Source organism: Cellulomonas sp. ICMP 17802 (assembly GCF_041295535.1).
Classification (GTDB): Bacteria; Actinomycetota; Actinomycetes; order Actinomycetales; family Cellulomonadaceae; genus Cellulomonas.
This window is the reverse complement of sequence record NZ_JBGFQZ010000016.1, coordinates 1-57671: the sequence shown is the minus strand read 5'-3', so window position 1 is coordinate 57671 and position 57671 is coordinate 1. Positions and strand designations below refer to the sequence as shown.

Annotated in this window: 48 protein-coding genes and 1 pseudogene (1 of these 49 running past the window's edge); 26 read left to right on the top strand and 23 right to left on the bottom strand. The window is 73.4% G+C overall.

What is annotated here, in order from left to right:
- Together AB5970_RS12910 and AB5970_RS12905 are read right to left on the bottom strand one after the other, a co-directional pair.
- A protein-coding gene (locus tag AB5970_RS12910) for an Ig-like domain-containing protein (protein WP_370504350.1) crosses the window boundary here: on the bottom strand, window positions 1-2887 show its 5' portion. The gene continues 239 nt to the left of window position 1, outside the view; 2887 of the gene's 3126 nt are visible here — the first part of the coding sequence; its start codon is at window positions 2885-2887; the stop codon falls past the left edge of the window.
- Window positions 2888-3095: 208 nt separating this feature from the next.
- Window positions 3096-4397 (bottom strand): multidrug effflux MFS transporter, encoded by a 1302-nt coding sequence (locus AB5970_RS12905; protein WP_370504349.1) that lies wholly within the window; start codon window positions 4395-4397, stop codon window positions 3096-3098.
- 72 nt (window positions 4398-4469) lie between these two features.
- Here AB5970_RS12905 and AB5970_RS12900 point away from each other — a divergent pair, with 72 nt between their 5' ends.
- Entirely contained in the window at window positions 4470-5207 is a 738-nt protein-coding gene (locus tag AB5970_RS12900; RefSeq protein ID WP_370504348.1) for an SOS response-associated peptidase, read from the top strand.
- On the opposite strand, the gene AB5970_RS12895 is transcribed toward AB5970_RS12900, so the two are convergent.
- Together AB5970_RS12895 and AB5970_RS12890 are read right to left on the bottom strand one after the other, a co-directional pair.
- Window positions 5204-6283, bottom strand: coding sequence for an adenylate/guanylate cyclase domain-containing protein (locus tag AB5970_RS12895; RefSeq protein ID WP_370504347.1), 1080 nt, complete (start codon window positions 6281-6283; stop codon window positions 5204-5206). The genes AB5970_RS12900 and AB5970_RS12895 overlap by 4 nt on opposite strands.
- A 14-nt stretch (window positions 6284-6297) precedes the next feature.
- Complete coding sequence (locus tag AB5970_RS12890) at window positions 6298-7149, bottom strand: biotin--[acetyl-CoA-carboxylase] ligase (protein WP_370504365.1); 852 nt, start codon at window positions 7147-7149, stop codon at window positions 6298-6300.
- A gap of 114 nt (window positions 7150-7263) precedes the next feature.
- Between AB5970_RS12890 and AB5970_RS12885 the strand changes: the two genes are divergently transcribed.
- From AB5970_RS12885 to AB5970_RS12870, 4 genes are read left to right on the top strand one after another with little or no spacing between them, the layout of a single operon-like run.
- Window positions 7264-8865 carry an acyl-CoA carboxylase subunit beta gene (locus AB5970_RS12885; RefSeq protein ID WP_370504346.1) on the top strand — a complete coding sequence of 534 codons (1602 nt, stop codon included), beginning with the start codon at window positions 7264-7266 and terminating at the stop codon, window positions 8863-8865.
- Window positions 8862-9440, top strand: a complete 579-nt coding sequence (locus AB5970_RS12880; protein ID WP_370504345.1) for a hypothetical protein — start codon at window positions 8862-8864, stop codon at window positions 9438-9440. Before AB5970_RS12885 ends, AB5970_RS12880 begins: the two co-directional genes overlap by 4 nt.
- Window positions 9433-9657: an acyl-CoA carboxylase subunit epsilon gene (locus tag AB5970_RS12875; RefSeq protein WP_370504344.1), complete on the top strand. Its 225-nt coding sequence runs from the start codon at window positions 9433-9435 to the stop codon at window positions 9655-9657. Before AB5970_RS12880 ends, AB5970_RS12875 begins: the two co-directional genes overlap by 8 nt.
- 39 nt (window positions 9658-9696) lie before the next feature.
- Entirely contained in the window at window positions 9697-11418 is a 1722-nt protein-coding gene (locus AB5970_RS12870) for a DUF885 domain-containing protein (RefSeq protein ID WP_370504343.1), read from the top strand.
- Between the two features lie 60 nt (window positions 11419-11478).
- Here AB5970_RS12870 and AB5970_RS12865 read toward each other — a convergent pair whose 3' ends face one another.
- Window positions 11479-12189 (bottom strand): vitamin K epoxide reductase family protein, encoded by a 711-nt coding sequence (locus AB5970_RS12865; RefSeq protein ID WP_370504342.1) that lies wholly within the window; start codon window positions 12187-12189, stop codon window positions 11479-11481.
- A gap of 131 nt (window positions 12190-12320) precedes the next feature.
- Between AB5970_RS12865 and AB5970_RS12860 the strand changes: the two genes are divergently transcribed.
- The 9 genes from AB5970_RS12860 (at window position 12321) to AB5970_RS12820 (ending at window position 24217) form a co-directional block, all read left to right on the top strand.
- Entirely contained in the window at window positions 12321-12962 is a 642-nt protein-coding gene (locus AB5970_RS12860) for a nucleoside triphosphate pyrophosphatase (protein ID WP_370504341.1), read from the top strand.
- Between the two features lie 114 nt (window positions 12963-13076).
- A complete protein-coding gene (locus AB5970_RS12855; RefSeq protein WP_370504340.1) occupies window positions 13077-13643 on the top strand; it encodes an aromatic ring-opening dioxygenase LigA in 567 nt (188 codons plus the stop codon).
- A gap of 213 nt (window positions 13644-13856) precedes the next feature.
- Entirely contained in the window at window positions 13857-15659 is a 1803-nt protein-coding gene (locus AB5970_RS12850; RefSeq protein ID WP_370504339.1) for an acetyl/propionyl/methylcrotonyl-CoA carboxylase subunit alpha, read from the top strand.
- Between the two features lie 7 nt (window positions 15660-15666).
- On the top strand, window positions 15667-16170 hold the full coding sequence (locus AB5970_RS12845) for an NUDIX domain-containing protein (protein ID WP_370504338.1): 504 nt from the start codon (window positions 15667-15669) through the stop codon (window positions 16168-16170).
- Window positions 16171-16307: 137 nt separating this feature from the next.
- On the top strand, window positions 16308-17189 hold the full coding sequence (efeU, locus tag AB5970_RS12840) for an iron uptake transporter permease EfeU (RefSeq protein ID WP_370504337.1): 882 nt from the start codon (window positions 16308-16310) through the stop codon (window positions 17187-17189).
- A gap of 32 nt (window positions 17190-17221) precedes the next feature.
- Window positions 17222-18424 (top strand): iron uptake system protein EfeO, encoded by a 1203-nt coding sequence (gene efeO / locus AB5970_RS12835; protein ID WP_370504336.1) that lies wholly within the window; start codon window positions 17222-17224, stop codon window positions 18422-18424.
- Window positions 18425-18438: 14 nt separating this feature from the next.
- Window positions 18439-19815: an iron uptake transporter deferrochelatase/peroxidase subunit gene (efeB, locus tag AB5970_RS12830; RefSeq protein ID WP_370504335.1), complete on the top strand. Its 1377-nt coding sequence runs from the start codon at window positions 18439-18441 to the stop codon at window positions 19813-19815.
- 22 nt (window positions 19816-19837) lie between these two features.
- Window positions 19838-21796, top strand: coding sequence for an endonuclease/exonuclease/phosphatase family protein (locus AB5970_RS12825; protein WP_370504334.1), 1959 nt, complete (start codon window positions 19838-19840; stop codon window positions 21794-21796).
- Between the two features lie 42 nt (window positions 21797-21838).
- A complete protein-coding gene (locus tag AB5970_RS12820) occupies window positions 21839-24217 on the top strand; it encodes a glycoside hydrolase family 31 protein (RefSeq protein ID WP_370504333.1) in 2379 nt (792 codons plus the stop codon).
- A gap of 623 nt (window positions 24218-24840) precedes the next feature.
- Here AB5970_RS12820 and AB5970_RS12815 read toward each other — a convergent pair.
- Window positions 24841-26283: an NAD(P)H-quinone dehydrogenase gene (locus AB5970_RS12815; protein ID WP_370504332.1), complete on the bottom strand. Its 1443-nt coding sequence runs from the start codon at window positions 26281-26283 to the stop codon at window positions 24841-24843.
- Between the two features lie 64 nt (window positions 26284-26347).
- Between AB5970_RS12815 and AB5970_RS12810 the strand changes: the two genes are divergently transcribed.
- Window positions 26348-27187, top strand: a complete 840-nt coding sequence (locus AB5970_RS12810) for a purine-nucleoside phosphorylase (protein WP_370504331.1) — start codon at window positions 26348-26350, stop codon at window positions 27185-27187.
- Between the two features lie 43 nt (window positions 27188-27230).
- Entirely contained in the window at window positions 27231-29075 is a 1845-nt protein-coding gene (locus tag AB5970_RS12805; protein WP_370504330.1) for a phospho-sugar mutase, read from the top strand.
- Here the strand turns inward: AB5970_RS12805 and AB5970_RS12800 are convergent.
- Window positions 29072-31390, bottom strand: coding sequence for a DUF6055 domain-containing protein (locus AB5970_RS12800; RefSeq protein WP_370504329.1), 2319 nt, complete (start codon window positions 31388-31390; stop codon window positions 29072-29074). The genes AB5970_RS12805 and AB5970_RS12800 overlap by 4 nt on opposite strands.
- Window positions 31391-31580: 190 nt before the next feature.
- Here AB5970_RS12800 and AB5970_RS12795 point away from each other — a divergent pair, with 190 nt between their 5' ends.
- Genes AB5970_RS12795 through AB5970_RS12780 form a run of 4 tightly spaced genes read left to right on the top strand, consistent with a single transcriptional unit; the run spans window position 31581 to window position 35876 of the window.
- On the top strand, window positions 31581-32561 hold the full coding sequence (locus tag AB5970_RS12795; RefSeq protein ID WP_370504328.1) for a sugar-binding transcriptional regulator: 981 nt from the start codon (window positions 31581-31583) through the stop codon (window positions 32559-32561).
- On the top strand, window positions 32558-33562 hold the full coding sequence (gene deoC, locus AB5970_RS12790) for a deoxyribose-phosphate aldolase (protein WP_370504327.1): 1005 nt from the start codon (window positions 32558-32560) through the stop codon (window positions 33560-33562). Before AB5970_RS12795 ends, deoC begins: the two co-directional genes overlap by 4 nt.
- A gap of 11 nt (window positions 33563-33573) precedes the next feature.
- The gene (locus AB5970_RS12785; protein ID WP_370504326.1) at window positions 33574-35019 is read left to right on the top strand and encodes an aldehyde dehydrogenase family protein; all 1446 of its coding nucleotides are present in this window, start codon (window positions 33574-33576) and stop codon (window positions 35017-35019) included.
- The gene (locus AB5970_RS12780; protein WP_370504325.1) at window positions 35016-35876 is read left to right on the top strand and encodes an aldehyde dehydrogenase family protein; all 861 of its coding nucleotides are present in this window, start codon (window positions 35016-35018) and stop codon (window positions 35874-35876) included. The genes AB5970_RS12785 and AB5970_RS12780 overlap by 4 nt, the downstream gene beginning before the upstream one ends.
- A gap of 46 nt (window positions 35877-35922) precedes the next feature.
- Here AB5970_RS12780 and AB5970_RS12775 read toward each other — a convergent pair whose 3' ends face one another.
- The 10 genes from AB5970_RS12775 to AB5970_RS12730 all read right to left on the bottom strand — a co-directional run bounded on the left by AB5970_RS12775 (window position 35923) and on the right by AB5970_RS12730 (window position 47098).
- Window positions 35923-37053 (bottom strand): adenosine deaminase, encoded by a 1131-nt coding sequence (locus AB5970_RS12775; RefSeq protein WP_370504324.1) that lies wholly within the window; start codon window positions 37051-37053, stop codon window positions 35923-35925.
- 39 nt (window positions 37054-37092) lie between these two features.
- Window positions 37093-37323, bottom strand: coding sequence for a hypothetical protein (locus AB5970_RS12770; RefSeq protein WP_370504323.1), 231 nt, complete (start codon window positions 37321-37323; stop codon window positions 37093-37095).
- Window positions 37324-37361: 38 nt separating this feature from the next.
- Window positions 37362-38657 (bottom strand): thymidine phosphorylase, encoded by a 1296-nt coding sequence (locus AB5970_RS12765; RefSeq protein ID WP_370504322.1) that lies wholly within the window; start codon window positions 38655-38657, stop codon window positions 37362-37364.
- The gene (locus AB5970_RS12760) at window positions 38654-39061 is read right to left on the bottom strand and encodes a cytidine deaminase (protein ID WP_370504321.1); all 408 of its coding nucleotides are present in this window, start codon (window positions 39059-39061) and stop codon (window positions 38654-38656) included. Before AB5970_RS12760 ends, AB5970_RS12765 begins: the two co-directional genes overlap by 4 nt.
- Window positions 39062-39069: 8 nt before the next feature.
- Window positions 39070-40368, bottom strand: a complete 1299-nt coding sequence (locus AB5970_RS12755; RefSeq protein ID WP_370504320.1) for an ABC transporter permease — start codon at window positions 40366-40368, stop codon at window positions 39070-39072.
- Window positions 40365-41660, bottom strand: coding sequence for an ABC transporter permease (locus AB5970_RS12750; RefSeq protein ID WP_370504319.1), 1296 nt, complete (start codon window positions 41658-41660; stop codon window positions 40365-40367). Before AB5970_RS12750 ends, AB5970_RS12755 begins: the two co-directional genes overlap by 4 nt.
- Window positions 41657-43279 (bottom strand): ABC transporter ATP-binding protein, encoded by a 1623-nt coding sequence (locus AB5970_RS12745; RefSeq protein ID WP_370504318.1) that lies wholly within the window; start codon window positions 43277-43279, stop codon window positions 41657-41659. The genes AB5970_RS12750 and AB5970_RS12745 overlap by 4 nt, the downstream gene beginning before the upstream one ends.
- A 124-nt stretch (window positions 43280-43403) precedes the next feature.
- The gene (locus tag AB5970_RS12740) at window positions 43404-44501 is read right to left on the bottom strand and encodes a BMP family lipoprotein (protein ID WP_370504317.1); all 1098 of its coding nucleotides are present in this window, start codon (window positions 44499-44501) and stop codon (window positions 43404-43406) included.
- A 206-nt stretch (window positions 44502-44707) separates the two neighbouring features.
- Entirely contained in the window at window positions 44708-45913 is a 1206-nt protein-coding gene (locus AB5970_RS12735) for an amidohydrolase (RefSeq protein WP_370504364.1), read from the bottom strand.
- Between the two features lie 84 nt (window positions 45914-45997).
- The gene (locus AB5970_RS12730) at window positions 45998-47098 is read right to left on the bottom strand and encodes a mannose-1-phosphate guanylyltransferase (protein ID WP_370504316.1); all 1101 of its coding nucleotides are present in this window, start codon (window positions 47096-47098) and stop codon (window positions 45998-46000) included.
- A 208-nt stretch (window positions 47099-47306) separates the two neighbouring features.
- Between AB5970_RS12730 and sdhC the strand changes: the two genes are divergently transcribed.
- From sdhC to AB5970_RS12705, 5 genes are all read left to right on the top strand, one after another.
- On the top strand, window positions 47307-47678 hold the full coding sequence (gene sdhC / locus AB5970_RS12725; protein ID WP_370504315.1) for a succinate dehydrogenase, cytochrome b556 subunit: 372 nt from the start codon (window positions 47307-47309) through the stop codon (window positions 47676-47678).
- Window positions 47678-48139: a succinate dehydrogenase, hydrophobic membrane anchor protein gene (gene sdhD / locus AB5970_RS12720; RefSeq protein WP_370504314.1), complete on the top strand. Its 462-nt coding sequence runs from the start codon at window positions 47678-47680 to the stop codon at window positions 48137-48139. The genes sdhC and sdhD overlap by 1 nt, the downstream gene beginning before the upstream one ends.
- A 39-nt stretch (window positions 48140-48178) precedes the next feature.
- Complete coding sequence (gene sdhA, locus AB5970_RS12715) at window positions 48179-50029, top strand: succinate dehydrogenase flavoprotein subunit (protein WP_370504313.1); 1851 nt, start codon at window positions 48179-48181, stop codon at window positions 50027-50029.
- A complete protein-coding gene (locus AB5970_RS12710; protein ID WP_370504312.1) occupies window positions 50029-50790 on the top strand; it encodes a succinate dehydrogenase iron-sulfur subunit in 762 nt (253 codons plus the stop codon). Before sdhA ends, AB5970_RS12710 begins: the two co-directional genes overlap by 1 nt.
- Before the next feature lie 300 nt (window positions 50791-51090).
- Complete coding sequence (locus tag AB5970_RS12705; protein WP_370504311.1) at window positions 51091-51894, top strand: phosphotransferase; 804 nt, start codon at window positions 51091-51093, stop codon at window positions 51892-51894.
- Here the strand turns inward: AB5970_RS12705 and AB5970_RS12700 are convergent.
- The 6 genes from AB5970_RS12700 to AB5970_RS12675 form a co-directional block, all read right to left on the bottom strand.
- A complete protein-coding gene (locus AB5970_RS12700; RefSeq protein ID WP_370504310.1) occupies window positions 51891-52841 on the bottom strand; it encodes a YihY/virulence factor BrkB family protein in 951 nt (316 codons plus the stop codon). The genes AB5970_RS12705 and AB5970_RS12700 overlap by 4 nt on opposite strands.
- Before the next feature lie 41 nt (window positions 52842-52882).
- Entirely contained in the window at window positions 52883-53905 is a 1023-nt protein-coding gene (locus AB5970_RS12695; protein ID WP_370504309.1) for a YihY/virulence factor BrkB family protein, read from the bottom strand.
- 9 nt (window positions 53906-53914) lie between these two features.
- Window positions 53915-54487, bottom strand: a complete 573-nt coding sequence (locus tag AB5970_RS12690) for a 2'-5' RNA ligase family protein (RefSeq protein ID WP_370504308.1) — start codon at window positions 54485-54487, stop codon at window positions 53915-53917.
- Window positions 54484-55524 carry a tryptophan--tRNA ligase gene (gene trpS / locus AB5970_RS12685; protein ID WP_370504307.1) on the bottom strand — a complete coding sequence of 347 codons (1041 nt, stop codon included), beginning with the start codon at window positions 55522-55524 and terminating at the stop codon, window positions 54484-54486. The genes AB5970_RS12690 and trpS overlap by 4 nt, the downstream gene beginning before the upstream one ends.
- Before the next feature lie 80 nt (window positions 55525-55604).
- Window positions 55605-55997, bottom strand: coding sequence for a twin-arginine translocase TatA/TatE family subunit (locus AB5970_RS12680; RefSeq protein ID WP_370504306.1), 393 nt, complete (start codon window positions 55995-55997; stop codon window positions 55605-55607).
- A 47-nt stretch (window positions 55998-56044) separates the two neighbouring features.
- Entirely contained in the window at window positions 56045-57373 is a 1329-nt protein-coding gene (locus AB5970_RS12675) for a S1C family serine protease (RefSeq protein ID WP_370504305.1), read from the bottom strand.
- A gap of 10 nt (window positions 57374-57383) precedes the next feature.
- On the opposite strand from AB5970_RS12675, the pseudogene AB5970_RS12670 reads away from it, so the two are divergent.
- Window positions 57384-57671 (top strand): annotated as a pseudogene (locus tag AB5970_RS12670) (hypothetical protein); the annotation flags it as partial.

Sequence of the window (57671 nt, the reverse complement as noted above, 5' to 3'; positions counted from 1 at the left end):
CCGTGGAGATCGGCGGCGGCGGGTAGGTCACCGTCATCGTCGCGGTCACGGTCTGGCCCGCGGTGTTCGTCACCTCGTACACCAGGTCGGCGTCGCCCTGGAAGCCGGGCACGGGCGTGAACACCACCGTCCCGGTGCTGACGCCGGTGCCGATCGTCCAGGTGCCCTCCCCGGGCACGGTCACCGAGCTCACCGGCAGGCCGCTGACCGGGTCGCGCAGCAGCACGCTGGCCGGGTCCCACGCCAGGTTGTCGCCCGGCACGTCGTTCACCAGCTCGGTGAGCGACGTCGGCGTCCCGGGCACCCCGGTGGCGGTGTCGTCGACCGCGTGCGCCCGCTGCACCGGCGCCGTCACGTGGATGGTCACCGTGGCGTCGGAGGTCTGGCCGGCCGAGTCGGTCGTCGTGTAGGTGAAGGTGTCGGTGCCGCCCCAGCCCGCCGGCGGCGTGTACGTGTAGCTGCCGTCCGGGGCGACGGTGACCGTGCCGTGGGCGGGGGTGCCGACGGCGGTCACCGTGAGGTCCGAGCCCGCGTCGTTGACCAGGACGCCGCTCGCGGTGCCCGTCGCCGCGACGTTGGCCGGGACCGTGCCGAGGTCGTCGTCGGCGGCCTGGGGGGTGACCGTGATGGTCACGGTGGCGCCGTCGGAGAGCAGGCCCGACGACGCGACGTACGTGAAGGTGTCGGTGCCCGAGAAGTCGTGGTCCGGCGTGTAGACCAGCGCGCCGGTGGGGTCCAGGGTGACCGTGCCGTGCGCCGGCGTCGACGCCGAGCCGGCCACCAGGGGGGTGCCCGAGTCGTTGGCCAGGACGCCCGCGGCCGGCACGGACAGCGGCGTGTTCACCGCGGTGGTCCAGGCGTCGTCGGCGGCGAGCGGGGTCACGGTGAGGTGCACGGTCGCGGTGGTGGTCTGGCCGTAGTCGTCGGTGGCCGTGTACTGGAACGAGTCCGTGCCGACGTAGCCGGCGACGGGCGTGTAGGTGAAGGAGCCGTCGGCGCCCGTCGTGACCGTGCCGTGCGCGGGGACGGTGGCGCTGAGCACCGAGAGCCGGGTGCCCGCGTCGTTGACCAGCACGCCGGCGGCGGGCACGACGAGCGGGGTGCCCACCGGCGTCGTACCGGTGTCGTCGGCCGCGACCGGCGCCGCCGGGACCGGGAGCACGTCGAGCGACGTGGCGGTCTGCCGCGACGGGAAGTACGTCCACACGTCGAGGCCCTTGGCGTCGCCGAGCGTGCCGCCCGTGGTCGGGCAGTACTGGTTGGCGTTGAGGCCGGCGCCGTCACCGAACGCGCGGGCGCCGGTCGTGCTGTCGACGCCGGCCGTCGGGTCCGCGAACAGCTGGGCGGGCAGCGGCGTCGAGAACGCCGCGCAGACCGTGCCCGAGGCGAGGTCGCCCACCCGGATGCCGGCGCTGGACAGGTACGTGCGGTCGTCGTAGAACACTCGCGTGCAGTTGGTCCCGGTGCTGGCGGCGCCGGTGAACGGGCACGTGGCGTTCGGCGGGTTGAGCAGCGTGATGCTCGGGCCGCCCTGCGTCGAGCTCTCCACGTCGAGCATGGGCGCGTGGTACTCCCCCGCCCGCAGCACGGCCCGCACCGCGTACCCGTTCTTCACCGGCAGCGCGATCCCGCTGTTGTCGTTGCCGTCCCACGTCACGGTGAACGTGCCCGCGGCGACCACCCCGCGCAGCGCGCGGTTGCCGGGCAGGCCGGGGTCGAAGTTCGTGCCGTCGCGCGAGATGACGATCTCGTAGGTGCCCCCGGAGCCCGCGTCGAGGCGGAAGGTGCCGCCCTGGCCCACGTAGCTGCCGTGGCTGGTGGCGAGGCCGGTGAAGTCGACTGCGCTCAGGGTCGGCGGCACCGGTGCGGTGGGGATGCCCAGGGCGCCCAGCGTCTCGGGGGCCAGCGGCTCGAACGACAGCGGGTACTGCGGCGGCGCCAGGTGGACGCCGCCCACCAGCGCGGGCAGCGTCTGCGGGGCGGACCCGATGCCGACCACGTCGTGGTTGAGCGGGGTGGTCCCGTCGGCGTCGAGGAACCCCTCGCGGTTGCCGTAGAAGACGAAGCCGTTGGGGTCGAAGCCGTGCGTGTCGACCGAGTAGCGGTAGCCGTCGAGCGTGTTCAGGTACAGCTTCATGGTGACCGGCCGCGGGTTGCCGCCGGTGAAGCCCGCCAGGACGTACGTGAACGCGCGGCCCGGGATGTCGACGACGGACGCGCCGTCGGTCCCCGCGCGCACGGTGAGGTCCCAGGCGTTGACCGAGGAGCCCGCGGCCGCCAGGAAGCCGCCGGCCGGGTCGAGGTGCCGGTCCGGCGTGCCGTCGGCGGCGTTCGCGGTACCCGCGGAGCCGAAGAACGCGACCCGGTACAGCCCGGTGGTGGGGACCGTGTACACGCACGGCACGTAGCCCGCGGTGTTCTGCGTGCCGTCGACGGACTGCGCGCGGGCCAGCTCCTGGATGCGCGTGGTGAGTCGGCCGACGGGGCTCGCCGCGTCCGGCCGGTGCGCCGCGCAGCTGAACCCGTTGGCGCCGTCGACCACGGCCGGCAGGGTGGCCGCCTCGGGGTCGGGCACCACGCCCGGGTTCCAGATCGCGATGTCGGCGCTGCCCGTCCCGACCGAGGACGAGCTCGTGAGGATCTGCTCGCCCGCCCGCGCGAACACCGTGAACAGCGTCCGGCGCTGGATCCGGGTGTCCCCCGCCGGGCCGTAGGCGTTGGTCCGCCACTCGAGCGCGGCACGGCACGGGTGGCTCGCATCGCACGGGGCGTCCGACGCGCCCACCCGCGGGAACAGGTCGGCGCTGCCGGACGCCGCGGCGGGCACAGCGGCGCCGCCGAGCGCGAGCACGGCGACGAGGAGGCTGAGCGCGAGGCGACGCAGCATGCGGGGTCGGTCCTTCCGGCGGCCTCGCACGCACCGGGGTTCTCCAGGGCGTGCGGTGGTCGAGGCGGGTCGACGCGCACGCTAGGGACATCCGCGCACCCGCGGCAGGGCCGGACGGGTCAGGGGCGGACGGAAGGGGAATTCACCCGCCGAGCTTGTCCTGGGATGGGCGAAACGCCTGGTCAGGGCGTTCACCCGGACGTGTGCGTCAGACCGCCCAGGCACCGTCGCGGTGGTACGCCGGGGTGGCCAGCGCGAGCACCAGCAGGGCTGCCACGGAGGCACCGACCATGACGGCCGCCATCGCCACGGCGTCGCCGCCGAGCAGGCCCGACAGGGGGCTGACGATGCCCGAGACGCCCGCCTGGGTCGCCCCGATCACCGCGGCGGCGGTGCCGGCGACCTCGCCGTGCCGGCTGAGCGCCAGCGCCGAGGCGTTGGGCGGCACGAAGTTCACCATCGCGAGGATGAGCCACAGGACGACGAGCAGGGCGATGAGGCCGCCCCAGCCGGTGATCGCGATGCCCAGCAGGACCAGCGTGAGCCCCAGCGACACCGGCAGCACCACGCGCACGATCCGGATGGGCGCCACCCGGCGCACCAGGGCCGCGTTGACCTGCGCGCCGGCCACCAGCCCCATCCCGTTCACCGCGAACAGCAGCGAGAACTGGTGGGCCGACAGCCCGTAGCCCTCGCGCAGCACGAACGGAGACGCCACCACGTAGCTCATGAGCACCGCGACGCCGAGCCCCGGCAGGATCGCGAGCGCCACGAAGTGCCGGTCCCTCAGCAGCTTGCGGTAGCCGCCCAGCGCGGCGGTCAGGCCGCCCTGCCGGCGCCGCTCCGGGGGCAGCGTCTCGGGCAGCCGGCGCCAGACCACGACCCAGAGCACGACGCCGAAGACGGCGAGCGCGCCGAACACCGCACGCCAGCCCCACTGCCCGGCGATGAGACCGCCGACGGACGGGGCGAACAGCGGCGCGACGCCGATCACGAGCATGAGCCGGGACATCAGGCGCGACGCGTCCGCGCCGACGAACCGGTCCCGGATGACCGCCATGGCGACCACGCTGGCCGACGCGTTGAAGAAGCCCTGCATGGTCCGCAGCGCGATGAGCGGCACGATCGCCGGGGCGAGCGCGCAGAGGATCGACGTCACCACGTGCAGCGAGACCCCGACGAGCACGGGCTTGCGGCGCCCGAACCGGTCCGAGAGCGGGCCGATCACCAGCTGGCCCACGGCGCCGCCGATGAGCATCGCGGTCATGGTCAGCTGCGCCGCGGTGGCCGACGTGTGCAGGTCGCGCGCCACGTCCGGCAGGGACGGCAGGTAGATGTCGGTCGAGATGGCGGGCAGGGCGCACATCAGGCCCAGCAGCAGCACGTACTTGGCGTTCGGGCGGTACTGCGGGGCGGGTGCGGCCGCGGTCACCGGCACCACTCCTGGGGGGACGACGCCGGCGGCCGGCGCGGGGCCGGTCGGTGCGGGAGGGGTGGGGCGGGAGCTCATCGGGGACGATTCTCCCACAAATAACGAATCGATTCGATGCGTGCGTGGGGTGACGCCTGGCACGCTGGTCCCATGTGCGGTCGCTATGCCTCCTTCCGCGAGGACCAGGCGCTGGCGGACGAGTTCGCCATCGCCACGGTCGCCGACGACGTCCGGCTGCTCGGCCCGTCCTGGAACGTCGCCCCCACCGACGGCGTCCGCATGGTCGTGGAGCGCGCCGACAAGGAGACCGGGGAGATCACCCGGCAGCTGCGCGTGGCGCGCTGGGGCCTGGTGCCGTCGTGGGCGAAGGACATCTCGGTGGGCAACCGGATGATCAACGCGCGCGTCGAGTCGCTGACGGACAAGCCGGCGTTCGCGCGGCCGTTCGCCGTGCGCCGCGCGCTGCTCCCGGCCGACGGCTACTACGAGTGGAAGAAGCCCGACCCCGGCGCCACCAGCAAGCGCAAGCAGCCGTTCTACCTGCACCCCGCCGACGGGGACGTCGTGGCGCTCGCGGGCCTGTACGAGTTCTGGAAGGACCCCGGCAAGGCCGACGACGACCCCGAGCGCTGGGTGGTCAGCGCCACGGTCATCACGCGCCCGGCGTCCGAGGAGCTCGCGCACATCCACGACCGGCAGCCCCTCATGCTCCGCGCCGAGACGTGGTCGGCGTGGCTCGACCCCGCGGTCGGGGCGGACGGCGCGCGCGAGCTGCTGGAGACGCCGCCCCCGGAGATCGTCGCCACCCCGGTCTCGACGGCCGTCAACGCGGTCGCCAACAACGGCCCGTCGCTGGTGGACGAGGTCGACCCCGAGGCCGAGGGCTAGCTTGGCCGCGCCGCCCGGAGCCGGACGGGCGCCACGGTCCCGATCCCCGCCAGCCGGCGCGCGGGCCGCGGCTCCAGCACGAACCGCGAGTCGGTCGCGAGCACGTCGGCGGTCCCCGCGTCGACCAGCACGGTGCTGGGGTCGGCGATGTCGGTCAGGCGCGCGGCGAGGTTCACGTCGGGGCCGAACACGTCGCCGAACCGCGACAGGACCCGCCCCCAGACGAACCCGACCCGGACGGGGGTCACGCCGCGCGCGCCCTCGAAGAGGCCGCCCGTGGTGGTCTCGCGGTCGACGTCGAGCTCCTTGCCCAACGCCTCCGCGAGGCCGAGCGCGATGACCGCGCCGGTGCCCGGGCTGTCGGCGACGAACAGGACGGCGTCGCCGATCGTCTTCACGACGCGCCCGCCGGACGCGGAGACGACGTCGCGCGCGGCGGCCTCGAACCGCTGGACGAACTGCGAGAGGTCGGTGGACCCCAGCCCGGCGGTGCGGCGCGTGAACGAGACCATGTCGGCGAACCCGACGGCGCGCGCGAGCGGCAGGGCCGAGCTGTCGGGGCCGGGCGCGCGGAGCTGACCGAACTCGCCGGCGTACCGGCCCGCGATGGCGGCGAGCTGGCGGCGGTACGAGTGCACCAGCTGGGCCTCGAGCACGGGCGCCAGGGAGGCCAGCCGGTCGAGGACGAGCAGCCGCGCGGTGGTGTCGTCGAGCTCGTACCGCCCGGCCATGTCCTCCACCAGCGCCTCGACCTGCCACAGCGCGAGGCGGTCGGAGGTGTGGCCGAGGGCGCGGGTCACGGTCATGACGGTGCGCAGGTCCAGGCCGTGGTCGCGGACCAGGGCCGCCGCGCGGTCGATGGCCTCGGCGTCGCGCTCGGTGTAGATCGGGTCGTCCGGGTCCGCGTGCGGCAGGCCCATGGTGGTCCAGAACCCACGGACCACGTCGACCTCGATGCCGGCCCGTGCGGCCAGGTCCCGGGCGCTCAGGGTGCGGGGGCCGCCCAGCAGCTCGGCGTCGAGCTCACCCACCGTCGACTCGACGTAGTCGAGGTCCTGCGATCGTTCGTCGGGCACGGGTCGAGGGTAGTTCACCCCGCTGCGCGGACGTGGCGCACGTCACCCGCGAGCACGCGGTGCTCGGCGCCGGCCTCGTCGACGACGACCAGCGCGCCATCGTCGTCGAGACGCTCGGCCACACCGCCCACCGAGCCGCCGCCCGGCAGCTCGACGAGCACGCGCGTGCCCAGCGTGCTGCACACCGCCGCGACCTGGTCGGCCAGCCCCGACGCGCGCGCGTCGCCGCCGGAGTCGCGCCACCGCTGGGCCACCTCGAGCTGGGCCGCGACGAGCGCGACGAGCATCCCCTCGCGGTCGACGTGCCGCGCGCCCGCGAGCGCGAGCGAGGTCGCGCTGGGCACCGGCAGCTGCTCGGCCGTCTGGCTCACGTTGATGCCGATGCCGATGACCACGGCGGGCGGCTGCCCGGCCGGCAGGGCGACCACCTCGGCCAGGATGCCGCCGATCTTGCGGGCCGCGCCCCAGCCCTCGACCTCGGTGTCGGCGGGCACCAGCAGGTCGTTGGGCCACTTCAGCGTCGCGGGGACACCCGCGGTCGCCCGCAGCGCGTTCACGGCCCCGAGGCCGGCGAGCAGCCCGATCCAGCCGAACGACGCCGCCGGCACGGGCGGGTGGACGACGAAGCTGCAGGTCAGCGAGGTTCCGCGCGGCGTCTCCCAGGTCCGTCCGGCGCGCCCGCGGCCGCCGGCCTGGTGCTCGGCCACGAGCACGCTCGCGTCCGGCCACGAGGTCGGGTCCGCGCGCAGGTCGTCCGCCAGGTCGGTGTTGGTGGACCGGGTCTCGTCGACCACCTCGACCCGCGTCAGCGGGCCCGCGGGCGCGAGCAGCAGGTCGCGGAGCTCGGCGACGCGCAGGGGGGGCATCGTGGGCACAGCGCCCATGATGTCGCGCGTTGTGGGAACCCGACACCCCGGCGGCGGCAACACCGTGATCCGCCTGCACGTGCATGGTGGGCATCGACAACTAGCCTCGGTCGGGTGACAGACACCGAACAGCCCGTCGAGACGGCCCTGCGGACCACCGCCGCCAAGCTGGCCGACCTCGCGTCGCGGTACGACGCCGCCGCGATCGCCGAGCAGGCCGCGGTCGACAAGCAGCACGCGCGCGGCAAGCGGTCCGCCCGCGAGCGCATCGAGCAGCTCCTCGACCAGGGGTCGTTCACCGAGGTCGACGCGTTCGTGCGCCACCGGTCCACCAACTTCGGCCTGGACAAGAAGCGGATCGAGGGCGACGGGGTCGTCGTCGGCCACGGCACGGTCGACGGCCGGCCGGTCTGCATCTACTCGCAGGACTTCACGGTCTTCGGCGGCAGCCTGGGCGAGGTGCACGGCCAGAAGATCACCAAGGTCATGGACCTGGCGCTGCGCACGGGCGTGCCGCTCATCGGCATCAGCGACGGCGGCGGGGCGCGCATCCAGGAGGGTGTCGCGGCCCTCACGCAGTTCGCGGAGATCTTCCGCCGCAACGTCGCCGCGTCCGGCGTCATCCCGCAGATCAGCCTCATCCTCGGTCCGTCGGCCGGCGGCGCGGTGTACTCCCCCGCGCTCACCGACTTCATCGTGATGGCCGACGGCACGTCCAACATGTTCATCACCGGCCCCGACGTCATCCGCGCGGTCACCGGCGAGGACGTGGGCTTCGAGGAGCTGGGCGGCGCGACCACCCACAACACCCGGTCGGGCGTCGCGCACTACATGGCCGCCGACGAGGACGACGCGTTCGACTACGTGCGGTCGCTGCTGACCTACCTGCCGCAGAACAACCTCACGGACCCGGTGACGTTCGACCACCACACGGACCTGTCCGTGACGGAGACGGACGAGGAGCTGGACACGCTGCTGCCCGACTCCGACAACCAGCCGTACGACATGCGCACGGTCATCGAGCACGTGCTGGACGACGGCGTACTCCTCGAGGTCCAGCCGTTGTACGCCCAGAACGTGCTCATCGGGTTCGGCCACGTCGAGGGCCACCCGGTCGGCATCGTGGCCAACCAGCCCATGTCGATGGCCGGCACGCTGGACATCAACGCCGCCGAGAAGGCCGCCCGCTTCGTGCGCACGTGCGACGCGTTCAACATCCCCGTGCTCACGTTCGTCGACGTCCCCGGGTTCCTGCCGGGAACCGATCAGGAGTGGAACGGCATCATCCGGCGCGGCGCCAAGCTCATCTACGCCTACGCCGAGGCCACCGTCCCGCTCGTCACCGTGATCACCCGCAAGGCGTACGGTGGCGCGTACATCGTCATGGGCTCCAAGCAGCTGGGCGCCGACGTGAACCTCGCCTGGCCCACGGCACAGATCGCGGTCATGGGCGCCGGGGGCGCGGTGAACATCCTCCAGCGCGGCGCGCTCTCGTCGGTCGCGCAGGCGGGTGGCGACGTCGAGGCCGAGCGGCGACGCCTGACGGCCGAGTACGAGGAGGCCATCGTGAACCCCTGGGACGCCGCCGACCGCGGCTACGTCGACGCGGTCATCCCGCCCGCGCAGACCCGGGCGGAGATCACCAAGGCCCTGCGGCTGCTGCGCACCAAGCGCGCCAGCCTGCCCCCCAAGAAGCACGGGAACATCCCGCTGTGAGCGAGCACGAGCACGAGCACGCCGACCACGACGAGCACGGTGGCCACGACGACCACGCGCACGGCCCCGAGCCGCTGGTGGGCGTCGACCCGACCGACCTGCACGCCGCCGTCGCCGCCCTGGCCGCCGCGCTGCACGGCTACGTCGACGTCGCGGTCGGGGTCCGGGCCGAGTTCGGGTCCACGGAGGCCGACGAGGACCCCCGGATCCTGGCGCTGGAGTCGGAGGTCGGCGGGCTGAACGCGCGGCTGTACGACCTGCTGCACGAGCGCCTGGGCCTGCACGCCGACCTCACGGGCATGTCCTGGGGCGACGACGAGCACGGCGACGCGGACGCACCCCCGAGCGACGCCGAGATCGACACGTTCCACCTCGGCTTCGTCGTCGGCCCCCCGCCGACCACGTCCGACCTGTCGCTCGACTCGGTGCTCGACCTGGTCGAGCAGGGCGGCGCCGACCTGGCGCAACGCCTGGTGGACGCCGGGTTCGAGGTCGGCGAGTGGGGCGTGTCGCGCGGCGCGGCGGTCGCGTTCGAGGAGGACGAGGACGACGACGAGGAGGACTCCGATGAGTGACGCCCACGTCCAGGTGGTCCGCGGCACGCCCGACGACATGGAGCTCGCCGCGCTGGTGGCGGGCCTGATGGCCGCCGCGTCCGAGCGGGCGCGCCTCGCCGAGCTGGGCGACCGGGCCGTCGCCGCTCCGTGGGCTGATCGGCGGCGCACGATGCGGGGCACCCGGGTCGGCCTGCGCCCCGGCCCCGACGCCTGGCGCTGGAGCCTGCGCGGCTGACGCGGAAAGCGCGTGCTACCGCCCGGTATCGTCGGGCGGGTGACTTCGACGACGACTTCCGCACAGACGCGCGCCGCCTCCCCGATCGACGTGATCGCCGAGGCCTACATCACCGAGCTCGCGACCCTCGATCCCCTGGGCGCCACGGCCATGGGCATCGCCGGGCACGACCACGAGATGACCGACCTCTCCCCCGCGGGCATCGAGGCCCGCGCCGACCTCGCCCGCCGGACGCTGGTGACCCTGGACGGCGTGGCGCCGACCGACGAGGTCGACCAGATCACGCTCGCGGCCATGCAGGAGCGCCTGGGCCTCGAGCTCGAGCTGCACGACGCGGGCGAGCTCCTGCGGGACCTGAACAACATCGCCTCGCCGGTGCAGAACCTGCGCGACATCTTCGACGTCATGCCGACCGGCGACGTCGAGGCCTGGTCCAACATCGCCGCCCGCCTCAACGCCCTGCCCACCGCGGTGGGCGGCTACATCGAGTCCCTGCGCCTCGCCGCGAGCACCGGCGGGGTGGCCGCCGTCCGCCAGGTCGAGGAGTGCGCCCGCCAGGCCGCCGAGCTGGCCGACCCCGAGACCTCGTTCTTCACCTCGTTCATCACGGGCGAGGCCGTCGACTCCGTGCTCGACGAGTCCGCCGCCTGCTCGCTGGTCCGCGCCGAGCTGGAGCACGGCGCCACGGCGGCCCGCCAGGCGTACGCCACGCTGGCCGCGTTCCTGTCCGACGAGCTCGCCCCGCAGGCCCCGCAGCAGGACGCCGCAGGCCGCGAGCGCTACGCCCTCTGGTCGCGCGCGTTCCTCGGCGCCACGGTGGACCTCGACGAGACGTACCGGTGGGGCCTCGAGGAGCTCGCGCGCGTGGTCGCCGAGCAGGAGGCCGTCGCCGCGCAGATCGCCGGCCCGGGGGCCACGGTCGCCGACGCGGTCGCCCTGCTCGACCAGGACCCGGCGCGCACGCTGCACGGCACCGACGCGCTCCAGGCCTGGATGCAGGAGACGTCCGACGCCGCCATCGACGCGCTCGACGGGGTGCACTTCGACATCCCGGTGCCGGTCCGGACGCTCGAGTGCAAGATCGCCCCGACGCAGATGGGCGGCATCTACTACACCGGCCCCAGCGACGACTTCAGCCGGCCCGGCCGCATGTGGTGGTCGGTGCCGCCGGAGGTCACCACGTTCAACACCTGGCGCGAGAAGACGACCGTCTACCACGAGGGCGTCCCGGGCCACCACCTCCAGGTCGGGCAGGCGGTGTTCCAGCGCGCGACGCTGAACACGTGGCGCCGCCTGGCGTGCTGGACGTCCGGCCACGGCGAGGGCTGGGCCCTGTACGCCGAGCGCCTCATGGCCGACCTCGGCTTCCTCGACGACCCGGGCGACCGGCTGGGCATGCTCGACGGCCAGCGGATGCGCGCGGCGCGCGTGGTCTTCGACCTCGGCGTGCACCTCGGCCTCGAGGCGCCGCAGGAGTGGGGCGGCGGCACCTGGGACGCCGACAAGGGCTGGGAGTTCCTCAAGGCCAACGTCAACATGCCCGAGGCGTTCATCCGGTTCGAGTGGAACCGGTACCTGGGCTGGCCGGGGCAGGCGCCCTCGTACAAGATCGGCCAGCGCCTGTGGGAGCAGACGCGGGACGCCGCCGCCGCGCAGGCGCAGGAGGCCGGCGAGGAGTTCGACATCCGCGCCTTCCACGCCCGCGCGCTCGGCATGGGCTCGCTGCCGCTGGACGTGCTGAAGACCGCGTTCGCCGGCTGACGACCGACGACGAAGGGCCGGTGGCGAGCAGCCACCGGCCCTTCGTGCACGCCGTCCCTCTCAGAGGAAGGACGAGCCGTACTTGAACACGATCGCGGCCGCCAGCAGCACGATCAGCGCCACGGTGACGAACCAGTCGTTGCCGTGCGCCACGAACCGCCGGGCGGACGGTCCCCAGCGACCGGGGAAGTTGATCACGTGGTCGCGCACGTTGAGCCGGGTCAGGCCGGCCCAGACCAGCGTCGTGGTCACCGTGATGAGCAGGCACCAGGGGCACAGCGCCTTGATGACGAAGTAGGCCTCGAAGAACAGCCACCACGCGAACAGGAAGCCGACCGTGTAGATCGCCTGCGCGGAGAGCATGAACCAGCGCGGGAACCGGACCCCGCCGAGGATCGCCACGGCGACGGTGATGACGACGGCCTCGGCGGCGATGCCCAGGAACGCGTTCGGGAAGAACTCGCCGAGGATGTGCGCCTGCCACGTCTGGGCCACGGCCTTGCAGTCGATGACGGAGTTGATCGAGCACCCGAGGTTGGCGTCCGGGTTCACCGCCAGCTTCAGCGCGTCGATCGACAGCACGAACGACGCCAGCAGGCCGAGCGCGCCGGAGATCACCATCTCGATCGCGGTCCGCGTCCGCCAGGCCTGCGTCGGCTTCTCGAGCAGGTCGGGGTCCGGGTCGACCTCGAAGTCGTCGTCGAACTCGTCGACCTGGTCGGCGACGTCGTCGTGCACGTCGTTCCCCGACGACCTCGTCGCGTCACCCACAGCGGCCTCCTCGTGACCTCGGGCCGGCGGTACCGCCCGCGCGCACCCGACCACAGCGCGCCCATTGTGCCCCGCCAGACCGTGTGCCGGGCCAGGACCTTCGGTCGCGGGACGAACTAGGCTCCCCACCCGTGACCCGACTGCTGCTCGCCTCCGCCTCCCCCGCCCGCCGCGCCACCCTGCAGGCGGCGGGGATCGGGCCGCTCGTCGCGGTCTCCACGGTCGACGAGGAGGCCGTCCTGGCCGCGGCGCGCGAGCGGTTCGGCGCGCTGGACCCGGCGGACGCGGTGCTGCTGCTGGCGCAGGCCAAGGTCGAGGACGTCTCGCGGCGCCTGCCCGAGGAGCTCGAGGACGCCGACGACCTGCTGCTGCTCGGCTGCGACTCCATGCTCGAGCTGGACGGGGAGCTCTACGGCAAGCCCACGGACGCCGAGGACGCCGCAACCCGCTGGCGGACGATGCGCGGCCGGACGGGCGTGCTGCACACCGGCCACTGGCTGATGGACGAGCGCGACGTGCCGGCGATGCTCGGCGCCACGTCGTCGACCACCGTGACGTTCGCGCACCTCTCCGACGAGGAGGTCGACGCCTACGTCGCCACGGGCGAGCCGCTCGCGGTGGCCGGCGCGTTCACCATCGACGGGCTGGGCGGCCCGTTCGTCGACAGGATCGAGGGCGACCACCACGGCGTCGTCGGGCTGAGCCTGCCGCTGCTGCGCGAGCTGCTCGGCGAGGTGGGCGTGAGCATCCCGAGCCTCTGGCGGAAGTCCTGACCTAGGTCCCAGGGAAGGGCGTTCCCGCCGGTGAACGATGTTCACGTGGGCCAGCCCGAGAGGCCCATCGGGGCCGGGTAGGCCGGGCCCGCGAGGGGCGTCCAAGGACATGACATGTCGACCGATACTGTTAGGAATAACCGCTTCGTCCGCGTTGCCGGCCTGCTGGCGATCATCGCCGGCGCCGTGTTTCTCGTCGCGGGCGGGGTGACGTGGGGAGCAGTCTCCAGCAACCTCAAGGCCGAGAAGATCACCGTCTCGCCCGACGCCGCCCACTTCGGCGGCGCGCTCGTCGACACCCCGTGGGAGGCGTTCGCCCAGGCGGACATCATCAAGCACCACGCACTGACGGCGACCGGCGGCCAGACGTACGCCGAGGTCTCCGGCCAGGCGAAGGCGCTCGGCGACAAGCTCACCGCTGACGGTGTGTCGGCCGCCGACCAGGCCAAGGACCCCGACCTCGCCAAGCTCAACGGCCTCAAGGCCGTCGTGATGAACGGCTCGTTCCTCCGCGCCTCGCTGTTCACCTCGGTCGTCGCCTTCGGTGTCGCCGCCCTGGTGATGGGCATCGGCGTGGTCTTCGGCCTCATCGGCTTCGCCCTGCGCCGCGTCGCACCGGCGACGGAGCCGATCGCACAGATCGCCGCGCCGGCCGACGAGAACGTCCTCGTCAAGGCCTGACCAGCACGCCCCGAGCCTGGTCCCCCCAAGGGGGCCGGGCTCGGTCGTGCTTGTGGCGTTCGGACAAGCGCGGCGCCGCAGGGACGTCATCGCGAGCACGTCACCTGAGGATCTCTACAAAACCGGCCCCGCGACGGGTGGTCGGATCCACAATCTTGGCAGGGCACGACCCATGGGCACCGGTCCGACCCGTGGCGGGCGTTACGGTGAGCCGTGCCCGCCATCTCGAAGGTCCTCGTCGCCAACCGCGGCGAGATCGCCGTCCGCATCGCCCGAGCCTGTCGCGACGCCGGGATCGGCTCCGTCGCCGTCTACGCCGACACCGACCGCGAGGCCCTGCACGTGCGGATCGCCGACGAGGCGTTCGCGCTCAACGGCGCCCGCGCCGCCGAGACCTACCTGGACATCGCCAAGCTGCTGGACGTCGCCCGCCGGTCCGGGGCGGACGCCGTGCACCCCGGCTACGGGTTCCTGGCCGAGAACGCCGCGTTCGCGCAGGCGGTGATCGACGCCGGCCTGGTGTGGATCGGTCCCCCTCCGTCGGCGATCGAGGCCCTGGGCGACAAGGTCAGCGCGCGGCACATCGCGCAGAAGGCGGGCGCGCCCCTGGTCGCGGGGACGTCCGACCCGGTGGCCGGCGTCGCCGAGATCCACGCGTTCGTCGCCGAGCACGGCCTGCCCGTGGCCATCAAGGCGGCGTTCGGCGGCGGTGGGCGCGGCCTGAAGGTGGCGCGCGAGTCGGCCGAGATCGACGAGATGTTCGAGTCGGCCACCCGCGAGGCCGTCGCGGCGTTCGGGCGCGGCGAGTGCTTCGTCGAGCGGTACCTGGACCGCCCCCGGCACGTCGAGACCCAGTGCCTGGCCGACGAGCACGGCACCGTGGTCGTCGTCTCGACGCGCGACTGCTCCCTGCAGCGTCGGCACCAGAAGCTCGTCGAGGAGGCGCCCGCGCCGTTCCTCACCGACGCGCAGCGCACGCAGCTGGTCGAGTCCTCGAAGGCGATCCTGCGCGAGGCCGGCTACGTCGGCGCCGGGACCTGCGAGTTCCTCGTCGCCGCCGACGGGACGATCTCGTTCCTCGAGGTCAACACGCGCCTGCAGGTGGAGCACCCGGTCACCGAGGAGATCAGCGGCATCGACCTGGTCCGCGAGCAGCTGCGCATCGCGGCCGGCGAGCCGCTCGGCTACGACCACGTGGAGACCCGCGGCCACTCGATCGAGTTCCGGATCAACGGCGAGGACCCCGGCGCGGGCTTCCTGCCGGCCCCCGGCCGCATCACCACGCTGCGGTTCCCCTCCGGTCCGGGCGTGCGGGTCGACTCCGGCGTGGTCGAGGGCGACAGCGTCTCCGGGCTCTTCGACTCGATGATCGCCAAGCTGATCGTCACCGGCGCCGACCGGCCGCAAGCCCTCGCCCGAGCCCGCCGGGCGCTGGCCGAGCTCGAGGTGGTCGGCATCCCGACCGTCGTGCCGTTCCACCGCGCGGTGCTCGACGCCGAGGCGTTCGCCCCGGCGGACCCCGCGCAGCCGTTCACCGTGCACACGCGCTGGATCGAGACCGAGTTCGCCGAGACGGTCGCCGCGCTGGCGCCCGCCACGCCGCAGGACGAGGACGAGGACGACGAGCCCGCGGCCCTCGAGCGCGTGGTGGTCGAGGTGGGCGGCAAGCGGCTCGAGGTCGTGCTGCCCGCCGCCCTCGCGCTGGGCCGCGGCCCGGGCGGTGCCGGTCGGGGCTCGAGCGGCCCGGGTGCGCGCCGCCCGGTGCGCCGGGCCGCCCGCGCCAACGGGGGCAGCAGCAACGGCACCACGCTGGCCTCCCCGATGCAGGGCACCATCGTCAAGGTGGCCGTCGCCGAGGGCGCTCAGGTGGCCGAGGGCGACCTGGTCGTGGTGCTCGAGGCGATGAAGATGGAGCAGCCGCTCCTGGCCCACCGCGCCGGGACGGTCACGTCGCTGACCGCGGGAGTCGGGTCGAGCGTCAGCGCCGGCACCGCCATCTGCGAGATCGTCGGCTGACCCCGGCGTGCCCGACGGACCTCCGCTCCACCGCGAGCGCCAGCCGGGCGACGGCTGGGTCGAGTGCGCGTGCGGCCGGCGCCACTGGGGCCTGTACGGCGCCGCGGGGCTCCTGCTCGCCCGGCGCGACGCCGACGGCACACCGACGGCCGTCGTGCTGCAGCACCGGGCCGTGTGGAGCGACCAGGGCGGCACCTGGGGCGTGCCCGGCGGCGCGCGGATGCCCGGCGAGTCGGCCGAGGACGCCGCGCTGCGCGAGGCCGAGGAGGAGGCCGGGATCGACCGGCTGTCGGTCCGGCTGCGCGAGTCGTCGGTCCTGCAGCACCCCGACTGGTCGTACACGACCGTGCTGGCCGACGAGATCACCCCGGTGCACCCGGCCGTGACCGACGCGGAGAGCGTCGAGCTGCGCTGGGTGCCGATCGACCAGGTGGCCGACCTGCCGCTGCTGCCCGCGTTCGCGGACGCGTGGCCGCACCTGCGCGAGCGGCTGGTCGCCCTCGGCCGGTGACGGGCCTCACAGAGCCGACTGCCGGACCCGTCTCGCGTTGGGGCCCCGCGCGGGGGTAGTGTCACCGCCGGTGAGGTAAGCCTTTCCTCATCCGATGCCCGAGCCGGGCATCCGCCCCTGCACCCGGAAGACGATCCATGGTCGCCAACTACCTGATCGGTCTGCGCGAAGGCCTCGAGGCCGCGCTGGTCGTGAGCATCCTCGTCGCCTACCTGGTCAAGTCCGGCCGGCGCGAGCAGCTCCCGGCCCTGTGGGCCGGCGTCGGGGTGGCGGTCGCGGCGTCGCTCGCGTTCGGGGCGATCCTCACGTTCGGGCCGTCGGGCCTGTCGTTCGAGGCGCAGGAGGCCATCGGCGGGACGCTCTCGATCATCGCGGTCGGCCTGGTCACCTGGATGATCTTCTGGATGGCGCGCACCGCCCGGCACCTCAAGGCGGACCTGCACCACAAGCTGGACGACGCCATCGGGGCCGGCAAGCAGGCGGTGCTCGTCGTCGCGATGCTGGCCGTGGGGCGCGAGGGCCTGGAGACCGCGCTGTTCCTGTGGGCCAGCGCGCAGGCGACCAGCGGCACCGCCGTCAACGCGACCCCGAACCTCGGCCCGCTGGTCGGCGCCGCGCTCGGCCTGGCCACCGCGGTCCTCTTCGGCTGGCTGCTCTACCGGGGCGCCCTGAAGCTCAACCTGCGCGTGTTCTTCGCCTGGACCGGGCTCTTCCTGGTGGTCGTCGCCGCGGGCGTGCTTTCCTACGGCGTGCACGACCTGCAGGAGGCCGGCATCCTGCCCGGCCTGAACAACCTCGCGTTCGACGTCTCCGCGACCATCCCGCCGAGCAGCTGGTACGGCACGCTCCTGCGCGGGGTCTTCAACTTCACGCCCGCCACGACGTGGCTCCAGCTGATCGCCTGGACCGCCTACCTCGTGCCCACGATGTTCTTCTTCATCCGCACCACCTGGGGCTCCGCGCCCGCCCGCCCGTCGGCCCCGGCCGTCGCGCCGGCCGTGCGCGCGACCGCCGCCTGACACTCGTCGACACCCGCTCCTTGAGGAGACCCATGTCCCGCCGCACGTCCGCCGTCGCCGCCGCCCTGGCCGCGCTCGTCCTGCCGCTGGTCGCCGCCTGCGTCCCCAACGACACGTCGACCCCGGGCGCGAGCGGCACCGCGGGCGCCCTCACGGTGACGTCGACCGCGGACGCGTGCGACCTCTCGGCCACCGAGGCCGACTCCGGCACGGTCCGGTTCTCCGTCACCAACGCGGGCGACGACGTCACCGAGTTCTACCTGCTCGGCGAGGACGGCCTGCGGGTCGTCGCCGAGGTCGAGAACGTCGGGCCGGGGCTGTCGCGCGACCTCATCGCGCAGCTGAAGCCGGGCACGTACTACACCTCCTGCAAGCCGGGCATGGTCGGCGACGGCATCCGCGCGACGTTCACCGTCCACGACAGCGGGGCGCAGGTGGGCCCGACCGGCGACACCGCCGACCAGCTCGCCGCGGCCGAGGAGTCCTACGTCGCGTACGTCAAGGACCAGGTCGGCGGCCTCATCGCGGGCACGCAGGCGTTCGCCGACGCCTACGCCGCGGGCGACGACGAGACCGCGAGGTCGCTCTACGCCGGCACGCGCGCGCACTGGGAGCGCATCGAGCCGGTCGCCGAGTCGTTCGGCGACCTGGACCCGAAGCTCGACCTGCGCGAGGCCGACGTCGAGCAGGGCACGCCGTGGACCGGCTGGCATCTCATCGAGAAGGACCTGTGGCAGCCCGCGGCCGACGCCAACGGCGGGGTGGCCTACGTGCCGCTGACCGCGGACCAGCGCGCCGCCGCCGCGGCCGACCTGGTGGCCAACACGCAGCAGCTGGTCGACGAGGTCAACGCCCCCGACTTCACGTTCCAGGCCTTCCAGATCGCCAACGGCGCCAAGGAGCTGCTCGACGAGGTGGCCACCGGCAAGGTCACCGGCGAGGAGGAGATCTGGTCGCACACCGACCTGTGGGACTTCCAGGCCAACGTCGACGGCGCCCGCGTGGGCTACGAGGTGCTGGCGGACGTCGTCCGGGCGCAGGACCCGGACCTGGCCGACACGCTGGCCACGCGCTTCGAGGAGCTGGACACGCTGCTGGCGGCCCAGGGCTCGCTGGACACCGGCTTCACCTCCTACGACAAGCTCACGGACGCGCAGGTCAAGCAGCTCGCCGCTGCGGTCGACGCGCTGTCCGAGCCCCTCTCCCAGCTCACCGCCACGGTGACGGGCGCCTGACCGAAGGAGTGCCCGTGCCCGCCCCCACGGACCCGCACGACGAGCCGACCGGCCTGTCCCGGCGCGCCCTGCTCGGGCTCGGCGGCGGACTGGCCGCCGTCGGCGTCGCCGCCGGCTTCGGTGTTGGCCGCGCGACCGCGCCGTCCGCCACCGCCGTGGCCCCGAGGGCCGCCGGCACCTACCCGTTCACGGGCGTGCACCAGGCCGGCATCGTCACGCCCGCGCAGGACCGCCTGTACCTGGCCGCGTTCGACCTGACGACGACCTCGCGCGACGAGCTGGTCGAGCTGCTGCGGCGGTGGACGACGATCGCCGCCCGGCTCACGCAGGGCCTGCCCGCGGGAGAGTTCGGGCCGGCGTCCGGGCCGTACGACGCCCCGCCGGACGACACCGGCGAGGCGGCCGACCTGCCGCCGGCCGGGCTGACCATCACGTTCGGGTTCGGTCGGTCGCTGTTCGTCGGCACGCCGTCGGCCGACGGCACGCCCGGCGAGGACCGGTTCGGCCTGGCGGACCGGCTGCCCGGGGGGCTGGTCGACCTCCCGCACTTCGCCGCGGACGACCTGGACCCCGCGCGCAGCGACGGCGACCTCGTGGTGCAGGCGTGCGCCGACGACCCGCAGATCGCTGTCCACGCGATCCGCAACCTGTCCCGCGCCGCGTTCGGCTCCGCGACCATCCGGTGGACGCAGCTGGGGTACGGGCGCACGTCGTCCACGAGCACCGCGCAGCGCACGCCCCGCAACCTGTTCGGGTTCAAGGACGGCACGGCCAACGTCAAGGCCGAGGAGACCGCGGCGCTGGAGGAGCACGTCTGGGTGCCCGCGGACGCGGCCGACGCCGACGACACCGACTCGGCCTGGCTCACGGGCGGCTCGTACCTCGTGGCGCGGCGGATCCGGATGCGCATCGAGACGTGGGACCGGACGTCGCTGCGCGAGCAGGAGAACCTCGTCGGGCGCACCAAGGGCGAGGGCGCTCCGCTGTCGGGCGGCACCGAGTTCACCGAGCCGGACTTCACCACGAAGGGCGCAGGCGGCGCCCCGCTGATCGCGGTCGACTCGCACGTGCGGCTGGCCCACCCGACCGAGAACGACGGCGTGCGGATGCTGCGCCGCGGCTACAACTTCACCGACGGCAACGACTCCCTGGGCCGCCTCGACGCGGGGCTGTTCTTCCTCGCGTTCGTCCGCGACCCGCGCACGCACTACATCCCCATGCAGACCGCGCTGTCCGGCAAGGACGCGCTCATGGAGTACCTCACGCACACGGGGTCGGGCCTGTTCGCGGTCCCGCCGGGCGTGCCGGACGGGTCGCTGGTCACGGGACCGGACGGCACACCGACCGTCACCGACGACAGCCCGTTCGTGGGGCAGCAGCTGTTCGCCTGACGGCGGGGGTAATCTCGCGCGCGTGACGACGACGCCGCCCGACGAGACCCCCGCCCGGACGCCGCCCGACGCCGGCACCCCGACCCGCGTGTGGCTCGTCGCCCTGCTCACGGTGATGTGCCTCGAGATGGTCCGGGCCAGCGGCCCGCTGCTGGACCGCGCCTTCGCGGCGGGGACGATCGATGCCGCGGCCGCCGCCCTGGGCACCTACGCCGGCGCAGGCCTCGTCGCGGCCGTCCTGCTGCTGGTCGTCGGGCGGACCTCCGGCACTCCCGACGCGCGCACCCTGCTGGTCGGTGCGGGCGCGCTGGCCGTGCTGCGCGTCGTGGTCCAGGCGCTGGACGGGCTCGCGCTGGACGTGGTCGGCCTGGTCACCGTCGCGGTGTCCGTCGGCGTGCTCACCCTCGCGGTCGCCTTCGTCGCCGGCCGGCCCGCGGGTGGCCGGCAGGCCGCGACGGGGCTCGTGCTGGGCTGCGGGCTGTCGGTGGGCCTGCAGCTGGTGCTCGGCACGTGGGACGCGCTCTGGCGCGACAGCTGGACCGGGTGGGCGGTCGCCGTGCTGCTCGCGCTCGCCGTCGTCGGCACTGCCCGCGGGCTCGTCGCGTTCACCACCCCGGAGTCGCAGGCCACGGGCCGCCCGCGCCGGCTGTGGGCGCTCGGGCTCTTCCTCGCGCTGGCCGCGATGATCGTCGCCAACCCGGCGTTCGTCGCCTCGCAGTCCGGGGTCGCGCTCGGCTGGGCGGGGCTCGCCGTGGTCGTCGCCAACGCCGCGGGCGCCTGGACGCTGCTGCGTGCCGACCCCTGGTCCGCGGGGGTCCGGGTGGGCGCCGCCGTGCTGCTCGTGGTCGGGGTCGCGTGCGCGCTGTGGCTCACCGGGATCGCTGCCCTGGTGGCGGTCGTCGTGCTCGAGCTCTGCGTGGGCATCGTGCTGTCCGCGGCCCTGAGCGCCCACCGGCCCGCCCCGCGCGGCATCCCGCGGACGGGAGCAGCGACGCTGGTGGTCGGCCTGGGCACCATCGGTCCGCTGCTGCTCTACATGCTCGACTACGACGTGCCGCTGCCCGTCGACAACGTCTGGGTCGTCGTGCTCGCGGGGCTCGGGCTCGCGCTGTCGGGCCTGCGCCGGCGCACGCCCGGCGCCGTCCCCGCGCTCACCAGCCCCGACCACCTGCCCACCCGGCTCAGCTCCGTGCGGCTGCTGATCCTGCCCGCGCTGGTCCTCGCGGTGCTCGGCCTGGTGCCGTCGACCACCAGCACCACGGGCGCCGAGGTGCCCGCGCGCGCCGCCGGCGACGAGATCACGCTGGTCGACTGGAACCTGCACTACGGCGTCTCGCCCGAGACGGCCGTCGACCTCGAGGGCATCGCGGCGACCATCGAGGCGCAGGACGCCGACGTGGTCACGCTGCAGGAGGTCGAGCGCGGCTGGGTGTTCGGCGGGGGCGCCGACATGGCCACCTGGCTGGCGCACCGGCTCGGCATGACCATCCACTTCGCGCCCGCCGCGGACCACCAGTTCGGCAACGCGGTGCTCGCGCGGTCCGGCCTCACCGACGCGGTGGTCCACCCGCTGCCCTACGGCGCCGGCCCCCAGAGCCGTTCGGCCCTCAGCACCACGCTGACCACGGCCTCCGGGGCGGACGTGCGGGTCACCTCGATCCACCTGCAGCACCGCGAGTCGAACACGCCCACCCGGCTCGAGCAGCTCAAGGCCCTGGCCGCGGCGGAGCCGGTCACGCCCCCGGCGGTGCTCGCGGGCGACCTCAACGCGGAGCCGGGCTGGCCCGAGATCCAGCTGCTCGAGGACGCCGGGTGGGTGCCGGCCGGCTCCACGGCGCCCACCTCGACAGCGGCCGACCCGACCGTGAAGATCGACTGGGTGTTCGGGCAGGGCGTGACGTTCGGCCACGCCACGGTGCTGACAGAGCCGCAGCAGTCGGACCACCTCCCGCTGGTGGCCACGTTCACCGTCGACGACTGACCCGAGTTGAACCGGGCATCGCCCGGGAGGACCCTCGACCCCATGACGTCCCGGCCGCCCCTGCCCGCCCGCCCTCGCGCCGACCCCGCCGCCGTGGTCGTCGGGCCGCACTATCGGATCACGGTGCTGACCGACGGGCTGCTGCGGCTCGAGCACTCCCCCGACGGCGGGTTCGAGGACCGGGCGTCGACGTTCGCGCTCAACCGGGCGCTCCCGGTGCCGTCGTTCCGGCTGGTCGAGACCGAGACGCACGTCGAGGTGCTCACCGACCGGCTGCACCTGGTCTACGACCGGCGCCCGTTCAGCACCAGCGGGCTCAGCGTCTCGGTGCTCGGCGGCATCAGCTCGTACCACTCGGTCTGGCGGTTCGGCTCCGAGGAGCCCGGTCTCGGCGGGACGGCGCGCACGCTCGACCTCGCCGACGGCGCCATCCCGCTGGAACCGGGCGTCGTGTCGCGGCAGGGGTTCGCGGTGCTCGACGACTCGCGCTCGATGGTCTTCGACGACGACGGCTGGGTGGCGCCCCGCGACGGCTCGCGGACCGACCTCTACGTCTTCGCGTACGGCCACGACCACCGGGCGGCCCTCCAGGCGCTGTACGCGGTCTCCGGGCCGACGCCCCTGCTCCCGCGGTTCGCGCTGGGCAACTGGTGGAGCCGGTTCCACCGGTACACCGCCGACAGCTACTCGGCCCTGCTCGACCGGTTCGCCTCCGAGGGCATCCCGTTCAGCGTGGCCGTGATCGACATGGACTGGCACGTCACGGACGTCGACCCCGCGCTCGGCAGCGGCTGGACCGGCTACACGTGGAACAGGGCGCTCTTCCCCGACCCGGCGACGTTCCTGGCCTCCGTGCACGAGCGGGGCCTGCGCGTGACGCTCAACGTGCACCCGGCCGACGGCGTGCGCACCCACGAGGACGCGTACCCGGCGATGGCCGCGGCGCTCGGCATCGAGTCCGGTGACCCGATCCCGTTCGACGTCACGGACCGGGAGTTCCTCGAGGCCTACTTCGACGTGCTGCACCGCGGCCTCGAGGACGACGGTGTCGACTTCTGGTGGCTCGACTGGCAGTCCGGCCCGCACTCGAGGGTCGCCGGCATCGACCCCCTGTGGATGCTCAACCACTTCCACTTCCTCGACAGCGCGCGCGACGGCCGTCGGCCCCTGACGTTCTCGCGCTACGCGGGCCCCGGCAGCCACCGCTACCCGGTCGGGTTCAGCGGCGACACCGTCATCTCGTGGGCGTCGCTGGCGTTCCAGCCGTACTTCACGGCCACCGCGTCGAACATCGGCTACGGCTGGTGGAGCCACGACATCGGCGGCCACATGTTCGGCGGCAAGGACGACGAGCTGGCCACCCGCTGGCTCCAGCTCGGGGTCTTCTCGCCGATCCTGCGGCTGCACTCGGGCGCCAACCCGTTCACGACGAAGGAGCCGTGGACGTTCGCGCCCGCCGCGCGCACCGTGATGACCGAGCACCTGCGCCTGCGCCACCGGCTGGTGCCCTACCTGCACACGATGAACCACCGCGCCTCGCGGGCCGGCCGGCCGCTGGTCGAGCCGCTCTACCACCAGTGGCCCGACGCGCCCGAGGCCTACGACCAGCCCCACCAGTTCCTGTTCGGCAGCCAGCTGGTGGTCGCCCCGCTGACGTCGCCCACCGACCCGCGCACCCGATTGGCCTCGGTCCGCGCCTGGCTGCCCGCCGGCACCTGGGTCGACGTGTTCACCGGGCTGGTCTACGACGGCGGCCGCGAGCTCCTGCTGCACCGCGACCTGTCGACCATCCCCGTGCTGGCGCCCGCCGGCGCGATCGTCCCCCTGGACGCCGCCGGGGTGCCCGCGAACGACCCCGTGAACCCCGCGGCGCTCGAGGTGCTGGTGGTCGTCGGGGCGGACGGGTCCTTCACGCTGGTCGAGGACGACGGGACCCCGGCCGGCACCGCGTCGACCCCGCTGACGTTCTCGCAGGCCACCGGCACGCTCACCGTCGGACCCGCGGTCGGCGCTCTGGACTGCCTGCCCGCGACCCGGTCGTGGACCGTGACGTTCGTGGCGTTCGACGGGTCACCCACGGCGACGATCGGCGGCCTCACTCTCGACGCGCTGGACGACGACACGGCGCCGTCCCTGGTGCGCACGGACGACCGCGTCTCGATCACGGTCGAGGACGTCCCGGTCGACGCCGTGCTCGCCGTCACGGTCGGCCCGGACCCCCGGCTCGGGCCGAACGACCTCGCGCGCCGCCTGTTCGCGCTGCTGGACCGCGCGCAGATCGGCTACGACCTCAAGGCGCGCATCCACGCGATCGCCACGTCCGACGCCCCGCTGTCGGTCCGGGTGAGCCACCTGCAGGCCCTGCCGCTGGACCCGCCGCTGTCGTCGGCGGTCCACGAGCTCCTGCTGGCCCGCCCCTGAGCCTCGACCACGCCATGAGTGCCGTCCGGGAGCCCGCAGACGTCACTCATGGCATGGTCGACCACCGCGAGCATGTGGTTGGACGGCTCATCCGGGCTCTTGGCGGGGTCAAGCACATGGTCGACGGCTGACGGGGCCGGATCGATCAAGGTCGGTCCGCGGGGTCGTGCTCGCCGGCCCGTGCGAGGTCGACCACGTCATGAGTGCCGTCTACCGGCCCGCAGACGTCACTCATCGCATGGTCGACCACCGCGCGCATGTGGTTGGACGGCTCATCCGGGCTCTTGGCGGGGTCAAGCACATGGTCGACAATCGGCGGTCCGCGAGGTCGTGCTGGCCAGCCCGTCAGGGGTCGACCACGTCATGAGTGCCGTCTAGCGGCCCGCAGACGTCACTCATGACTTGGTCGACCACCGCGAGCATGTGGTTGGACGGCTCATCCGGGCGAATGGCGGGGTCAACCACATGGTCGACGGCTGACAGGCCCGGACCGAGAGAGGTCGGTCCGCGGTCGTCGTTGGTCGGACCGACCCTCCGTTGCCGGTCAGTCCCAGTCGTCGTCGGTCGGACCGACCCTCCGCTGCGGTCAGTCCCAGTCGTCGGTCGGACCGACCCTCTGCGGGTCAGTCCTCGGCGCGGTGGTGGAGGATGCGGGCCACCTCGGCGATCGTGCCCGACATCGACGGGTAGACCGTGGCCGTCTCGGCCAGCTGGTCGGTCGTCAGGCGGTGGGTCACGGCCAGTGTCAGGGGGTAGATCGACTCGCTGGCGCGGGGTCCGACGACGACCGCGCCCAGCACGGTGCCGGTGGCGCCGTGGGCGAAGATCTTGATGAACCCGTCGCGGACGCCCAGCATCTTGGCGCGCGGGTTGCGGGCCAGCGGCAGCATGCTCACGGAGTACTTGACGCCCTGCTCCTGCAGCACCTTCTCGGACGAGCCCACGGTCGCGATCTCGGGCGACGTGAAGATGTTCGCGGAGACGCCGCGCAGCGACAGGGGCTTCACGGCGTCGCCGAGCGCGTGCGCCATGGCGAGCCGGCCCTGCATGGCGGCGACCGATGCGAGCGGCAGCACGCCGGTCACGTCGCCGGCCGCGTAGATGCCTCGCACGTTGGTGCGCGACACCTTGTCCACCTCGATGTGCCCCGACGGCGTGAGCCGGACGCCCGCCTCCTCCAGGCCCAGGCCCGAGCTCGTCGGGATCGAGCCGACGGCGAACAGCACGTGCGACCCCTCGATCACGCGGCCGTCGGACAGCGTGACCTCGACGCCGGTGGCGGTGCGGCGGGCGCCGGCGGCGCGCGACTGCGACATGACCGTCATGCCGCGGGTCTTGAACACGTCCTCGAGCAGCTGGGCGGCGTCCGCGTCCTCGCCGGGCAGCACGCGGTCGCGGCTGGACACCAGGACGACGTCGGCGCCGAGCGAGGTGTAGGCGCCGGCGAACTCGGCGCCGGTGACGCCGGAGCCGACCACGATGAGCCGCTCGGGCAGCGCGTTGAGGTCGTACAGCTGCGTCCAGGTGAGGATGCGCTCGCCGTCCGGCCGGGCCTCGGGCAGCGCGCGCGGCGTGGCGCCCGTGGCGACCAGGACGACGTCGGCGTCGAGCACCAGGTCGTCGGCGCCCTGCGGGGTGGTCACGGCGACCCTGGACGGGCCCTCCAGATGGCCGTGGCCGAGGATGATCCGCACGCCCTCGCGCTCGAGGCGAGCCCGGATGTCGGCGGACTGCGCGGCCGCGAGCGCCTTGACGCGGGTGTTGACGGCGGCGAGGTCGATGCGGTGCCGCAGCTCCTCGAGGGTGCCCCCGGACAGCGGCGTGCCGTCCAGCCGGATGCCCAGCTCGGGCGCGCGGTCGGCGATCGTCATCCACTCGGCGGTCGCGATCAGGGTCTTCGACGGGACGACGTCGGTCAGCACGGCGGCGCCGCCCATGCCGGCGGCCTCGACCACGGTGACGTCCGCGCCCAGGCGGCGACCGACAAGGGCCGCCTCGTACCCGCCCGGCCCACCGCCGATGACGACGACGCGAGGGGCGGGTGACTCGGGCGCGGGTGTGCTCACGAGCACCCATTCTGCCGGTCCGGCGCCGCGCGGCCAGGCGGACCGGGGGCGTTAGCCTCGGACCATGAGCGACGTCACACCCCTCCTCGACCTCGACGACCCCGCGACCGACCCGTTCGAGGTCGCCGCGCAGGCCGCCGCGTACATCGCACAGGCCACCGGCGTGGCGCGCCACGATGTCGCGCTCGTGCTCGGCTCCGGCTGGGGCGGGGCGGCCGAGCTGCTGGGCGAGACCGTCGCGGAGCTGCCCAGCCACGACGTCCCCGGGTTCTCCGCGCCGGCGGTCGTCGGGCACGTCGGCACCATCCGGTCCATCCGCATCGAGGGCACCGACCGGCACGCGCTGGTGCTGGGCTCGCGCACCCACCTGTACGAGGGCCGCGGGGTCCGCCGCGTGGTGCACGGGGTCCGCACGGCGGCCGCGACCGGGGCGTCGACGATCGTCCTGACCAACGGCTGCGGCGGGCTGAACCTCGCGTGGGGCCCCGGCACGCCCGTGCTCATCAGCGACCACATCAACCTCACGGCCACGTCGCCGCTCGAGGGCGCGACTTTCGTCGACCTGACCGACCTGTACTCGACCCGGCTGCGGGCCCTCGCGCGCGAGGTCGACGCGACCCTCGACGAGGGCGTGTACGTGCAGTTCCCCGGGCCGCACTACGAGACGCCGGCCGAGGTGCAGATGGCGGGGCGCATCGGCGGCGACCTGGTCGGCATGTCGACCACTCTCGAGGCGATCGCCGCCCGGCACGCCAAGCTCGAGGTGCTCGGCATCTCGCTGGTCACCAACCTGGCGGCCGGCATCAGCCCCGAGCCGCTCTCGCACGGCGAGGTGATCGAGGCCGGCCGCGCCGCAGGCCCGCGGATCAGCGCGCTGCTGGCCCAGATCGTCCGCCGCCTCTAGCAGGGGGAAGCGCCGACCCCGCGGCATGAGTACGTTTGGCCTCATGACCGGCGACGATGCGTGGGCAGGCCTCGAGGCGCGGGTGCAGGCGTGGATCGACGACGACCCCGATCCCCAGACTGCCGACGAGCTGCGCGGCCTGCTCGACCTGGCCCGCTCCGCACCCCCGGGGATCGCCCCCGGGCAGGAGCCCGACCCCACGCAGCGCCAGGAGCTCGACGCCCGGGCGGCGGCCCGCGCGGAGCTGGCGGACCGGTTCACCGGGCTGCTCCAGTTCGGCACGGCGGGCCTGCGCGGACGGCTCGGCGGCGGGCCGCACCGGATGAACCGCGCGGTCGTCATCCGCGCCGCGTCCGGGCTGGCCGACTACCTGCTCGGTGAGCTCGACGGCGTGCACCCCGCGCCGCGCGTGGTCATCGGCTACGACGCCCGGCACAAGTCGATCGACTTCGCGCGCGACTCGGCCGCGGTGCTGACGGCCGTGGGCATCGAGGTGCTGGTGCTCCCGTCGGCGCTGCCCACGCCGGTGCTGGCCTTCGCGGTCCGCCACCTGGGCGCGGACGCCGGGATCATGGTCACGGCGTCGCACAACCCGCCGCAGGACAACGGCTACAAGGTCTACCTCGGCGGGCGCGTGGTCACCGACTCGGGCCAGGGCGCCCAGATCGTGCCGCCGGCCGACGCCGCGATCGCCGCCGAGATCGCCCACGTGCCGTCGGTCGCGTCCGTGCCGCGGGCCGCGAGCGGCTGGACGATCCTCGGGCCGGAGGTGCTCGACGCCTACGTGCGCAACGTCGTCGCCCTCGCACCGACCGACGACGCCACGCGCGCGGCCGCGAGGCGCCTGCGCATCGTGCTCACCCCGCTGCACGGCGTCGGCGGGGAGGTCGCTCAGCGCGTGCTTGCCGAGGCCGGGTTCACCGACGTGCTGGTGGTACCGGAGCAGGCGGAGCCGGACGGCGACTTCCCCAGCATCGCGTTCCCCAACCCGGAGGAGCCGGGCGCGATCGACCTGGCCATCGGCCTGGCCAGCGACGAGCGCGCCGACCTGGTGATCGCGCTGGACCCCGACGCGGACCGCTGCGGCGTCGGCGCGCAGGACCTGCGCCACCGCTCGTTCCGCGGCCCGGACACCGCGGAGGCCGAGGGCTGGCGCATCCTGCACGGCGACGAGACGGGTTCGCTGCTGGGCGCCACGCTGGCGGCGCGCGGGGGCAGCCCGAACGGCTCGTACTTCGCCAGCTCGATCGTCTCGTCGCGCCTGCTGGGCAAGATCGCGAGCGCCGCGGGCTACGGCTACGCGCAGACGCTCACCGGGTTCAAGTGGATCTCCCGGGTGGACGGCCTGGTGTTCGGGTACGAGGAGGCGCTCGGCTACTGCGTCGACCCGGCGCACGTGCGCGACAAGGACGGCATCTCGGCGGCGCTGCTCGTGGCGGGCCTGGCGGCGCGGCTCAAGGCGGAGGGCCGCACGATCGTCGACGCCCTCGACGACCTCGCCCGCGCGCACGGCCTGCACCTGACCGACCAGGTCAGCGCGCGGTTCGTCGACCTGGAGCAGATCGGCCAGACGGTGCACCGCGTGCGCAGCCGGCCGCCGACGACGCTCGGCGGGTCGCGCGTCACCGAGGTCGTGGACCTGGCCGCGGGCACCGACGACGACCGCGACGGACTGCCGCCCACCGAGGGGCTGCGGCTGCTCACCGCGGACGGCACGCGCGTCGTGGTGCGCCCCAGCGGCACGGAGCCGAAGGTCAAGTGCTACCTCGAGGTGGTCCTGCCGGTGGACCCGGCGGCCGACCACAGGGCCGTCGGCCGGGTGCGCGCGGAGGCCCGGGCGCGGCTCGACTCGGTGGCCTCGGACGTGCGGGCGGCGCTCGGCATCTAGCGGGTCCGGGAGCAGCTCACCTGCGGGACCAGCAGCGCGCTGTCGTCCGGTGCGGTCCCCTGGACCCCGAAGGTCGTCGTCGCGCCGTCGCGCAGCGCGCCGTTGTAGCTCATGTTCTCCGCCGTCACCTGCGAGCCGCTCACGCCAAGGTTCGCGTTCCACACGTTGATGATCTGCTCGCCCGGCGGGATCGACCAGGTGACGGCCCAGCCCTCCACGCCGGTGCTCCCCGCGGTCACCACCACCTGCCCCTGGAACCAGCTCTGCCCGTGCGAGGACCAGTGGTGGGTCACCGAGTAGGTGGCGGTGCACGCGCTGGCGGGCACCGGCTCCGGCGGCGCGACGCCCCCCTCGGTCGGGGTCACGGCGGGCGGCGGCGGCGTGGCGGTGGCGTGCGGCCGCGGCGTCGCGGTCGGGGTGGCGGCGGGCCTCGTCGGGGCGGTCGGCTCGGGTGCGGGGGGCGGCGTCGGGGTCGGCGTCGGGGTCGGCGCCGGGACCGAGGTCAGGGTCAGGTCGCCGGGCGCGAAGGACGTCGGGACGACGTTCGTGTCGGGCAGCGCCGGGCGCCCGTCGCAGGTCCGGGCCGGGTCATAGGTGGCGTACCCGCCCGCCGCGCAGGTGAAGCCCACGACGGCGTCGCCGGAGACCACCACCGTGCCGCTGAGCCGGGCGGTCGACCGCACGAGGGCGACGTCGCGCACCACCGCCGCACCCTCGACGACGGCACCGGCCTCGACCCACGCCCGGCCCTCGATCCGGGCGTCGCCGCGCACCTGGGCGTCGCCCCGCACGACCGCGTCGGGGCTGACGAACGCGGTCGGGTCGACGGTCGCGGCGTCGTCCACCCAGCCGCCGCCGTTGGGGTGCCGGTGGCCGCCGTCCACCGCCGGCGCCGAGGCGTCGTCGGCCACGGTCGCGCCGGACAGCCGGAACTCGTAGGGGTAGCGCGCCACGTCGCCGAACCCGTCGGTCGAGGCGTGCGGGTGGTTCCGGGTCGGCGTGCCGACGACGACGAGGTACACCTCCCGCTCCCCGGCGCGCAGCGCGAACTGCACCTCCTGGTCGAGGCTCTCCGTGACGGGGCTGTACCGCGGGGTGCCGCTGCCGAGCGCGACGAAGCCGAAGCTCAGGCCGGCGTCGGGCGCGTCGGTGTGCCCCCGCAGCCGCAGGTGGAGGTCGCGCGCACCGGGATCGACGGCCAGCCGCACGACCGTGTAGCCGTAGTCGGACGGCGCGAACCCGTCCAGCACGCGGTAGTGGCCCGGGTCGTCGGCGACGGCCTCGACCGGCGTGGTCCGGTCCGCCACCAGCACCGGGTCGAGGTCCGCGACGGCCGCCGCGATCGCGCTCCGGTCGGAGAAGTCCCACGCGACCGTGCGCAGCGCGTACTCGGCCACCCGGCGGTTCAGGTCGGACTGGCTCAGGCCGGTGAGCCGCCGGTACGCGCTGAGCGGGTCCTCGCCGGCCCGGGCCTCGCGCCAGAGACCGCCCAGCAGCTGCTCGCCGTCGCGCTCCGCCAGGTACTGCAGCAGCAGCCAGCTGCCGTCCCCCGTCCGCGGGCTCGACCAGGGCAGCTGCGGGCTGCGCACCAGGTCCGCCGTGCTCCCGATGCCGCCCGGCGCGGCCACCGTGGCGAGGTAGGCCGCGCTCGCGGACCTGAACGTCGCGGCGTCGTCGGATGCGAAGCCGCGACCGGGCGCGTCGAGGGCCGCGAACCCCTGCACCATCTCGGCGAACCCCCGCGCCAGCTCCCACGACGGGTCGAACTCCGACCCCCCGGCGGCCGCGGGACCGGTCGCCGACTCGTGCCCGCGCGCGGTGAGCGCCGACACCTCCACGCGCAGCAGCCCGACGCCGTCCGTGACGCTCCCGGTGGCCCCCCGCGGCTGCTGCGACAGGCCGCCCGCCAGGGGCACCACGACGTCGCCGTCCGGCGAGCCGGGTCCGTCCGACCACGTGCCGTCGACGACGACCACGACCTTGTGCCGGGCGACCGCCCCGTCCTCGGCCACGACGCCGAGGTCGTGCACGTCCAGCGCGTACAGGGCGTCCAGCTGCGCCACGGCACGGTCGGCGTCGAACCGCAGCCCCGCCGGCGCCACTCGGGGGTCCGCACCCGCCCGGTCGCCCCACGCCAGGACCACGTCCCGGCCCTCCCGCACATGAGCGCCGGCCCATGACTCCGACCACGCCGACGGCACCACGAGGGTCTTGTGCGCACGGACGTCGAGCACGGCGGCGGCGAGCCCGGACCCGGCGGCCAGCGCGGTCACGAGCACGGCAGCGAGCGTCGCGCCGCGACCCCAACGACCCATGCCCGCCTGTCCCCTCGCCGTGGCGCTCCGCCGGCGCGCCCCACTGTCGCCGACGCCCCCCGACGAGTCAATCTCGGGCAGAACGACCGAAAGGGTGAATCCGCCCGCGTGCTCATATGAGCAAAGATCCCTACGAGTGTTGCACTCGAGATGCGGGGGTGCCTACCCTGGAGAGGCCGAGAGGAACGTGATGATCGAGTCGGACGAGCTGCTGTCCATCCGCGCTGCCGAGCTGTACTACGAGGACGACAAGACCCAGGACGAGATCGGGTCCATCCTTCGGCTCACGCGCTGGAAGGTCGGTCGGCTGCTCGCCCAGGCCAAGGCCGACGGCTTCATCCGGATCGAGATCGTGCACCCGCGGGCCCGCCGGCTGCCCATCGAGCGCCGGCTGCGCGAGACCTGCGGCCTGGCCGACGCGATCGTCGTGTCCACCGCGGGCGTCGACGGCGAGGACGAGGTGCAGTCCCGCGTCGCGCAGGCCGCCGCCGACTACCTCACGGCCCTGCGGCCGGTGCCGCGCACGCTCGGCATCAGCTGGGGCCGGACCCTGCACGAGATCTCGCTGCACCTCGAGGACGGCTGGGCGGCCGGCGTCGACGTCGTGCAGATCAACGGCGGCGTCAGCCTCACGCGCCGGGCCGGCACGGCGGCGACCACCGCGGTCACCATCGCGCAGAAGGGCCGGGGGCAGGCGGCGCTGCTGCCCAGCCCGGCGATCCTCGAGCACCGCGAGACCAAGCGGGCCATCGAGTCGGACCGCGCGGTCGGCGCGGTGCTCGCCCACGCCCGCGCCGCCGACGCCTACCTCTTCAGCGCGGGGCCGGCCGACGAGAGCTCCGTGCTCGTGGACAGCGGCTACCTCACGGCGGACGACGTCGCGGGGCTCGTGCGCCGGGGCGCGGTCGGCGACGTGGTCGGGCGGTACATCGACGCCACCGGCGCCGTCGTCGACCACGAGCTCGACGAGCGGACCGTCGGCCTCCCGCTCGAGAGCCTGCGGGCCGCGACGCTCAGCATCGCCGTCATCACCGGAGCGGCCAAGCACGCCGTTGCCCGCGCCGTCGTCGGCAGCGGGCTGTGCACCGTGCTCGTGACCGACGACGGGACGGCGGAGAACCTCATCACCACCCAGGCACGGACCAGCGAAGGACAGCGAGGCTCAGCATGACAGGCACCCAGATCGCTCCCACCGACCGCGCACTCGCGGTGATCGGCGGTGAGGCGAACGACGCCAACCTGCGGCGCTACCTGCACGGCATCCCGGGCGTCGACGCCGTCGGGCTCGAGCAGCGGGCGGCCGGGCTCGGCACGCGCTCGATCAAGACCACCTCGAAGGCCTGGGCGCTCGACCGGATCATCGGGCTGATCGACCTGACCACGCTCGAGGGCGCAGACACGCCCGGCAAGGTGCGTTCGCTCGTCGCCAAGGCCGTCACGCCCGACCCGGCCGACCCCGGCTGCCCGCGCGTCGCCGCGGTGTGCGTGTACGGCGACATGGTCCCGCACGCGGTGCAGGCGCTCGGCGCGCTGCACGGCGACCCCGACGACGGCCGGATCGCGGTCGCCGCCGTGGCCACCGCGTTCCCCAGCGGCCGCGCGTCCCGGTCCATCAAGCTCGAGGACACCGCGGACGCCGTCGCCGCGGGGGCCGACGAGATCGACATGGTCATCGACCGCGGCGCGTTCCTGGCCGGCCGCTACGGCCAGGTCTACGACGAGATCGTCGCCGTCAAGGAGGCCTGCCGCCGCACCGACGGCACGTACGCCCACCTCAAGGTGATCCTCGAGACCGGCGAGCTGACCACCTACGACAACGTGCGCCGGGCGTCGTGGCTCTCGATCCTCGCGGGCGGCGACTTCATCAAGACGTCCACCGGCAAGGTCGCGCCGGCCGCGACGCTGCCGGTCACGCTGCTCATGCTCGAGGTCGTGCGCGACTGGCACCGGCTCAGCGGCGAGAAGGTCGGCGTCAAGCCGGCCGGCGGCATCCGGGCGTCCAAGGACGCGATCAAGTACCTGGTGACGGTCGCCGAGACGGTCGGCGAGGAGTGGCTGACGCCGCACCTGTTCCGGTTCGGCGCCTCGAGCCTGCTCAACGACGTGCTGCTGCAGCGCCAGAAGATGACGACCGGTCACTACTCCGGTCCCGACTACGTCACGATCGACTGAAGGGCCCACTGATGTCATTCCTCGAGTACGCCCCGGCGCCCGAGTCCCAGGCGATCCTCAACCTGCGCAGCGAGTACGGCCTGTTCATCGGCGGCGAGTTCCGCGAGGGGCACGGCACGCCGTTCGCCTCCATCTCGCCCGCCACCGAGAAGCACGTCGCGACCATCGCGACCGCCGACGAGGCCGACGTGGACGCCGCGGTCGCCGCGGCCCGGCGCGCCTACGACAAGGTCTGGTCCCGCATGTCCGGGTCCGACCGCGGCAAGTACCTGTTCCGGATCGCCCGGCTGCTGCAGGAGCGCTCGCGCGAGCTCGCCGTGGCCGAGAGCCTGGACAACGGCAAGCCCATCAAGGAGAGCCGCGACGTCGATGTCCCGCTGGTCGCCGCGTGGTTCTTCTACTACGCCGGCTGGGCCGACAAGCTCGACCACGTCGGCCTCGGCGCCAACCCGGCCCCGCTCGGCGTCGCCGCGCAGGTGATCCCGTGGAACTTCCCGCTGCTCATGCTCGCGTGGAAGATCGCCCCGGCGCTGGCCGCGGGCAACACCGTGGTGCTCAAGCCGGCCGAGACCACCTCGCTGACCGCGCTGCTGTTCGCCGAGATCGTGCAGCAGGCGGACCTGCCGCCCGGCGTCGTCAACATCATCACGGGCGCGGGCGACACCGGTGCGACGCTGGTCGGGCACGGCGACGTCGACAAGGTCGCCTTCACGGGCTCCACGTCGGTGGGCCGCGCGATCGCCAAGCAGGTGGCCGGCACGCAGAAGAAGCTCACGCTGGAGCTGGGCGGCAAGGCCGCGAACATCGTGTTCGACGACGCGCCGATCGACCAGGCCATCGAGGGCATCGTCAACGGGATCTTCTTCAACCAGGGGCACGTCTGCTGCGCCGGCAGCCGCCTGCTGGTGCAGGAGTCGGTCCACGACGAGGTGGTCGACCGGCTCAAGGCCCGGCTGTCGACCCTGCGCCTGGGCGACCCGCTGGACAAGAACACCGACATCGGCGCGATCAACAGCGCCGAGCAGCTCCAGCGCATCCGCGAGCTGAGCGACGTCGGCGAGGCCGAGGGCGCCGACCGCTGGACCGCGGCCTGCACCATCCCGGAGAACGGGTTCTGGTACGCGCCGACCATCTTCACCAACGTCTCCACCAGCCACCGGATCGCCCGCGAGGAGATCTTCGGGCCCGTGCTGAGCGTGCTCACGTTCCGCACGCCGGCCGAGGCGATCGCCAAGGCCAACAACACGCCGTACGGCCTGTCCGCCGGCATCTGGACCGACAAGGGCAGCCGCATCCTCGCGGTCGCGGACAAGCTCCGCGCGGGCGTGATCTGGGCCAACACCTTCAATCGGTTCGACCCGTCCAGCCCCTTCGGCGGCTACAAAGAGTCCGGGTACGGCCGCGAGGGCGGTCGGCACGGCATCGCCGCGTACCTCAAGAACGGAGCCACCAAGTGAGCCGCCTCGCCGTGCCCAAGACCTACAAGCTCTACATCGGCGGAGCCTTCCCGCGCAGCGAGTCGGGTCGCACGTACGAGATCGTCGGCGCCAAGGGGGCGTTCCTGGCCAACGCCGCGAAGGCGTCCCGCAAGGACGCCCGCGACGCGGTGGTCGCCGCCCGCGCGGCCGTCGGCGGCTGGGCCGGCGCGACCGCGTACAACCGCGGCCAGGTGCTCTACCGCGTGGCCGAGATCCTGGAGGGCCGCCGGGCGCAGTTCGTGGCCGAGATCGTCGACGCCGAGGGCGTGACCTCCGCGGCCGCGACCGCGCAGGTGGACGCCGCCATCGACCGCTGGGTCTGGTACGCGGGCTGGTGCGACAAGTACGCCCAGGTGGCCGGCAACGCCAACCCCGTCGCCGGGCCGTACTTCAACATCTCGGTGCCGGAGCCCACGGGCGTCGTCGCGGTCATCGCGCCGCAGGACTCCTCGCTGCTGGGCCTCGTGTCCGCGATCGCGCCGGCGCTCGTCGGCGGCAACACGGTCGTCGTCGTGGCCAGCGAGAAGCTGCCGCTGTCGGCGATCAGCCTGTCCGAGGTGCTCGCCACCAGCGACGTGCCCAAGGGCGTCGTCAACGTGCTGACCGGCTCACCGGCCGAGATCGCCCCGTGGCTGGCCAGCCACGCGGACGTCAACGCCCTCGACCTGGTCGGCGCGGGCGACCTGGACTGGATCGACCTGCAGATCGCGGCGGCCGACACGCTCAAGCGCGTGCTGCCGCCCGAGAACGGCCCTGGCGCGGCGGCGCCGTCGCTGGACCGCATCACCGCGTTCTCGGAGACGAAGACGGTCTGGCACACGAAGGGCCTGATCTAGGGACCGCGAAGGCCCGCACCCGAGGGGGTGCGGGCCTTCGTCGTGCTCAGGCGCGGTGCCGGCTCCCGCGGGCGCTCGCGTAGGCCGGGAGCAGGACCTGCTCGATGAGGGCCGTCCGCTCGTCGTGGTGCAGGAACGTGTGCTGGGCCGCGGTGACCGCGACGTCGCGCAGGTCGGCGAGCGTCCAGCCGGCCTCCTCGACCAGCAGCGTCAGCTCGCGGGTCATCGAGGTGCCGGACTGCAGGCGGTTGTCGGTGTTGACGGTCACCGCGAACCCGAGGTCCCGCAGCCGGGAGATGGGGTGGGTGGCCACCGACTCGGCGGCGCCCGTCTGCACGTTGGAGGAGGGGCAGAGCTCGAGCGGGATGCGCCGGTCGCGCACCCAGTGGGCCAGCGTGCCCAGCCTGTCGCCCAGCTCGTCGGTGCTGATGTCCTCGACCAGGCGGACGCCGTGCCCGATGCGCAGCGCGCGGCCGACGTGGATCGCGTCGGCGATCGACTCCGGCCCGACCGCCTCGCCCGCGTGCACCGTCGCCGGGAAGTCCGCCTCGGACAGGGTGGCGAACGCGCTGGCCAGCCGCGAGGCCGGGAACCCGATCTCGGCGCCCGCGATGTCGAAGCCGACCACGCCGTTGTCGCGGTTCTCCAGCGCCAGCGCGGCGATCTCGTCGCCGCGGTCCGCGTGCCGCATCGCGGTGATGAGCGTGCCGATGCGGATCGAGCGGCCCTGCGCCGCCGCCTCGGCGACGCCCTCGGCGAACCCGGCCTGCACCGCGTCGACCACCTGCTGGAGCGAGAGCCCCTTGCTCAGGTGCTGCTCCGGCGCGTACCGCTGCTCGGCGTAGACCACGCCGTCGGCGGCCAGGTCGAGCGCCGACTCGCGGGCGACGCGGCGCAGCCCGTCCTCGGTCTGCATGACCGCGACCGTGTGGTCGAACGTCTCGAGGTACCGCACCAGGGTGCCCGAGCTGGCGGCCTCGACGAACCAGCGGCCCAGCTCGTCGGCGTCGGTCGTCGGCAGCTCGTGGCCGACCTCCGCGGCCAGCTCGACCAGCGTCGCGGGGCGCAGGCCTCCGTCGAGGTGGTCGTGCAGCACGACCTTGGGCAGTCCGGGGATCAGTGCGACGAGCGAGGCGACGGCATCGGTGGCCTCGGGCGTGTCGGAAGGGGAGGTCATGCGCTCACGGTAGCGGGACACGCGTGCGCGGGCTCGCTCTCAGCCGTCGGCCCCCTCGTCGTCGGGCACCTCGGTGTCCTGCTCGACCACGTCCGCCTCGTCGGCCCGGCCGTCCCGGTCGGCGCGCGCGAACCCCGGCTCGTACTCCTCGGGGTCGGTGGCGTCGTCGGCGTCCTCGACGTCGTCGTCGCCGAGCCGCCGGGGCACGTCCAGGTCCACGGGCGCCAGGCCGGCGTCCCGCCACGAGTCCTTGCCGGGCACGGTGGTCATCACCCCATCGTGCTCCCGTCGGCGCGTGCCCGGAAGGGTCAGGCGTCGATGCGGTCGATCACCAGGGGCCGGTCCGGCACGGCCGTCCCCGCGGGGGCCACGACGACCGCGCCGGCGAGCGCCTCGCGCGCGCGGCCGAACCGCTCGGGGGTGTCGGTGTGCAGCGTCATCAGCGGCTGGCCGGCCCGCACCACGTCGCCGGGCTTGGCGTGCAGCTCGACGCCCGCCCCCGCCTGCACCGGGTCCTCCTTGCGCGCGCGGCCCGCCCCGAGGCGCCACGCGGCGATGCCGACGGCGTACGCGTCCAGCTCGGTCAGCACGCCGTCGGCCTCCGCGAGCACCTGCTCGGTCTCGCGGGCCACCGGCAGGGTCGCGTCCGGGTCCCCGCCCTGGGCCGCGATCATGCGCTTCCACGCGTCCATCGCCCGGCCGTCGGTCAGGGCCGCCGCGACGTCGTCGACGGGGCGCCCGGCGGCGGCGAGCATCTCGCGCGCCAGCGCCACCGTGAGCTCGACCACGTCCGCCGGTCCCCCGCCCGCCAGCACCTCGACCGACTCGCGCACCTCGAGCGCGTTGCCCGCGGTGAGCCCGAGCGGCGTCGACATGTCTGTGAGCAGCGCGACGGTCCGCACGCCCGCGTCGGTGCCCAGCGCCACCATCGTGCGGGCCAGCTCGCGGGCCTTGTCGACGTCCTTCATGAACGCGCCCGAGCCCACCTTGACGTCGAGCACCAGCGCGCCCGTGCCCTCGGCGATCTTCTTGCTCATGATCGAGCTGGCGATCAGCGGGATGGCCTCGACCGTGCCCGTGACGTCGCGCAGCGCGTAGAGCTTGCGGTCGGCGGGGGCCAGGCCCGAGCCGGCCTGGCAGATGACCGCGCCCACGTCGTCCAGCTGCGCCATCATCTCGTCGTTGCTCAGCGCCGCGCGCCAGCCCGGGATCGACTCGAGCTTGTCCAGCGTGCCGCCCGTGTGGCCCAGCCCGCGGCCCGAGAGCTGCGGGACCGCGACGCCGAACACGGCCACCAGCGGGGCCAGCGGCAGCGTGATCTTGTCCCCCACGCCGCCGGTCGAGTGCTTGTCCGCCGTCGGCCGCGAGAGCCCCGAGAAGTCCATCCGCTCGCCGCTCGCGATCATCGCGGCGGTCCACCGGGCGATCTCCGTGCGGTCCATGCCGTTGAGCAGGATCGCCATGTTCAGCGCCGACATCTGCTCCTCGGCCACGACGCCGCGGGTGTACGCGTCGATGACCCAGTCGATCTGCGCGTCGGACAGCCGGTGCCCGTCGCGCTTGGTGACGATGACGTCGACGGCGTCGAAGGCCTCGGTGCTCACTTGCGTTCCTCCAGGTCGGCGGGCCCGAACGCGTCCGGGAGCACCTCGGTCATCGGCTTGATGCCGTGGGTGGTCTCCACCAGCAGCCGGGCTCCCCCGTGCTCCCACAGCAGCTGGCGGCAGCGGCCGCACGGCATGAGCACGTTGCCGTGCTTGTCCACGCAGGTGAACGCGACCAGCCGCCCGCCGCCCGAGACGTGCAGGCCAGAGACCAGCGCGCACTCGGCGCACAGCGTGACGCCGTAGGAGGCGTTCTCCACGTTGCAGCCGACCACCACGCGCCCGTCGTCGACCAGCGCCGCGGCGCCGACCGGGAACTGCGAGTACGGCGCGTAGGCCCGGTGCATGACCTCGGTGGCGGCCTCCCGGAGGGCGGCCCAGTCGATCTCGGTGTCGGTGGACACGGCGCGGCTCACTTCGTGTAGGGGATGCCCTCGGCGGCCGGCGGGCGCACGCGTCCGACCAGCCCCGCGACGGCGAAGATCGTCACGATGTAGGGCGTCATCAGCATGATCTGGCTGGGGATCGGCGTCTGGATGATGCTCAGCTGCAGCTGCAGGTTGTTGGCGAACCCGAACAGCAGGGCCGCCGCGAGGGCGCCCTTCGGGCTCCAGCGGCCCAGGATCATGGCGGCGAGGGCGATGTACCCCTTGCCGTTGGTCATCTCCTTGCCGAACGCCAGCCCGGCCGCGACCGTGAAGAACGCGCCACCGAGACCGGCCACCGCGCCGCCCAGCACGGTCGAGCGCAGCCGCGTGCGGTTGACCTTGATGCCGACCGTGTCCGCCGCCTTGGGGTGCTCGCCCACGGACCGCAGGCGCAGGCCCCAGCGGGACCGGAACACCATGATCTGCAGCAGGATCACGACGACGTACATGATGTAGACGAGCACCGTCTGGCGGAACAGCACCGGGCCGATGATCGGGATCTGCGACAGCACCGGGATGCTGATCACGGGCAGGCCCGGCGGGTTGTTCCACGTGTCCGGGTTCTGCTTGAGCACCGTGGAGAACAGGTAGCTGGTCACGCCGATCACCAGCACGTTGAGCACGACGCCGACGATGATCTGGTTGACCACGTACTTGATGGCGAAGAGCACGAGCAGCAGGCCCACCAGGGCGCCCGCGATCGGGGCCGCGATCAAGCCGGCGTAGGCGCTGCCGGTGAGGGTGGCGACGACGGCCGCGAGGAACGCGCCGCCCAGCAGCTGGCCCTCGATCGCGATGTTGATGATGCCCGACCGCTCGCACAGCAGGCCCGCGAGGGCGCCGAACACCAGCGGGATCGCCAGGAACAGCGAACCCTGCAGCAGGCCCGTGAGGGGCAGGCCGCTGGTCTTGCCGGCCACCGCCCACACCAGGAACGCGAACACCATGAAGACGCCGTACAGGATGGGCAGCCACGGGCCCACCTTGCGGCGCTGCCGGGTGGCGTTGAACGAGATCCCGGCGAGCACCAGCGCGCCGAGGCACAGCAGGGTCGCGGTGAGCTTCGACGGCACCGAGAAGGGCTCGAAGCGCACGAAGTCCTTGGTGGTGGAGACGGCGAACGTGCTGACGTCCCCGGCCTTGCCGAGGAGCCCGAATACCACCAGGCCGACCAGCGCGACGGCCGCGTAGGCGATCGGCGCGTGCCAGCGGATGGGCGGCAGGACCAGCTCGCCCGCGGGGCGGGCGGACGCCGCCGGGGCGTCGATCGTGGGGGCGCTCACGCGCTGACCTCCTTCGCGGCGACGGGGACGACCGGCTTCGGTGCGCGGGGCGTGTCCGGCGAGGGCAGGCGGAACACGGACCGGACCAGCGGCGGGGCCGCGATGAACAGGACGATGAGCGACTGCACCACGAGCACGATGTCGATGGGCGTCCCGGTGCGCGCCTGCATGACGACGCCGCCGGCGCGCAGCGCGCCGAACAGGATGCCTGCGAACACCGTGCCCAGCGGCTTGGACCGGCCGAGCAGGGCCACCGTGATGGCGTCGAACCCGTAGCTCGCCGCGACCCCGGCCGTGAGCACCCGCTCGGTGCCCAGCACCTGCGCCGAGCCCGCGAGGCCCGCGAAGGCACCCGCCGTGAGCATGACCCAGATGTACGTCGAGTTGACCGAGATGCCGGCGGTGCGCGCGGCGTGCGGGTTGGACCCCACGGCGCGGAACCGGAACCCGATGGTCGACCGCTCCATGAGCCACCAGGTGAACACCGCGGCCGCGATCGCGACGAGGAAGCCCACGTGCAGCCGGTAGCCGCTGCCGAGCAGGAGCGGGTACGCCGCGCTGTCCGGGATGGGCGGGCTCACCGGGTTGTTGCTGCCCGGGCGCTGGAACGCGTCGAGGCTCAGCAGGTACGCCACGAGGTACACGGCGATGTTGTTGAGCATGATCGTGACGATGACCTCGTGCGCACCGGTGCGCGCCTTGAGCACGCCGGCGATGCCGGCCCACAGGGCACCACCGAGCGCCGCGCCGAGCACGCAGAGCAGGAGGTGCAGGCCCGGGGGGAGGTCGAACGCGAACCCGATGTACCCGGCGAAGATGCCACCGAGGATGATCTGGCCCTGGGCGCCGATGTTGAACAGGCCGGCGCGGAAGCCGATGCCGAGCCCGAGGCCCGCGAGGATCAGCGGCGTCGCCACCGTGAGCGTCTCGGTGAGCGGGCGGATGGCTCGCGCGAACGTCGCCGCGCGGGGGTCGAAGATCGCGCCGGCGAACAGGGCCGCATAGGCCTCGGAGACGGCCGACCAGGCCGCGGACAGCAGGTCGCCGGGCCGCGAGAAGAAGTAGCCCGCGGCGGCTTGGACGTCGGGGTCGGCCGCCGCGATGAGCAGCCCGCCCAGGATCAGCGCGAGCACGATCGCGAGCAGCGAGACCAGCCAGCTGCTCGAGAGGATCTCGTGCAGGACCCGGTTGCCACCCTCGGGCGCGTCGGGCGCCGCGGGCTCCGTGACGCCCGTCTGCCCGGGCGGCGGGACGGCCGCGGCGGGCAGCGGTTCCGGGGTGTGGCTGCTCACAGCTCCTCCTGGGGAAACTCCGTGGACGCGGTGTCCGTCGTGGGTGCGTCCGGAGCCCCGGCCTCGAGGTCCAGCCCGCCCAGCGTGGTGTGGTGCTCGGCGGCCTGGCGCACGGCGTCCTCGAGCGGCACGCCGGCCATCATCAGGCCGAGCACGTCGCGGTCGGTGCCGCCAGGCACGTTGCCGACGATGCGGCCGCGGTACATCACGAGGATGCGGTCGGCCAGCGCCAGCACCTCGTCCAGCTCGGTCGACACGATGATCACGGGGGTGCCGTTGTCGCGCTCCTGGACGATCCGGGTGTGCACGAACTCGATCGACCCGACGTCCAGGCCGCGGGTCGGCTGCGACGCGATGAGCAGCCGCAGCGGTCGCGACATCTCCCGCGCCAGCACGACCTTCTGCTGGTTGCCGCCGGACAGGGTGCTCGCGTGCGCGTCGATCGACCCGGTCCGCACGTCGAACTCCGCGATCCGCTTCTCGGCGTTCTCGCGCACCGCGGCGGGACGCAGGGCGACGCCGCGCGCGAAGGGCTCGTACCGGTGCAGGTCGAGGATGAGGTTCTCCGCGATGGAGAAGTCGGCGATGACGCCGTCGGTCGAGCGGTCCTCCGGGACGAAGCCGAGGCCCGCGTGGAGCACGTCCTCGACGGACCGGCCGACCAGCTCGACGCCGTCCAGCTGCACGGAGCCGGCGACGGGCGCCTGGAGCCCCAGCATGACCTCGGTGAGCTCGGTCTGGCCGTTGCCCTGCACGCCGGCGACCGCGACGATCTCGCCGCGCGCGACGTCGAACGAGACGTCGTCGACCTGCCGCACGCCGGCCTCGTCGATGACCGTGAGGTTGCGCACCTGCACGGTGACCTCGCCGGGCACGGCCTGCGTGCGCGCGACCCCGAGCTCGACCGAGCGGCCCACCATGAGGGAGGCGAGCTCGGTCTCGCTGCTGGTCGGGTCGGCCGAGCCGACCACCTTGCCGCGCCGGATGACCGTGATGCGGTCGGCGACGGCGCGGACCTCGCGCAGCTTGTGGGTGATGAAGACGATGGACGTCCCTGACTCCTTGAGCTGGCGCATGATCCCGATCAGCTCGTCGGTCTCCTGCGGCGTCAGCACGGCGGTGGGCTCGTCGAGGATGAGGACCTTGGCGTGCCGCGAGAGGGCCTTGATGATCTCGACGCGCTGCTGGACGCCGACGGGCAGGTCCTCGATGTAGGCGTCGGGGTCGACGTGGAACCCGAACTGGTCGGAGATCTCCTTGACCCGGCGGCGCGCCTCGGGAAGGTCGATCAGGCCGCCGCCGCGCACGGGCTCGTGCCCGAGCACCACGTTCTCCGCGACGGTGAAGACGGGGACCAGCATGAAGTGCTGGTGGACCATGCCGATCCCGGCACCCATGGCGTCCCCGGGCCCGGCGAAGTTCACGGGCACGTCGTCGACCAGGATCCGGCCGTCGTCGGGGTCGTACAGGCCGTAGAGCACGTTCATGAGCGTGCTCTTGCCGGCGCCGTTCTCCCCGAGCAGGGCATGGATCTCACCGGGCTCCACGACCAGGTCGATGTGGTCGTTGGCGACCAACGACCCGAAGGTCTTGGTGATGCCCTGCAGCTCTAGCTTCACCGGTCGTCTCCTTCGACGTCACGACTGTTCTCAGACACTATCCATCTCCCCGAGCGGTGGGCGCCGGACAGGCCGACGGCCCGGGCGCTGGGCCCGGGCCGTCGGACTGGGGTGGTGCGTCAGATCACTTCGGGGAGGCCGCGGACTCCACGACGATGTCGCCGGAGATGATCGCGGCCTTGAGCTCCTCGACCTTCGCCTTGACGTCGTCCGAGACCTTGGAGTCGAAGTCGTGGAACGGGGCCAGACCGAGGCCCTCGTTCTCCAGCGTGCCGACGTACGGGTCGGACGTGAACTTGCCGTCCACGGCCTCGCTGATCGTGTCGAAGACGGCCGGGCCGATCTCCTTCATGACCGAGGTGAGGACGATCGGGCCGTACGAGGTGGTCTCGAACCAGTCGGCGTCGACGCCGACGATCGCGACGTTGCCGGCCGCCTGCGCGACGGACGCCGTGCCCAGACCGACCGGACCGGCGACGGGCATGATGATGTCCGCGCCCTGGTCGATGAACGACTGGCCGATGTTCTTGCCGTCGTCCTGGCTGTCGAAGTTGCCGGCGAAGACGCCGGTCTGCGCCGCCTTGTCCCAGCCGAGGAGCTGGACGGACTTGCCGCTGTCCTCGTTGTACTTGGCGATGCCGTCGGCGAAGCCGTCCATGAAGATGGTGACGGACGGGATCTGGATGCCGCCGAACGTGGCGACCTTGCCGGTGGTCGACTGCGCCGCGGCCACGTAGCCCGCGAGGTAGGCCGACTGCGCCGTGTCGAAGAGGATCGGCTTGGCGTTGTCGATGGTGACCGGGTTGAAGTCGGCGTCCGAGAACGCGCTGTCGACGAGCGCGAACTTGATGTCCGGGTTCGCCTCGGCGGCCGTCTGGATCGGGTCCTCGAGCAGGAAGCCGACGCCGATGATCAGGTTGCAGTTCTCGGCGACCAGGCTGTCGATGTTCGGCGTGTAGTCGGTGTCGGCGGAGGACTCGACGTGCGCCTCGGTGATGCCGAGCTCGTCCTTGGCCTTCATGAGGCCCTCGAAGCCGGCCTGGTTGAACGACTTGTCGTCGAAGCCGCCCGCGTCCGAGACCATGCAGGCCTTGAAGTCGACGGAGGCAGCGGTCGAACCGGAGCTGCCCGGCGTCGACGTGTCCTCGGGGGCACTCCCACACGCCGCAAGCGCAAGGGCGACCGCCCCGCCGAGCGCGGCCACTCGAATGATCTTCTTCACGCGACTCTCCTGAATCTCGTCAGCAGCCGGTCCGGCTTGGGCCGACCGTGCGATTGGCACGACGGTGTGCCACCACAGGTCTGGGGCTGCCCGGCATTGATGCTCGGACCATAACGAGCGCGACGTGTCGTGCAGGTTACCGGTGGGTATCCGTGCAGGTTCCGTTACCGACTTGGTATGTCGGCCCAGGTGGCGGACGTGCCGTCTCAGCCTGCGAGAAGGGCGGCGCGGGCCAGGAAGAGTGCCCCGACCTCGACCGCGCGCTCGTCCACCCGGAGGTCACCCTGGTGGATGTCGAACGTCCGGCCGCCCGGCGTGCGCGTGCCGAGCCGCGCCATCGCGCCCGGCACCTTGGTCAGGTACCAGGCGAAGTCCTCGCCGCCGAGCGACTGCTCGGTCAGCAGCACCGAGTTCGGGCCCAGCACGTCGCGCGCGGCGGCCTCGAGCACGGAGGTCGCGTGCTCGGCGTTCTCCACCGGCGGGACCCCGCGGTGGTGCCGCACGTCGACGGTGACCCCCAGGGGCGCGACCACCTGCTCGACCGCGGAGTGGAACACCTCGGAGGCCTTCTCCCACGCGCGCACGTCGAGGCAGCGCAGCGTGCCCTTGACCACGCCGGTCGACGGGATCGCGTTGTGCGCGGCGCCGGCCTGGACGGCCCCCCACGTGAGGTTGACGCCCGAGCGCGGGTCCAGCCGCCGGCCCAGGATCGCCGGCACCTGCGTGATGACCTGGCCGAGCGCGAAGACAACGTCACCCGTCAGGTGCGGGCGCGACGTGTGCCCGCCGGGCCCGGAGACCGTCACCGTGACCTCGTCGCTCGCCGACGTGATGGGTCCGATGCGCGTGCCCACCTGGCCCACGTCGACCTTCGGGTCGCAGTGGAAGGAGTAGATCTGCCCGACCCCGTCCAGGCCGCCCGCCGCGAGCACGTCGAGGGCTCCCCCGGGCTGCACCTCCTCGGCGGGCTGGAACACCAGCCGGACGCCCGTGGTCAGCTCGTCGGACAGCTGCGCGAGGACCAGGCCCGCGCCCAGCACCGCGGCGGTGTGCACGTCGTGCCCGCAGGCGTGCGTGACGCCGCGCACGGTCGAGGCCCACGGGACCCCGCTGGTGTCGTGCACCGGGAGCCCGTCGAGGTCCGCCCGCAGCGCGATGCGCTTGCGGCCCGACGTCAGCGGGCTCGGCCCGAGGTCGCACACCAGGCCGCTGCCCGGGAGCAGCTGCGGCTCGAGGCCGGCCGCACGCAGCCGCTCGGCGACGAGCTTCGTGGTGCGGACCTCCGTGCGCCCGAGCTCGGGGTGGGCGTGGATGTCGCGGCGGATGGCCACCAGCTCGTCGCGCAGCTCGGCGACCAGCGCGGCGAGGCGCGCCGACACGGGCTCCACCGGGTCCGGGCGGAGGCTGGTCAGCGGGGCGACGACGGGCAGGAGGGGGGCGGGCGGCACGCCCTCGACCTTAACCGCGACGGCGGGGACGGGCCGAGGGTGTCCGCGTCAGAGCAGGTCCTCGCGGCCCGCGGCGCGCCAGCCGTCGACCGCGGACTTCACGGACTGCGCGTGCGCCCGCGTGGTCACCAGGACCGCGTCGGGGGTGTCGACCACCACCGCGTCCGGCAGCCCGAGCACCGTGACCGCGCGGCCCGCACCCGGGACGACGAACGCCCCCGCCGCGTCGAGCCGCAGCACGGCGGTCTCGTCGCCGAGCGTGTCCCCGGGCAGCAGCTGGGCGAGCGAGTCGAAGTCGCCGACGTCGTCCCACGTGAAGTCGCCGGGCACGACGGCCACGCCGCCCGCGGCGGCCACGGGCTCCGCGATCGCGTGGTCGATGGCGATCTTGGTCAGGCCGGGCCACACGCGCTCCAGCACCTCGCCACGCGCATGGGAGTCCCAGGCGGCGGCGATCTCGCGCAGGCCGGCCGCGAGCGCGGGGAGCTGCGCGGCCAGGTGGTCCAGCAGCACGCGCGCCCGGACGAGGAACATGCCCGCGTTCCACCGATACTCCCCGGTCGCCAGGTACGCGGTCGCGGTCTCAGCGTCGGGCTTCTCCGTGAACCCCGACGCGTGCGCGACCGTGGGCGCGCCGTCGAGGCCCAGCAGGGCACCGGACCGGACGTAGCCGAAGGCCGTGGACGGGCCGGTCGCGGCGATCCCGAGGGTCACCACGTAGCCCGCGCGGGCGGCGACCACCCCCTCGCGCACGGCCCGGTGGAACGCCTCGGAGCCGTCGATGACGTGGTCCGCGGCGAACGACCCGAGCACGACGTCCTCGCCGTGGCGCTCCAGGAGCACCGCGGCCGCCAGCCCGATCGCCGCCATGGAGTCACGCGGCGACGGCTCGGCCAGCACGTCGTCGGCCCCCAGCTCGGGCAGCTGGTCCGCGACGGCGACCGCGTGGCGCGCGCCCGTGACCACGAGGACCCCGCCCGCACCGGTCAGCGGCAGCAGCCGGTCGACCGTCGCCTGCAGCAGGGTGCGCCCGGACCCCGTGAGGTCGAGCAGGAACTTCGGGTGCCCCGCGCGGGACAGGGGCCACAGGCGGGTGCCCGCACCACCGGCCGGGACGACGGCGTGGAAACCGGGGATCGCTGAGGGCATGGGGGCCAGGGTATCGGCCGCGCACGCCGGCTCTGCGCTGTGCAATACCTCACAGCGGGGGCCCTAGGGCCCTTGCCGACGGGTTGCGTACTGATCGGTTCACTACAGTTGACGCGACAAGGACGCCGTCGTCCGACCCTCTTCCTCGCCAGGAGGCCCCCCAGTGCCTGCAGCGACCTCCGAACGCGGAGCGCCGTCCGAACGCAAGGTGCCCGCCGGAACGCTCTACCGCGGCCGAGAAGGCATGTGGTCGTGGGTCGCGCACCGAGTGACCGGCGTCGCGATCTTCTTCTTCCTGCTCGTCCACGTGCTCGACACGTCTCTGGTGCGCATCTCGCCCGAGGCCTACAACGACGTCATCGGCACGTACAAGAACCCGATCATGGGTCTGGGCGAGGCCGGCCTCGTCGCCGCCATCGTGTTCCACGCCTTCAACGGCCTGCGGATCATCCTGGTCGACTTCTGGGCCAAGGGCCCCAAGTACCAGCGCGTGATGCTCTGGGTGGTGCTCGGCCTGTTCGTCGTGACCATGGCCGGCTTCCTGCCGCGCCACCTCATGCACGTGTTCGGGGGCGAGTGATGACCACGATCGCCGACCCCAAGGCCCCGCGGCCCCCCAAGCCGCGCCCGGCGCGCCTGACCACGCGCGGCAACACCGAGCTCTACGGCTGGGTGTTCATGCGGGCGTCCGGCGTCGTCCTGCTCGTGCTGATCTTCGGGCACCTGTTCGTCAACCTGGTGGCCGGCGAGGGCGTCAAGGCCATCGACTTCGGGTTCGTGGCCGGCAAGTGGGCGTCCCCGTTCTGGCAGGTCTGGGACCTGCTCATGCTCTGGCTCGCGATGATCCACGGCACCAACGGCGTCCGCACGATCATCAACGACTACGCGGAGCGCGATCACCTGCGGCTCGTCCTCAAGGGCCTGCTGTACCTCGCGTTCGCCATCGTCGTCGTGCTCGGCACGCTCGTCATCTTCACGTTCGACCCGTGCCCCACCGGTGCGACCGCGGACCTGCTCCCGTCGTTCTGCACGGCGTCCTGACGACTGACCTCCTCCAGAGACAGGAAGGCATCGACCCCGATGCAGACCCACCAGTACGACGTCGTGATCGTCGGCGCGGGCGGCGCCGGCATGCGCGCGGCCCTCGAGTCCTCGACGCGCGTGCGCACGGCCGTCATCTCCAAGCTCTACCCGACGCGCTCCCACACGGGTGCGGCGCAGGGCGGCATGTGCGCCGCGCTGGCCAACGTCGAGGAGGACAACTGGGAGTGGCACACGTTCGACACCGTCAAGGGCGGTGACTACCTGGTGGACCAGGACGCTGCCGAGGTGATGGCCAAGGAGGCCATCGACGCGGTGCTCGACCTGGAGAAGATGGGCCTGCCCTTCAACCGCACGCCCGAGGGCAAGATCGACCAGCGCCGGTTCGGCGGGCACACCCGCAACCACGGCGAGGCCGCCGTGCGCCGGTCCTGCTACGCCGCCGACCGCACGGGTCACATGATCTTGCAGACGCTCTACCAGCAGTGCGTGAAGAACGAGGTCGAGTTCTACAACGAGTTCTACGTGCTCGACCTGCTGGTGGACCACGACCTCGCGGCCGGCCACGTGCCGGACGGCGAGGAGGTCAACGTCTCGGGCGTCGTCGCGTACGAGCTGGCCACGGGCGAGATCCACGTCTTCCGGGCCAAGTCCGTCGTGCTGGCCACCGGCGGCGCCGGGAAGATCTACAAGACGACGTCGAACGCCCACACGCTCACGGGCGACGGCATGGCGCTGGCGTACCGCCGCGGCATCCCGCTGGAGGACATGGAGTTCTTCCAGTTCCACCCGACCGGCCTGGCGGGCCTCGGCATCCTCCTGTCGGAGGCCGCGCGCGGCGAGGGCGGCATCCTGCGCAACTCCGAGGGCGAGCGCTTCATGGAGCGCTACGCCCCCACCATCAAGGACCTCGCACCGCGCGACATCGTCGCCCGCTCGATGGCCAACGAGGTGCGCGAGGGTCGCGGCGCCGGTCCCAACAAGGACTACGTGCTGCTCGACCTCACGCACCTCGAGCCGGCGCACATCGACGCCAAGCTGCCGGACATCACGGAGTTCGCGCGCACCTACCTCGGCATCGAGCCGTACACCGAGCCCGTGCCCGTGTACCCGACCGCGCACTACGCGATGGGTGGCATCCCCACCAACATCGAGGCCGAGGTGCTGCGCAACTCCACCGACGTCATCCGGGGCCTCTACGCCGCCGGCGAGGTCGCGTGCGTGAGCGTGCACGGCTCCAACCGCCTGGGCACCAACTCGCTGCTCGACATCAACGTGTTCGGCAAGCGCGCCGGCATCTCGGCCGCCGCCTACGCGCTGCAGGCGTCGTTCGTCGAGCTCCCCGAGGACCCGGCGGCCACCGTCGTCGCCGGCCTCGAGGAGATCCGCACGCGGCCCGACGGCGAGCGCGTGGCGGACATCCGCAAGGCGCTGCAGGAGAGCATGGACCTCAACGCCCAGGTGTTCCGCACGTCCGAGTCGCTCACGCAGGCGCTCGACGACATCAAGGCCCTGCAGAAGCGGTTCCGGCACGTGTCCGTGCAGGACAAGAGCCGGATGTTCAACACCGACCTGCTCGAGGCCGTCGAGCTGGGCTTCCTGCTCGACATCGCGGAGACGGTCGTCGTCGGCGCCCTGAACCGCGACGAGTCCCGCGGTGGCCACTTCCGCGAGGACTTCCCCGACCGGGACGACAAGAACTACATGCGCCACACGATGGCCTACCGGCGGCCGCTGCCCGTCAAGGGGCACCGCCTGTGGGGCAGCGAGGGCGACGGCGACCACAAGGGCTCGTTCGCGCACACCACGCTGTTCGACGACTACCAGCTCGTGCTGGGCTCCAAGCCCGTCACGATGACCCGCTACCAGCCGATGGAGCGTAAGTACTGATGACTGCTGTGCTCGACGCGCCCTCGGCGGCTCCCGTGATCCCGTCCTTCGACGTCACCCTCAAGGTCCGGCGCTACCTGCCCGGCGACGACGGCGCCGCCGCCGAGCCGTACTGGGACGAGTTCACGGTCCGCGCCCACGGCACCGACCGCGTGCTCGACGCGCTGCACAAGGTGAAGTGGGAGGAGGACGGCTCGCTGACGTTCCGCCGCTCCTGCGCCCACGGCGTGTGCGGCTCCGACGCCATGCGCATCAACGGCCGCAACCGCCTGGCCTGCAAGACCCTGCTCAAGGACCTCGACCTCAAGAAGCCGATCACGGTCGAGCCCATCAAGGGCCTGCCGGTGATCAAGGACCTGGTCGTCGACATGGAGCCGTTCTTCGCCTCCTACCGCGAGATCATGCCGTTCCTCATCACCACCGGGAACGAGCCCACCAAGGAGCGCCTGCAGAGCGCCGAGCAGCGCGCACGGTTCGACGACACCACCAAGTGCATCCTCTGCGCCGCGTGCACGTCCTCGTGCCCGGTGTTCTGGACCGACGGGCAGTACTTCGGCCCCGCCGCCATCGTCAACGCGCACCGGTTCATCTTCGACAGCCGCGACGAGGGGGGCGCCCAGCGCCTTGAGATCCTCAACGACAAGGAGGGCGTGTGGCGCTGCCGCACCACCTTCAACTGCACCGAGGCCTGCCCGCGCGGCATCGAGGTGACCAAGGCGATCCAGGAGGTCAAGCGCGCGATGATCACCCGCGCGTTCTGACGCACCCGCGCGCCGTCTGACGCGCACGAGGGCACGCACCCCACCCGGGTGCGTGCCCTCGCTGCGTAAGGAGTTCACGCGTCGGCGGCGGGCCCACGCCCCGTGGAGTTCACGCACTCCAACCCCCCGCGTGCGTGCCCTCGCCGTGAGGAGTTCACGCCACCCCACCGCGTGCGGCCCCTCGTCCCGTGAAGAGTTCGTTGCGGTGAGCGCAACCAACTCTTCACGCGAGCGGCGAGCGGGTCGCGCGAGGAGTGGAAACGGGTCGCGCGCGGGGCGTGCCGCGCGCGATGATCGCCCGTGCCTTCCCGCTCCGCGCCACCCGGCCCCGACCGCGACCACGAGGTCCCGCTGCCCGGCGGGAACGTCGGCGGTGCCGTCCGCGTGGGTGACACCGTGCGCCGGCCCACCGGCCCGTGGACGCCCGCGGTGCACGAGCTGCTCGGGTTCCTGGCCGACGCGGGCCTCCCCCTGGTCCCCCGGGTTCTCGGGGTCGACGAGCGCGGCCGCGAGATCCTCTCGTTCCTGCCCGGACGGGTGCTCGAGATCGGCCGCGAGGCGCTGACCGACGCCCAGGTCCGGTCGGCCATGCGCTGGCTGCGGGAGTACCACGCGGTTGTCGCCGGCTTCCCGCGGGAGAGCCGGCGGTGGCGGTTCGTCGAGCGGGCACTCGGGCCCGGCGAGATCGTCTGCCACCACGACAGCGCGTTGTACAACATGGCGTTCGACGGCGACGAGCTGGCCGGGGTGTTCGACTGGGACGTCGCCGGCCCGGGGATCCCGCTGGACGACGTGGCGATCTTCGCGTGGAACACCGCGGTGCTGTTCCCCGAGACCGACGCCGGCGAGGTCGTCCACGTGCTGCGCACCATCGCCGCCGGCTACGGCGGGCTGGACCCGCGCGCCGTGCTGGACCACGTCGTCGTCCGCATGACGGCGGCGGCCGACCGGATCGCCGCGGCGCAGGCGGCGGGTGACCCGGGGATGCTGCGGCTCGGCGAGATCGGCGAGCCCGCGGCGACGCGTGCCCGCCTCGCGGTCCTCGGCGCCAGGCTGCCCGAGCTCCACGCGGCGCTCGACGGGGCCGGGACGGGGCGGACCTAGCGCGGGTCACGGGGCCGCGCGCCCTCCTCGACGTACGGCGGGTCCGCCGTCCAGGCGGCCGCGAGCAGCATGATCCGGGCGATCAGGTTGACCCAGACCAGCAGGGTGACGAGCACCGCGACGGACGTGAAGAGCGGGTTCTTGCTCACGCTCCCCGCGACCACCGTCGTGCCGAGGGTCCGCACGATCCCGAGCCCGGCGGCCGCGATCGCGGCACCCCGGAGGAGGTCCCGCCACGGCGGGTTCTCGGCCGCGAGCACCTTGACGACGAGCACGAAGAGCGCGGCGTCGACGACGAACGCGACGAGGATGCCGAGCGCCCTGAGCACGGCGGAGGTCAGCCCGCTCCAGCCGAGTGCGTCGAGGATCCACGACGCGACCGTCCCCGCGCCCGTGGTCAGCGTCGCCGACAGCAGCACCGCGAACCCCATCCCGACGAACCCGCCGAGGTCGCGCGCCTTGCCGATCATCGGGTTGCCCGCGGCGTCGGAGGCGAACATCGCCCGCACCGACCTGCGCAGGGCGGTCATCGCCGCGATGGCGCTGAGCAGCAGGACCACGGCGGCGACGACGCCCGCCGTGGTCAGGCTGGTGGACAGCTCGAGCGTCCCGGGGTCGATCGCACCCTCGCCGTTGCCGGTGTCCAGCAGGTGGGGGTACGTCGTGTCGACGGCGTGCACCACCCGCGCGCGCAGCTCGTCGTTGTCGCCGAGCACCGCGACGAACGCCGTGTACCCGATGGTCAGCGCGGCGAACACGGAGAACAGCGCCGCGTACGCGACGCCGCCCGCGAGCACGCCGCCGCTGCGGGCACGGAAGCGCGCGTTCGCACGCCCGGGTCGGGAGTGCTTCCACCGCGCGACCAGCTCCTTGCCGTGGCCGACGAGCGTCCGCTCACCGGTCCGTCCTGCACGCGTCCCGACCGGCGGGCTCGTCTCGGCTGCCATGCGCCGACCCTAGGGCGACCCCAGGAGCCGGTACAGGCGGGTCACGCGCCGGGCGCCCCCGAGGTCGCGGCGGCGGGCTCGGCCAGCGGCGGGTCGGCCGTCCACGCCGCGGCCAGCAGCACGATGCGCGCGATGAGGTTGATCCAGACCAGCAGCGTGACGATGACCGCAACCGACGTGAACAACGGGTTCTTGCCCACGCTGCCGGCGACCACCGAGGTGCCGAGGATCCGGACGATCCCGATGCCGACGCCCGCGATGACCGCCCCCCACCGCAGGTCGCGCCAGGGCGGGTCCTCGCCGGCCAGCACCTTGACGATCAGCAGGAACGTGGCGGCGTCGATGACGAACGCGACCAGGATGCCGACCCCGCGCAGCACGAGCGTGGTCCAGCTGCCCCAGCCGAGGGCGTCGAGGATCCACGACGCCGCGCTGGCCACCCCGGTGGTCACCAGGGCCGAGAGCAGCACCGCGAACGCCATGCCGGCGAACCCACCGAGCTCGCGCGCCTTGCCAAGCACCGCGTTCCCGCCGGCGCCCTCGTCGGCGAACATCGCCCGCACCGCGGTACGCAGGGCCGCCATGGCAGCGATCGCGCTGAGCAGCAGGACGACGACCGCGACGATGCCGGTGACCGTGAGGCCGCCGCTCAGCGTGAGCGAGTCGGGGTCGATCATGCCCTGGCCGTCACCGGTGTCGATCAGCCCGGGCAGCGAGGCGTTCACGGAGGCGAGGACCTTCTCGCGCAGCGCGTCGTTGCCGCCGAGCACCGCCATGAAGATCGTGTAGCCGATGGTCAGCGCCGCGAACACCGAGAACAGCGCCGCGTACGCGATGCCGCCCGTGAGCACCCCGCCGCCGCGCGCCCCGAACCGGGCGTTGGCCCGGGCCGGCCGCGTGCGCTTCCACCACGCGAGCAACGCCTTCGCCCTGCCCACCAGGGAGCTCCTGGGGGCGGCGTCCGGCGGGTCCGCCGCGACGGCGGTCGCGCGCGCGTGGGCCGCACCCGCACCCGCGGCCGGACCGGTCTGGTCGGCCTGCGCTCGGGTGTCGTCGGCCGTCATGCCCCGACCCTAGGTCGCGCGGATGACCTCGGCATCTGCGGGCGAACCGGTGAGGCTGAAGTCACGGGCGGGCCGCCACACGCCGTCGTCGCCGTGCGCATAGCTGTGGAAGCTGTCGACGACGAACGAGGCGTCGAAGTCGGCCAGCCCGTCGAACGCGGCGTCGAGCCGGTCGTCCGGCACCTCGTGCGCGACCGTGACGTGCGGGTGGTAGACGAAGCGCAGCTCCTGGGACAGCAGGCCGGACCGGACGCTGCTCTCCAGCCCCTCGCACCCGGCCACACCCTCGGCCACCTGCACGAACACCACGGGCGAGACCGGCCGGAACGTGCCCGTGCCCCGCAGCCGCACGACGAACGGCGCGTGCTGCGCGGCCACCTCCGCCAGGTGCTCGTCGACGGAGGTGATCTCGTCGTGCTCGATCACGGTGGGCCCGAGGAGCGTGATGTGCGGCGGGATGAAGTCGGCCCACGGGTCGCCGAACCGCGCCCGCGCGGTCTGGAGCACCGTGCCGTAGGGCTCGGGCACGGTGATGGCGACGCCGATCCGGACCTGGTCGCCGGATCGCTCCGGCAGCCTCACGCGCCGACCCGGGCGCGGGACCGGCGCGGCAGCAGCCCGCTGCGGTCGTACAGGCGCTCGAGCGTGCCGGCCGCCAGCTCGCTCGCGCGGTCGGCGCCGTCGGCCAGGATGTCGTCCAGCGACGCCGGGTCCGCCAGGTAGCCGTGCACGCGCGCCTGGAAGGGCGTGAGGAAGTCGACCACCACGGCGGCCAGGTCGACCTTGAGGTCGCCGTAGCCCTTGCCCGCGTAGTCGGCCTCGAGCGCGGGGATGTCCCGGCCGGTGAGGGCCGAGTAGATGGTGAGCAGGTTGGACACGCCCGGCTTGCCCTCGGGGTCGAACCGGATCTCGCGCCCGGCGTCCGTCACCGCGGACCGGATCCGCTTGGCGACCACCTTGGGGTCGTCCAGCAGCTCGATCAGGCCGTTCGGGCTCTCGGCCGACTTGCTCATCTTGGCCGTCGGGTCCTGCAGGTCGTAGATCTTGGCGGTGGCCTTGACGATGTGCGGCTCCGGCACCACCACGGTGTCCGGCCCGAACCGGGAGTTCAGGCGCTGCGCCAGGTCCCGCGTGAGCTCGAGGTGCTGGCGCTGGTCCTCGCCCACGGGCACCAGGTTGGTGTCGTAGAGGAGGATGTCCGCCGCCATGAGCACCGGGTACGTGAACAGCCCGACCGTGGTGCCCTCGGTCCCGTGCTTGCCCGACTTGTCCTTGAACTGCGTCATCCGGTTGGCCTCGCCGAACGCGGTGTGGCACGACAGCAACCAGGCGAGCTCGGCGTGCTCGGGCACCTGGGACTGCACGAAGAGGATCGAGCGCTCGGGGTCCACGCCGGCCGCGAGGTACTGCGCGGCCGTGCGCCGGGTGCGGTCGCGCAGCACGGACGGGTCGGGGCTCACGGTCAGCGCGTGCAGGTCGACCACGCAGTAGATCGCGTCGTGGTCCTCCTGCAGGGCGACCCACTGGGTCAGCGCGCCGAGGTAGTTGCCCAGCTGGAGGGAGTCGGACGTGGGCTGCATCCCGGAGAAGATGCGCGACTGCTGGGGCGCCAAGACCATCGGACCATTCTGTCAGGGCGGGAGCACCCGGCTGGCGGGTGTCGTCCCGGGGGGCGGGAGGGGTGTGCGCGGGGCCGGTGTCAGGTCGCCTCGTCGTCGTACGGCGACGGGGTCGGCGGGCTCGCGGCCGCGGCTGCCGCCACGCCCCCGGTGGCCGCGCGGGCCGCGGCGGCGCCGGTCACCGGTCGGGTCGCCGGGGTGCTCACGGGTCGGACGGGGTCGTCCTCGAGGAGCGCGTCGCGCACGATCCGGCGCGGGTCGTACTTGCGCGGGTCGAGCGCCGACCAGTCGACGTCGCCGACCTCGTCGCCCAGCTCCTCGTCCACCCGCGCCTTGGCCTCCCGGAGGAACGCCCGGCCCTTGCGGACCCACTGGCCCAGCTGCTCGGCGTAGCCCGGCAACCGCTCGGGGCCGATGACCAGCGCGGCGACGACGAGCAGCACGAGCAGCTCTCCGCCGTTGATCCCGAACACCGGGTCAGACTACCTCCCGGTCCTGGACGCGGCGGTCCGTCCCCCGGTCACTCCGGGGCGGACTCGTCGAGCTTGACGCGGACGTCGCGCTCGCTGGATCCGCTGCGCACGTGCAGGACGATCGTGTCGCCCGGGGTCCGCGCGCGAATGGCCACGACGAGCTCGTCCGGGTCGGTCACGGGCCGTCCGTCGATGGCCAGGATCACGTCGCCCGGGTGGATGCCGGCCCGCTCGGCCGGCCCGTTCGCGGTGACCGGCGACTGCCCCGACTGCGGGTCGGTGGACACCTGCACGCCCTCGCCGGTGTACCGCTGGTCCAGCAGCACGCCGATGATCGGGTACGTGGCGTGACCGGTCTCGATCAGCTGGTCGGACGTGCGGCGCACCTGGTTGGACGGGATGGCGAACCCGAGCCCGATGCTGCCGCCGACGAGCGCGGTCGAGCCCGGAGGCTGCGCGATGGCCGAGTTGATGCCGATCACCTCGCCCGCCGCGTTCACCAGCGGGCCACCGGAGTTGCCGGGGTTGATGGCGGCGTCGGTCTGGATCGCGTTGATGAACGCCTGGGCGTCCGCGCCCGACTCGCCCGCCGACACCGGGCGGTTGAGCGCGCTGACGATGCCCGTGGTCACCGTGCCGGCCAGCCCGAGCGGGGCACCGACCGCCACGACCGGGTCCCCGACCACGACCTGGTCCGAGTCCCCGAGCAGCAGCGGCGTCAGGCCGTCGACCTCGACCTTGAGCACGGCCAGGTCGTAGTCGGTGGTGCTGCCGACGATGGTCGCCGCCTGCTCGCTGCCGTCCACGAACGTCACCGTGATGGTGGTCGACGCGGCCTCCTTGGCCTGCGCGATCACGTGGTTGTTGGTCACCAGGTACCCGTCGCCGCGCAGCACGAAGCCCGAGCCGGTGGCGCTGCCCTGCGGCCCGTCCACCTGGATCGACACGACGCTGGGCAGGATGTCCGCCGCGATCCCGGCCACCGAGTCCGGCGCGCGCTCGATGGTGCCGGCGCCCGCGGCGGCCACCGGCAGACCGGCGTCGGCCAGGTGGTCGTCCTTCGAGAGCCGCCCGCCGACGACACCGCCGACCGCGCCCGCGGCGAGCGCCAGGACGATCAGCGGGACCACCCAGGCGACCGAGAGGGTGCGCCGGCGCCGGCGGTGCAGGACGACGGTGTGCGGCACACCGGACGGGCCCTGGGGCTCCCCGGCCGGAGGGGTCGCGGCGCCCTCCGGGGCACCCTGCCAGTGCGCGGGCTGCTGCGTGGCCGGGCCGTCCGGGTTGGGCGGCGCGTACGGGGACGGCGGTGCGTACGGCGAGGGCGCCGCGTAGGGCGTCGGCGGGGTGTACGGGGCCGCGGAGCCGTGCGGCACGGACCAGTGCGTGCCCGGCGCGTGCGCGCGCGCCGCCGGGACCTGCGGGGACTCCGCGGGGACGGCCGGGGCCGGGGCGTCGGGCTCGGGGGCAGGGGTCCCCTGCTCAGCCCAGACGGGCCAGGCGGGCGCGGGCGCCGACGCCGGCGCCGGGACGGCGGGCTGGTCGGCCGGCTGCTCCGGCGTCGCGGGAAGGTCGCGGCGGCCCGACGGCGAGGTGGGGGGCCGCGAGGTGTACGTCCTGTCCTACGAGCCTCGAACGGCCATGACGACCCCCGACGACGACGCCCAGCCGGCC

Coding starts and splice junctions, on each gene's coding strand:
- deoC (WP_370504327.1), top strand. CDS start 32,558: ATGACAGGCACCCAGATCGCTCCCACCGACCGCGCACTCGCGGTGATC.
- AB5970_RS12770 (WP_370504323.1), bottom strand. CDS start 37,323: ATGACCACCGTGCCCGGCAAGGACTCGTGGCGGGACGCCGGCCTGGCG.
- AB5970_RS12775 (WP_370504324.1), bottom strand. CDS start 37,053: ATGACCTCCCCTTCCGACACGCCCGAGGCCACCGATGCCGTCGCCTCG.
- AB5970_RS12700 (WP_370504310.1), bottom strand. CDS start 52,841: ATGGCAGCCGAGACGAGCCCGCCGGTCGGGACGCGTGCAGGACGGACC.
- AB5970_RS12820 (WP_370504333.1), top strand. CDS start 21,839: ATGACGTCCCGGCCGCCCCTGCCCGCCCGCCCTCGCGCCGACCCCGCC.
- AB5970_RS12730 (WP_370504316.1), bottom strand. CDS start 47,098: ATGCCCTCAGCGATCCCCGGTTTCCACGCCGTCGTCCCGGCCGGTGGT.
- efeU (WP_370504337.1), top strand. CDS start 16,308: ATGGTCGCCAACTACCTGATCGGTCTGCGCGAAGGCCTCGAGGCCGCG.
- AB5970_RS12875 (WP_370504344.1), top strand. CDS start 9,433: ATGAGTGACGCCCACGTCCAGGTGGTCCGCGGCACGCCCGACGACATG.
- AB5970_RS12795 (WP_370504328.1), top strand. CDS start 31,581: ATGATCGAGTCGGACGAGCTGCTGTCCATCCGCGCTGCCGAGCTGTAC.
- AB5970_RS12855 (WP_370504340.1), top strand. CDS start 13,077: ATGTCGACCGATACTGTTAGGAATAACCGCTTCGTCCGCGTTGCCGGC.
- AB5970_RS12890 (WP_370504365.1), bottom strand. CDS start 7,149: ATGCCCCCCCTGCGCGTCGCCGAGCTCCGCGACCTGCTGCTCGCGCCC.
- AB5970_RS12805 (WP_370504330.1), top strand. CDS start 27,231: ATGACCGGCGACGATGCGTGGGCAGGCCTCGAGGCGCGGGTGCAGGCG.
- sdhD (WP_370504314.1), top strand. CDS start 47,678: ATGACCACGATCGCCGACCCCAAGGCCCCGCGGCCCCCCAAGCCGCGC.
- AB5970_RS12905 (WP_370504349.1), bottom strand. CDS start 4,397: ATGAGCTCCCGCCCCACCCCTCCCGCACCGACCGGCCCCGCGCCGGCC.
- AB5970_RS12800 (WP_370504329.1), bottom strand. CDS start 31,390: ATGGGTCGTTGGGGTCGCGGCGCGACGCTCGCTGCCGTGCTCGTGACC.
- AB5970_RS12785 (WP_370504326.1), top strand. CDS start 33,574: ATGTCATTCCTCGAGTACGCCCCGGCGCCCGAGTCCCAGGCGATCCTC.
- AB5970_RS12695 (WP_370504309.1), bottom strand. CDS start 53,905: ATGACGGCCGACGACACCCGAGCGCAGGCCGACCAGACCGGTCCGGCC.
- efeO (WP_370504336.1), top strand. CDS start 17,222: ATGTCCCGCCGCACGTCCGCCGTCGCCGCCGCCCTGGCCGCGCTCGTC.
- AB5970_RS12810 (WP_370504331.1), top strand. CDS start 26,348: ATGAGCGACGTCACACCCCTCCTCGACCTCGACGACCCCGCGACCGAC.
- trpS (WP_370504307.1), bottom strand. CDS start 55,524: ATGGTCTTGGCGCCCCAGCAGTCGCGCATCTTCTCCGGGATGCAGCCC.
- AB5970_RS12710 (WP_370504312.1), top strand. CDS start 50,029: ATGACTGCTGTGCTCGACGCGCCCTCGGCGGCTCCCGTGATCCCGTCC.
- AB5970_RS12900 (WP_370504348.1), top strand. CDS start 4,470: ATGTGCGGTCGCTATGCCTCCTTCCGCGAGGACCAGGCGCTGGCGGAC.
- sdhA (WP_370504313.1), top strand. CDS start 48,179: ATGCAGACCCACCAGTACGACGTCGTGATCGTCGGCGCGGGCGGCGCC.